The sequence below is a fragment of the Chelativorans sp. Marseille-P2723 genome, assembly GCF_902809845.1.
In the GTDB taxonomy this organism is placed as follows: Bacteria; Pseudomonadota; Alphaproteobacteria; order Rhizobiales; family Rhizobiaceae; genus Chelativorans.
Map to the genome: position 1 here is coordinate 229,040 of NZ_CADDWI010000009.1, position 57,671 is coordinate 286,710.

52 protein-coding genes and 1 pseudogene (2 of these 53 running past the window's edge) are annotated in these 57,671 nt (G+C 59.3%); 23 read left to right on the forward strand and 30 right to left on the reverse strand.

Annotated features, from left to right (window positions below; genetic code table 11):
- Positions 1-778: the 3' portion of an amidohydrolase family protein gene (locus HUS57_RS08445; RefSeq protein WP_173932698.1), read on the forward strand. Its footprint begins 26 nt before the window's first position; the window shows 778 of its 804 coding nt (coding positions 27-804); its start codon lies off the left edge, out of view; it ends in the stop codon at positions 776-778.
- Between the two features lie 3 nt (positions 779-781).
- Here HUS57_RS08445 and HUS57_RS08450 read toward each other — a convergent pair whose 3' ends face one another.
- Positions 782-1,735, reverse strand: coding sequence for a 3-hydroxyacyl-CoA dehydrogenase (locus HUS57_RS08450; protein ID WP_173932700.1), 954 nt, complete (start codon positions 1,733-1,735; stop codon positions 782-784).
- Between the two features lie 220 nt (positions 1,736-1,955).
- On the opposite strand from HUS57_RS08450, the gene HUS57_RS08455 reads away from it, so the two are divergent.
- Both HUS57_RS08455 and HUS57_RS08460 read left to right on the forward strand, forming a co-directional pair.
- Positions 1,956-2,969, forward strand: a complete 1,014-nt coding sequence (locus HUS57_RS08455; RefSeq protein ID WP_246727802.1) for an alpha/beta hydrolase — start codon at positions 1,956-1,958, stop codon at positions 2,967-2,969.
- A 55-nt stretch (positions 2,970-3,024) separates the two neighbouring features.
- Entirely contained in the window at positions 3,025-3,882 is an 858-nt protein-coding gene (locus HUS57_RS08460; RefSeq protein ID WP_173932702.1) for an oxidoreductase, read from the forward strand.
- 52 nt (positions 3,883-3,934) lie between these two features.
- Here HUS57_RS08460 and denD read toward each other — a convergent pair whose 3' ends face one another.
- On the reverse strand, positions 3,935-4,918 hold the full coding sequence (gene denD / locus HUS57_RS08465) for a D-erythronate dehydrogenase (protein WP_173932704.1): 984 nt from the start codon (positions 4,916-4,918) through the stop codon (positions 3,935-3,937).
- Positions 4,919-5,301: 383 nt separating this feature from the next.
- On the opposite strand from denD, the gene HUS57_RS08470 reads away from it, so the two are divergent.
- Entirely contained in the window at positions 5,302-6,093 is a 792-nt protein-coding gene (locus tag HUS57_RS08470) for an outer membrane protein (RefSeq protein ID WP_173932706.1), read from the forward strand.
- Positions 6,094-6,215: 122 nt separating this feature from the next.
- Here the strand turns inward: HUS57_RS08470 and HUS57_RS08475 are convergent, their stop codons facing one another.
- The 6 genes from HUS57_RS08475 to HUS57_RS08500 form a co-directional block, all read right to left on the reverse strand.
- Positions 6,216-6,518, reverse strand: coding sequence for a hypothetical protein (locus HUS57_RS08475; RefSeq protein ID WP_173932708.1), 303 nt, complete (start codon positions 6,516-6,518; stop codon positions 6,216-6,218).
- Between the two features lie 378 nt (positions 6,519-6,896).
- Positions 6,897-7,535 (reverse strand): invasion associated locus B family protein, encoded by a 639-nt coding sequence (locus tag HUS57_RS08480; protein WP_173932710.1) that lies wholly within the window; start codon positions 7,533-7,535, stop codon positions 6,897-6,899.
- A gap of 135 nt (positions 7,536-7,670) precedes the next feature.
- The gene (locus HUS57_RS08485; protein WP_173932712.1) at positions 7,671-14,243 is read right to left on the reverse strand and encodes an autotransporter domain-containing protein; all 6,573 of its coding nucleotides are present in this window, start codon (positions 14,241-14,243) and stop codon (positions 7,671-7,673) included.
- 620 nt (positions 14,244-14,863) lie between these two features.
- Positions 14,864-15,565, reverse strand: coding sequence for a metallophosphoesterase (locus HUS57_RS08490; RefSeq protein ID WP_173932714.1), 702 nt, complete (start codon positions 15,563-15,565; stop codon positions 14,864-14,866).
- 12 nt (positions 15,566-15,577) lie between these two features.
- Positions 15,578-16,378 (reverse strand): nucleotidyltransferase family protein, encoded by an 801-nt coding sequence (locus HUS57_RS08495; protein ID WP_173932716.1) that lies wholly within the window; start codon positions 16,376-16,378, stop codon positions 15,578-15,580.
- A 163-nt stretch (positions 16,379-16,541) separates the two neighbouring features.
- Positions 16,542-17,120 carry an HPF/RaiA family ribosome-associated protein gene (locus HUS57_RS08500; protein WP_173932717.1) on the reverse strand — a complete coding sequence of 193 codons (579 nt, stop codon included), beginning with the start codon at positions 17,118-17,120 and terminating at the stop codon, positions 16,542-16,544.
- Between the two features lie 144 nt (positions 17,121-17,264).
- Between HUS57_RS08500 and HUS57_RS08505 the strand changes: the two genes are divergently transcribed.
- A complete protein-coding gene (locus HUS57_RS08505; RefSeq protein ID WP_246727803.1) occupies positions 17,265-17,648 on the forward strand; it encodes a DUF427 domain-containing protein in 384 nt (127 codons plus the stop codon).
- A 23-nt stretch (positions 17,649-17,671) separates the two neighbouring features.
- On the forward strand, positions 17,672-17,971 hold the full coding sequence (locus tag HUS57_RS08510; RefSeq protein ID WP_173932719.1) for a hypothetical protein: 300 nt from the start codon (positions 17,672-17,674) through the stop codon (positions 17,969-17,971).
- Between the two features lie 184 nt (positions 17,972-18,155).
- On the opposite strand, the gene HUS57_RS08515 is transcribed toward HUS57_RS08510, so the two are convergent.
- Together HUS57_RS08515 and HUS57_RS08520 are read right to left on the reverse strand one after the other, a co-directional pair.
- A complete protein-coding gene (locus HUS57_RS08515; protein WP_173932721.1) occupies positions 18,156-18,311 on the reverse strand; it encodes a hypothetical protein in 156 nt (51 codons plus the stop codon).
- Positions 18,312-18,535: 224 nt separating this feature from the next.
- Positions 18,536-19,666, reverse strand: coding sequence for a DNA topoisomerase IB (locus tag HUS57_RS08520; protein WP_246727804.1), 1,131 nt, complete (start codon positions 19,664-19,666; stop codon positions 18,536-18,538).
- A gap of 132 nt (positions 19,667-19,798) precedes the next feature.
- On the opposite strand from HUS57_RS08520, the gene HUS57_RS08525 reads away from it, so the two are divergent.
- On the forward strand, positions 19,799-20,011 hold the full coding sequence (locus tag HUS57_RS08525; RefSeq protein ID WP_173932722.1) for a hypothetical protein: 213 nt from the start codon (positions 19,799-19,801) through the stop codon (positions 20,009-20,011).
- Between the two features lies 1 nt (position 20,012).
- Here the strand turns inward: HUS57_RS08525 and HUS57_RS08530 are convergent, their stop codons facing one another.
- The 7 genes and pseudogenes from HUS57_RS08530 to HUS57_RS08560 form a co-directional block, all read right to left on the reverse strand.
- Positions 20,013-21,005, reverse strand: coding sequence for a UDP-glucuronic acid decarboxylase family protein (locus HUS57_RS08530; RefSeq protein ID WP_173932723.1), 993 nt, complete (start codon positions 21,003-21,005; stop codon positions 20,013-20,015).
- Positions 21,006-21,054: 49 nt separating this feature from the next.
- On the reverse strand, positions 21,055-22,143 hold the full coding sequence (locus tag HUS57_RS08535; RefSeq protein ID WP_173932725.1) for a glycosyltransferase: 1,089 nt from the start codon (positions 22,141-22,143) through the stop codon (positions 21,055-21,057).
- Complete coding sequence (locus HUS57_RS08540) at positions 22,140-23,237, reverse strand: glycosyltransferase (RefSeq protein WP_173932727.1); 1,098 nt, start codon at positions 23,235-23,237, stop codon at positions 22,140-22,142. Before HUS57_RS08540 ends, HUS57_RS08535 begins: the two co-directional genes overlap by 4 nt.
- On the reverse strand, positions 23,234-24,370 hold the full coding sequence (locus HUS57_RS08545; RefSeq protein WP_173932729.1) for a glycosyltransferase: 1,137 nt from the start codon (positions 24,368-24,370) through the stop codon (positions 23,234-23,236). Before HUS57_RS08545 ends, HUS57_RS08540 begins: the two co-directional genes overlap by 4 nt.
- Entirely contained in the window at positions 24,367-25,431 is a 1,065-nt protein-coding gene (locus tag HUS57_RS08550) for a glycosyltransferase family 4 protein (protein WP_173933245.1), read from the reverse strand. Before HUS57_RS08550 ends, HUS57_RS08545 begins: the two co-directional genes overlap by 4 nt.
- Positions 25,432-25,514: 83 nt before the next feature.
- A pseudogene (locus HUS57_RS08555) lies at positions 25,515-26,570 on the reverse strand (NAD-dependent epimerase/dehydratase family protein); the annotation flags it as partial.
- Positions 26,571-26,611: 41 nt separating this feature from the next.
- The gene (locus tag HUS57_RS08560) at positions 26,612-27,718 is read right to left on the reverse strand and encodes an NAD-dependent epimerase/dehydratase family protein (protein WP_173932733.1); all 1,107 of its coding nucleotides are present in this window, start codon (positions 27,716-27,718) and stop codon (positions 26,612-26,614) included.
- Positions 27,719-27,904: 186 nt separating this feature from the next.
- Here HUS57_RS08560 and HUS57_RS08565 point away from each other — a divergent pair, with 186 nt between their 5' ends.
- The 6 genes from HUS57_RS08565 to HUS57_RS08590 all read left to right on the forward strand — a co-directional run bounded on the left by HUS57_RS08565 (position 27,905) and on the right by HUS57_RS08590 (position 32,546).
- A complete protein-coding gene (locus tag HUS57_RS08565; protein WP_173932735.1) occupies positions 27,905-28,165 on the forward strand; it encodes a hypothetical protein in 261 nt (86 codons plus the stop codon).
- A gap of 179 nt (positions 28,166-28,344) precedes the next feature.
- Positions 28,345-29,724 (forward strand): UDP-glucose/GDP-mannose dehydrogenase family protein, encoded by a 1,380-nt coding sequence (locus HUS57_RS08570; protein ID WP_173932737.1) that lies wholly within the window; start codon positions 28,345-28,347, stop codon positions 29,722-29,724.
- A 52-nt stretch (positions 29,725-29,776) separates the two neighbouring features.
- On the forward strand, positions 29,777-30,067 hold the full coding sequence (locus HUS57_RS08575; protein WP_173932739.1) for a hypothetical protein: 291 nt from the start codon (positions 29,777-29,779) through the stop codon (positions 30,065-30,067).
- 132 nt (positions 30,068-30,199) lie between these two features.
- Complete coding sequence (locus tag HUS57_RS08580) at positions 30,200-31,216, forward strand: zinc-binding dehydrogenase (protein ID WP_173932741.1); 1,017 nt, start codon at positions 30,200-30,202, stop codon at positions 31,214-31,216.
- A complete protein-coding gene (locus HUS57_RS08585) occupies positions 31,213-32,250 on the forward strand; it encodes a Gfo/Idh/MocA family oxidoreductase (protein WP_173932743.1) in 1,038 nt (345 codons plus the stop codon). The genes HUS57_RS08580 and HUS57_RS08585 overlap by 4 nt, the downstream gene beginning before the upstream one ends.
- A gap of 23 nt (positions 32,251-32,273) precedes the next feature.
- Positions 32,274-32,546, forward strand: a complete 273-nt coding sequence (locus tag HUS57_RS08590) for a hypothetical protein (RefSeq protein WP_173932745.1) — start codon at positions 32,274-32,276, stop codon at positions 32,544-32,546.
- Between the two features lie 62 nt (positions 32,547-32,608).
- Here the strand turns inward: HUS57_RS08590 and HUS57_RS08595 are convergent, their stop codons facing one another.
- From HUS57_RS08595 to HUS57_RS08630, 8 genes are all read right to left on the reverse strand, one after another.
- Positions 32,609-32,896, reverse strand: coding sequence for a hypothetical protein (locus tag HUS57_RS08595; protein ID WP_173932747.1), 288 nt, complete (start codon positions 32,894-32,896; stop codon positions 32,609-32,611).
- A gap of 70 nt (positions 32,897-32,966) precedes the next feature.
- Positions 32,967-33,125 (reverse strand): hypothetical protein, encoded by a 159-nt coding sequence (locus HUS57_RS08600; RefSeq protein ID WP_173932749.1) that lies wholly within the window; start codon positions 33,123-33,125, stop codon positions 32,967-32,969.
- An 88-nt stretch (positions 33,126-33,213) separates the two neighbouring features.
- Entirely contained in the window at positions 33,214-33,576 is a 363-nt protein-coding gene (locus HUS57_RS08605) for a hypothetical protein (RefSeq protein WP_173932751.1), read from the reverse strand.
- A 25-nt stretch (positions 33,577-33,601) separates the two neighbouring features.
- Entirely contained in the window at positions 33,602-36,139 is a 2,538-nt protein-coding gene (gene ctaD / locus HUS57_RS08610; RefSeq protein WP_173932753.1) for a cytochrome c oxidase subunit I, read from the reverse strand.
- Positions 36,140-36,142: 3 nt separating this feature from the next.
- A complete protein-coding gene (locus HUS57_RS08615) occupies positions 36,143-37,180 on the reverse strand; it encodes a c-type cytochrome (protein WP_246727805.1) in 1,038 nt (345 codons plus the stop codon).
- The gene (locus HUS57_RS08620) at positions 37,177-38,268 is read right to left on the reverse strand and encodes a c-type cytochrome (protein WP_173932755.1); all 1,092 of its coding nucleotides are present in this window, start codon (positions 38,266-38,268) and stop codon (positions 37,177-37,179) included. The genes HUS57_RS08615 and HUS57_RS08620 overlap by 4 nt, the downstream gene beginning before the upstream one ends.
- 41 nt (positions 38,269-38,309) lie before the next feature.
- On the reverse strand, positions 38,310-38,849 hold the full coding sequence (locus HUS57_RS08625) for a cytochrome c oxidase assembly protein (RefSeq protein WP_246727806.1): 540 nt from the start codon (positions 38,847-38,849) through the stop codon (positions 38,310-38,312).
- 87 nt (positions 38,850-38,936) lie between these two features.
- Positions 38,937-39,569: a hypothetical protein gene (locus HUS57_RS08630; protein ID WP_173932759.1), complete on the reverse strand. Its 633-nt coding sequence runs from the start codon at positions 39,567-39,569 to the stop codon at positions 38,937-38,939.
- A 243-nt stretch (positions 39,570-39,812) separates the two neighbouring features.
- Between HUS57_RS08630 and HUS57_RS08635 the strand changes: the two genes are divergently transcribed.
- The 3 genes from HUS57_RS08635 to HUS57_RS08645 all read left to right on the forward strand — a co-directional run bounded on the left by HUS57_RS08635 (position 39,813) and on the right by HUS57_RS08645 (position 44,832).
- On the forward strand, positions 39,813-40,967 hold the full coding sequence (locus tag HUS57_RS08635; RefSeq protein WP_173932760.1) for an efflux RND transporter periplasmic adaptor subunit: 1,155 nt from the start codon (positions 39,813-39,815) through the stop codon (positions 40,965-40,967).
- A gap of 30 nt (positions 40,968-40,997) precedes the next feature.
- On the forward strand, positions 40,998-44,129 hold the full coding sequence (locus tag HUS57_RS08640; RefSeq protein WP_173932762.1) for an efflux RND transporter permease subunit: 3,132 nt from the start codon (positions 40,998-41,000) through the stop codon (positions 44,127-44,129).
- Between the two features lie 211 nt (positions 44,130-44,340).
- Entirely contained in the window at positions 44,341-44,832 is a 492-nt protein-coding gene (locus HUS57_RS08645; RefSeq protein WP_173933251.1) for a MaoC family dehydratase, read from the forward strand.
- A gap of 92 nt (positions 44,833-44,924) precedes the next feature.
- Here HUS57_RS08645 and HUS57_RS08650 read toward each other — a convergent pair whose 3' ends face one another.
- Entirely contained in the window at positions 44,925-45,782 is an 858-nt protein-coding gene (locus tag HUS57_RS08650; protein WP_173932764.1) for a tetratricopeptide repeat protein, read from the reverse strand.
- Positions 45,783-45,911: 129 nt separating this feature from the next.
- Entirely contained in the window at positions 45,912-46,142 is a 231-nt protein-coding gene (gene rpsU / locus HUS57_RS08655; RefSeq protein WP_173932766.1) for a 30S ribosomal protein S21, read from the reverse strand.
- A gap of 294 nt (positions 46,143-46,436) precedes the next feature.
- Between rpsU and HUS57_RS08660 the strand changes: the two genes are divergently transcribed.
- From HUS57_RS08660 to HUS57_RS08690, 7 genes are all read left to right on the forward strand, one after another.
- Positions 46,437-47,690 (forward strand): sarcosine oxidase subunit beta, encoded by a 1,254-nt coding sequence (locus HUS57_RS08660; RefSeq protein ID WP_173932768.1) that lies wholly within the window; start codon positions 46,437-46,439, stop codon positions 47,688-47,690.
- Between the two features lie 10 nt (positions 47,691-47,700).
- Positions 47,701-48,015, forward strand: a complete 315-nt coding sequence (locus HUS57_RS08665; RefSeq protein WP_173932770.1) for a sarcosine oxidase subunit delta — start codon at positions 47,701-47,703, stop codon at positions 48,013-48,015.
- Entirely contained in the window at positions 48,012-51,005 is a 2,994-nt protein-coding gene (locus HUS57_RS08670) for a sarcosine oxidase subunit alpha (RefSeq protein ID WP_173932772.1), read from the forward strand. The genes HUS57_RS08665 and HUS57_RS08670 overlap by 4 nt, the downstream gene beginning before the upstream one ends.
- Positions 50,998-51,549 (forward strand): sarcosine oxidase subunit gamma, encoded by a 552-nt coding sequence (locus HUS57_RS08675; protein WP_173932774.1) that lies wholly within the window; start codon positions 50,998-51,000, stop codon positions 51,547-51,549. Before HUS57_RS08670 ends, HUS57_RS08675 begins: the two co-directional genes overlap by 8 nt.
- A gap of 57 nt (positions 51,550-51,606) precedes the next feature.
- On the forward strand, positions 51,607-51,930 hold the full coding sequence (locus HUS57_RS08680) for a hypothetical protein (RefSeq protein ID WP_173932776.1): 324 nt from the start codon (positions 51,607-51,609) through the stop codon (positions 51,928-51,930).
- Positions 51,931-51,960: 30 nt separating this feature from the next.
- On the forward strand, positions 51,961-52,446 hold the full coding sequence (locus HUS57_RS08685) for a DUF992 domain-containing protein (RefSeq protein ID WP_173932779.1): 486 nt from the start codon (positions 51,961-51,963) through the stop codon (positions 52,444-52,446).
- Between the two features lie 234 nt (positions 52,447-52,680).
- On the forward strand, positions 52,681-54,789 hold the full coding sequence (locus HUS57_RS08690) for a hypothetical protein (protein ID WP_173932780.1): 2,109 nt from the start codon (positions 52,681-52,683) through the stop codon (positions 54,787-54,789).
- A 35-nt stretch (positions 54,790-54,824) separates the two neighbouring features.
- Here the strand turns inward: HUS57_RS08690 and HUS57_RS08695 are convergent, their stop codons facing one another.
- The 3 genes from HUS57_RS08695 to HUS57_RS08705 form a co-directional block, all read right to left on the reverse strand.
- A complete protein-coding gene (locus HUS57_RS08695; RefSeq protein WP_173932783.1) occupies positions 54,825-56,222 on the reverse strand; it encodes an NAD(P)(+) transhydrogenase (Re/Si-specific) subunit beta in 1,398 nt (465 codons plus the stop codon).
- A gap of 102 nt (positions 56,223-56,324) precedes the next feature.
- Complete coding sequence (locus HUS57_RS08700; protein ID WP_173932785.1) at positions 56,325-56,759, reverse strand: proton-translocating transhydrogenase family protein; 435 nt, start codon at positions 56,757-56,759, stop codon at positions 56,325-56,327.
- Positions 56,759-57,671, reverse strand: the 3' portion of a protein-coding gene (locus HUS57_RS08705) for a Re/Si-specific NAD(P)(+) transhydrogenase subunit alpha (RefSeq protein ID WP_173932787.1). 431 nt of this gene lie beyond the right edge of the window; the window shows 913 of its 1,344 coding nt (coding positions 432-1,344); its start codon lies beyond the right edge, outside the window; the stop codon is at positions 56,759-56,761. Before HUS57_RS08705 ends, HUS57_RS08700 begins: the two co-directional genes overlap by 1 nt.

Consider the following 57,671-nt stretch of genomic DNA (forward strand, 5'->3'; position numbering starts at 1 on the left):
CGACTCGCACCTTCATATCTGGACGCGCGACATGCCGCTCACGGCCACTGCCTGGCATACGCCGCCGACAAATGCCCCGGCAGAAGGCTGCATAAGGACGCTTGACGAACATGGCGTAGTTCTGGCCGTCATCGCCGCCGCGAGCATTCATGGAGACTATTACGACTATGTTTGCCGCACCCTGCGCGCTCACCGCCGTTTCAGGGCGACTGCTGTCCTGCGGCCGACGACGGACCTTTTCCAGATGGAACGCATGCGCGAGGAAGGCTTTGTCGGTGTCCGCCTCATGTTCTCGCTCAGCGACGAGGTGCCGGATATCACGTCACCGGAGTACAAAGTCTTTTTCCGCCGTGTTGCCGATCTTGGTTGGCATGTGCATCTGGTCGACAAGCCGGATCGCATTGCCGCCTCCATCGCCGCGGTCGAACGGTCAGGACCGCGTCTGGTAATAGACCATATGGGGCATCTGCAAACCCCCGAAGGTCGGAACCATGAAGGCTTCAAGGCGATACTGGCTGCGATCGAACGCGGCAGGACCTGGGCGAAGATCTCTGGGCGGTTCCGTTTCATCCCCAAGGAGTCGGCAGACCAGTATGCACTGGACTTGCTCCGGGTCGGCGGCGGCGACCGAATTCTTTGGGGCAGCGACTGGCCCTTTGCGGCGTATGAAGGGCAGGTAACTTACAAGAGCGTGCTGGACGACTATTATTACCTGGTTCCCGACATTGCGATGCAGCGCAAGATAGACGAAACCGGTCTGCGCTTTTATTTTGGATGAGCATCAGTTCTCGTCCGACCTTTCCTGCGCGCGAAGATGCCCTACCAATGCGGCAAGCCGCCTATCGCGCCAGCGGGTACGTGCCGGTATCCCATCAAGAGGGAGCGCCTGCCTGCGTTCCTCGGATACCCTGCGGATGAGATCAGCAGACCAGCTTCGCGGCTGGGTGCGTGACAGCGCGATACCATGATAGAGCGGCGCAAGGCGCTCGGCATAATCCGCCAAGCCGCCCGGCGCGTTGAGGTCGATTGTCTCGAACGGACCCATGAAAGCCCAGCGAAGACCAAGTCCATGGGCTACTGTCGCATCGATATCTTGGATGCTCGCGTAACCTTCCTCATACAGCGCCCACGCTTCGTTGAGCAAGGCGCCTTGCAGCCGGTTGAGAATGAAGCCGTCAATCTCCCGCTTTACTTCCACCGGTACTTTGCCAATGGCGGCCAGCGCACGCCGGACCGTCGGCACGGCATCGGGCGCAGTCCATGGCGCCGGAACAAGTTCGACGACTGGCGCCAGATGCGGCGGATTTACGGGGTGGGAGATCAGGAAACGTTCACGGTTCGGCGCGTCCTGCGTGAAGGCTGAAGCAGGAATACCCGAACTTGAGCTGCCAACAATTGCCTGCGATGAAATCAGCGCCCCGATCCGGCGTGCAACTTCTGCCTTGACCTCCACCCGCTCGAACACGCTTTCCTGTACATAGTCAGCACCGTCCAGTGCATTTTCCAGCGTATGGCAAATGCGCAAGCGGCTGAACGCGTCCTGCGTGTTTTTCGCCAGTCCTGCCTTCTCCAGATCATCCAGCATTACATGCAGCCGGGAAGGAAGACTTTGCCGGGTCTCGGCGCGTTCGTCGTAAAGCGTGACTTCCGAGCCCGCGAGCGCGAACTGCACGGCCCATCCACAACCGACAAGACCAGCGCCGGCAATCGCGACATGCTCGAAAGTTTCCTTCATTCTGCTGTTCCTCCCAAGGTGATCACGTCAGCAATTACGTCGGCGTGAACGCCATCACGATGAGGATCAGCGGGATTTTCAGGCTGCGAAACTGGCTGACCTGGCCAAATTGCCTTACCGCCAATTTCAAGCGCCGAAATTCCGCAGCCAGGCGCTCCCGGGGCAGGCGATTCAGGCTATTCTGCAAAGCGAAGTCTTATGAACGTCAGGGAGGAAAATAGTGGGGATCGTCCGCAGGGATTTCAGCATCAAGACAGTGGACGGCGTGAACATCGCCATTCGCAGCGTGCGCCTGGAAGGTGCCGGCGTCCAGCCGAAGGTGCCGATGATCCTCATGCATGGAACGCGCATTCCGGGTATCAGCGAGTTCGACCTGCCGGTGCCAAACGGCTCATTAGCGGAAGATCTCGCCCGCAAGGGACATGTCTGCTACATCCCCGACGCCCGAGGCTTTGGCAAGTCCGATCGTCCGCCGGAAATGGACCAGCCCCGCACCCAGGGCAAACCAATCATTCGCTCCCTGGAGATCAGCCGTGACATCGACGCGGCGGTCAACGCGTTGCGAGCAGAGACCGGCGCCAGCAAGGTTGGCATCTTCGGCTGGGGCACGGGCGGCACGTTGGCCATCATCTATGCCGCCTTGTGGCCGGAGAAGGTCGAGAACATCATCCTATACAATACGCTTTACGGCGGCGGCGGCGATCATCCTGAAATCGGGCGGAATTCGTTCTGGGACGATCCAGAGCAGCCTGGATACTTCAACCAGAAGAAATACGGGAATTACTACTACAACAAGGTGGATATGCTGCGGAAAGGGTGGGACAATCAGATACCGATCGAGAACAAGGACGAGTGGCGGGATCCCGCCATCCTGGCTGCATTCGAGCAGGCACTGATTGAGGGAGACCCCACCACGCTGGAGCGCGATCCTCCGTCCTACAGGAGCCCTAACGGGATGCTGGAGGACAGCTACTATATGGGGCTCGGGCACAAGCTGGTGCATGGCAGCCAAGTCTACTGCCGCGTGATGGTGATTAATCCTGAATATGATTTGTGGTGCCGCGACGAGGACGTGGAGGCTATGCGCAGAGACATGGTTCACGTTCCCGAGTTTCACGTCTACGCTCCGCGCAATACCACGCATTACGTGTTGCTTGACCGGCCGGAGCGCGGCCGCACAGCGCTTCTGCGGGAGATGGACGATTATCTTGCCCGGTCGAGTGGCTGGAACTGATCTCTGGCCCGCGCGGATCAGATCAGCGAAACGCCGATAGAGAAAAGGTCGCAACATGCCCACATGGTTCATTACAGGATGCTCTACCGGTTTCGGCCGTGAGCTTGCAAAAGCCGTGCTGAAGCGCGGCTGGAACGCCGCAGTCACGGCGCGCGACCCGGCGGCAATCACAGATATTGTGGCGGATCATCCGGAAAGGGCGCTTTCAGCGGCGCTGGACGTGACCGACAAGAGCCAGATCATAGCAGCGGTGAACGCGGCGCAACGCAGGTTCGGAAGAATCGACGTGCTCGTCAACAATGCCGGCTACGGCTATCGCTCCGCTTTGGAAGAAAGCGATGAGGAGGAAATCCACCGCCTTTTCGATACCAATGTGTTCGGACTCATCGAAGTGACTCGTGCCGTACTGCCCTTGATGCGACGGCAGCGCAGTGGGCACATCGTCAATATCTCTTCCGTTGCCGGGCGGGTGGCCAACCCCGGCTCCTCCCTCTACGCAGCCTCTAAATTCGCGGTTAACGGGCTTTCGAAAGGCCTTGCCCAGGAGGTGCGGCCGCTCGGGATCAAGGTCACGATTGTCGAGCCGTCCGCGTTCCGCACCGACTTTGCCGGACGTTCAATCCGCGACACGTCGCGGCCGATGGGGGACTATGCCGCAACAGCCGGTAAGCAGCGCGCCATGAGCGCTGCGCGCCAAGGCAAGCAAGCGGGCGATCCTGCGCGCGCAGCCGATGCAATCATCGAAGCGGTTGAACAGAAAGAGCCGCCCCTGCATCTGCTGCTGGGCGCAAACGCGGTCGAGCGTGTCCGGGCCGAGCTTGAGGAGCGGGCGGCAGAGCTGGCGGCATGGGAAGACGTTTCGCGGGGCGCGGATTTCCCTGAGCAGACGCTCAACGACAGCGAGAGCGGCTAGCGTCCGGGATGAACAAGGCCGCCACCGGATGAACATGGACAGGGTCGAACTCTCAGCCCGGTGCATGCTCTTCCAGATAAGCCTCGACAATCTTTCTGAAGGAAGCGTCGGGCCTGAAGCCAAGCTGCAACGCCCGTTGGGCATCGAAGGCCTTCGGCCATGTGGTGATGATCGCCTCAATGGCAGGATCGGGCTCGTGGCGGATCAGCTTGACGGCGTCCTCGCCCGCGACCCTGCGCAATGCCTCTATTTCCTCTGCTACCGTTGCCGAAACTCCGGGCATCGTCAGGTTGCGACGCTCTTCCAGTGCTGCGCTGTTCACTTCGGCTGCATGTATCATGAAGCCGACGGCTGCGCGGGGGCTTGCAAACCAATGCCGCACGGATAGTCCGACAGGAAGCGTGGCGGGCAGACCGGCAAGCGGTTCGCGCAATATGGCCGAAAAGAAGCTGGATGCAGCGGCATTCGGCGCGCCTGGGCGGATGCAGATGGTCGGCAGCCTTATGCCGATACCATCGAAGAAGCCCTTCCTGCTGTAATCGGCCAGAAGCAGTTCGCAGATCGCCTTCTGCGTTCCGTAACTGGAGCGCGGAGTCAGCGCATAGTCGTCGTCGATAATGTCGGGCAGCGGGGATCCAAACACCGCCAGCGATGAAGTGAACACGACACGCGGGCAGTAGCCATCCTCCTCGTGTGCCTTACGTATCGCTTCGAAGAGATGGCGGGTAGCGTCCAGGTTGACCCGGTACCCCTTGTCGAAATCTCTCTCCGCCTCGCCGGATACGACGGCGGCTAGGCAAAAGATCACATCCGGCCGGGAGGCTACCAGCCCGCTGGCTGTTTGCGGCGCTTCGAAGTTTCCGGTTTCCCTGTCGACCCGCACAGCAGCTCCCGCTTTCGGCAATCGAACCGACACCTGGTCAAACAGGGTCAGGCGCGAAAGCTCCTTGCCGGAAATCCGACGCTGGGCGAGAAGCTGACGGGCAAGGGTGCTGCCAAGCATGCCCGCCGCGCCGATTATGAGACAGTGAACCATTGTTTTGCCTATTCCAGAAGGTGACCGGTAAAGGGTGTCAGCATCCCTTTCCTTGCAGCTCATATCTCTTTTGGGCGGGGGCCGGCAGCCGTTTGAGCAACTGGTTCATTGTCCGAAAATTCCGCTAACGGGCAAACCTTAAGACGAGGGTGAAACACGCCCATTGTCAGGGGCCGTATGCGCCAGCCGGGACGCGCCGTGAGGGAAGGGAACAGGTAAACAATCATTAACCTCACATCGCACCCAACGGTTTTTTAAGGACTGCAGGTTCTGGTCTCTTTTGGAGAGAAAAGTTAAACTGCAGCTGATTCTCGTCCATTCTTTGATTTTCATAAGTAAACAGTGGGAGACATCCCAAAACACATATACTCTCAGGAGATATTATGACCTCATTACCGGATACCTTGAAGGATGCATTTCACCGAGCCGCGCACAGTGGGCCGAAAAGGTTGGGAAGGCGCCTTCTCATCGTTGCGGCTGCCGGTTCCTTCGGCGGGGCTGCCTTGGCGGCCGACCCGGTCGTATTTGAAGCGCCCCCTGTTCCCCCGCTTGTCGTCCTGCCGCCGGTTTCGACCAGCTACAGTTGGTCAGGCGTCTATATGGGGCTGGAAGCTGGCTATAGCTGGGGAAAATCCGACAATTCCTTCGTGCCGGATACGAACGGTGACACCTATATGGTCAAGCTCGACCCTGATGGGTGGATAGGTAGCCTTTATGCGGGATACAACCACCATATGGAAAATAATGCAGTCATCGGCATTGAAGCCGATTTCACGCTATCCGAGATGTCCTCGAAGGGCATAGTGGGGACCATCAACTCAATACCCCTTGAAGACTATGAGTGGCGTTCAGATCTCGATTGGGCGGTGTCGGCGCGAGCGCGGGTGGGTTATGCTTTCGACCGCTTCCTCCCATTCATCACAGCAGGCTATGCGGGCGCCAAATATGAGGTGAAGGAAACCATGGGGCTTTCTTCCTTCAAGCACTTTGGCACGTATGATGGGTGGACGGTAGGCGCTGGCATCGAATACGCGGCCACCGACAATATCATCGTGCGTGGCCAGTATCGCTATACCGATTTTGGCGACATTGACTTGCTGGAGGATTTCTTCGTCGCGAGCACCATCGACCTCAAATCCCATGACCTGCGCGTGGGCGCCGCGTTGAAGTTCTGATTATTTATCTTGCCTTCCGCGCCTGGATCACCCCGGCGCGGAAGGAAGTATATAGAAGGCGAAGCAAAATGCCTGGAGCGCGTGCAGCTTCGGCAACGGGCTCAAAGCTTAACGCGCCAATCTCATTTTTGCGCACGGCCGGAACGGGTAAGAATTGCAGTCCCTACGGCGGAGCTTGACAAGCCGCCGGCTTCGGCCACCAGCCTGAGAGCCGCACGGGCTCCGTGGACGGCGTCGCGCGGCATCCTGAAAGTTACTATTAGGCCGAGCTTGGCCCTGCCGAGAAGACTGACGCTGCTGCCGGGCAGAAGCTCCACCTCTCCAGGATCAGCCAAACCATTGCGATTCTGATCGGCGATAATTGCCACATCGAAAAGATCGGCATCGTCATCGGAAAGCTGGTCCAGCAATATGACGAGCTGCACCGGAGTTTCCCTCTTGTTGCGTATAAGGAAGGGGAACTGTCCCTTAGAACCCGGTGGAAGATAGACAGTCCGGTGCGGAATCACTTCAAAGTCGACTGGCTTCTTCCGGGCATTTGTTCCTGTTTTTGTATCAATGGAATGGGGAAACAGGGCCATCAGGCCGAATGCTGCAAGACATGCGCTGACACTGGCCGCGATCCTGCCTGTTCTTCCACGTTGGTTTCTACACGCGGCGCCATCTCCCAAAATGCGATGCCTTCGAGGCGGTTGTAGTAGGACGCGATACTGCAGATGAAAGACAATGACGAGCGCTTTGCCGCGCAGCAGCGACCGACATGTTCCCGGCGTTAGCGACCCCGATGAGGTCAGACGCATACGCTAGTTTGTGAGAACAGCAATGCGGTCTCGCGCAGCCGAAAACCCCGCGAGAGAGATGGTAAATGAAAGTGCTTCTCCAGCGTCCGAGAGAGCGTTTACCTGCAAACTATCCACCTTTCCAAGGACATTGCTGGTAGCCTCGTCGAAGGCCACATCCACAAAGCAGCCGGAAGGGAGGCAGGTGCGAAATGCCTCGTGCATCGAGAATGACTCCTCATCTGCCTCAAGCGCAACACCGCTCTTCAGCGCCAATCCAAACGGCAGGACAAGTGCTCCGGCAAGTTTGTCCCCCTCGCGCCTCAATTCAAAAGCAAGGATCCGCTGACGGCTGTTCGGGTCAACTTGTTGCTGGACCATGACACAACGCCTGGTCTCTCCATGAGCATCGCAAACCACCTGCCAATCCTGAAAACTCTCCTGGATCGAGGTCGCACCGCCCGGGAAGGTGGCGGCAGGTGCGGCGGTGGATTGTTCCGCATCCGCGCTCTTAATCGAACTGGCTTGTGCCGCGTAGATCGCATTTGCACCCGTGACAGCGTCATCGCTTCTGGAAACCAGTGTAGGGACGATCAGGGCTGCCAGCGCCGCACCTGAAAGAAGAGCGCCCCCTCCAAGCAAGGAGCGGATAAGCGGCCTCATGAGACCACTCCCGCGCAAAACAGCTTGACCGAAGTTGAACATAGGCTTTGTCTCCAGGAAATCTCTCTCAATTTCGCGGTATCAATTGCAGGCCTGCGATGGTGATTGATATCGCTATCCTGCCAAACGGCTGGGCTAGAACTTCCAGTTCATGTTGCCATGCACCCCGTGGAGAGCCAGGCCGCGTTCGAACATGCCCGCATAGGAAAGGCCAAGTTCCAGATCTGCACTCACCAGCGCATCGACACCCAATTCCAATAGCCACACATCGCGTGCCTGCTGCGGCCCGTAGACAGTGAAGGTGCTGCTTCCCGCAAAGCTATGGGTTGCCGCGAGAACCTGGTCTTCGAACGAATGACGCCACGCACCCATTGCGCGTGCCCTTAGATCCATTTTCTCAAGCTCGAAAACGCTCGATGCCCGCAGCCCAAGAGTTCCGTACAACGCATCGAGCTGTCCACCGGCGCCATGAAGAGCAGCAGCGCGCCCCACTTCGGTATATCCCTCTCCATCGAGATTGACATATGCGAGCGCGCCAAAGGGTTCAGCCTTTAGACGAGAGACTTCGAATGTGTAGCCCAGATCTCCGTATATCTGTGCGGTGCCTGCAGCGTATTCGGACGAAAGGAAATCGGTGTAGCCCGGAAAACTGACATTGCGCTCAATCTGAAGGGCGTGGTGGGTATAGTCGGCGCCAAGCCGCAGCCCAAGACCGCCCCAGTCAAGACCACCATAAGCGCCAATGTGGAAGTTGTGACTCTTCGCCGACGAGTTCCGATCCTCCACATCGAACGTGGAGTGGGTATAGCCACCGACCAAACCGATGCGAAGCAGCTTGCTGAGAGGTAGGTCCGCACCGACGAGCATCCCGCCTTTAAGATGGTCGAGCTGCATGGCATTGCCATCGCCCTTCAGCTCGCCCCAGGCGCCGTAGGCCTGGGTCCAAAGGGCAAGCCAATCGGCTTCATCCGCATCCAGCCACACTGGCATCGGGGTGGGATCCTTAATGTCGATCCCAGCTTGGTAGACAAGCACCTTCTGCGCCTTGCTTTTATCGCCAAAAGCGGCGCGCAACCGGTTCGTGGTGGCAGCACGGAGGAAGCGGCTCTCATCCAGTAACGCTCCACGGGTGGACGCATGGATCTCACCAGATATTTGATCAAAAGCGTTCCGTGCCTCTTCATCGGTCTGTAAGTAGGCGATCGCCCGGAAAAGCTCGTTGATAGGATAGCTGGTGCCTGGTTCGCGCGGGTCCTTCAACTCCTGCGCGGCATCTGCCGCTGCACCTTGATTTGGGGTCCATGCAGCTTCGCTGAAGTCCCTTTGCTGGCCGACAACAAGATAGACGTTATTCTCATCATACTGGTCCTCGATACCATAAAAGGTGGAAACCCAGGTATCACCGGCAAGTTCATATTCGCCCGTAAGACCACCCGCTGCAGCGAGAACCGCATAGCGGTGTTCGAGTGCATAGAAGGCCGGATCGAGCTTGCTGATATTGAGAATGGAACCGGCCTCGATGGTCGCGCTGCCGGATACGTCAATAAGATCTGCGGCTCCGGTCGACAACAGTTCCACCTGGTAGGTGGAGCCAGCATATTGGGTAAGATCGCCAGCAATGTTGAAGGTGCCTATGGAAGGACCGGGGGAGATGGTGCCGCCATTATAGACGAAGGTGTCGCCCACCGTTCCCGTACCGGCCACGGTCCCCCCGTCATTGACATGTATCTGGCCGCCCAAAATGGCGCCAGTGGCAAGCTGAAGAGTACCGTCGTTGACATCAGTCCGGCCGGCAAAGCTGGAATTGTCGGCCGTCAGTATCGTCTTGCCCGAACCGTTATGCTCGATATGACCGGTACCGCTGATTTCCGAGTGGAACTCCTTTTCGTCGGAGCGATCGAAGATCAGCGTGCCGTCCGTCTCGATGTCCACGCGAGAGGTGTTGTCGATGGAGCCTCCAGTGCCGCCGTCGCCAAGCTGCAGCTTACCCCTGAAGATCCTTGTCTCGCCCGTATAGGTGTTCTCACCTGTCAGTATTGTCTTTTCCGTCCCGATCTGATGGACGTCGCCAGTTCCACTGATGCCTTTGGAGTAGACGTAGTCATTGGACCGGTTGAACTCGACCAGCCCATCATTGACGATATCTACGATCACCTCACCCGTCGTGCCATCGCCAGGTTTCTTGCCGCCCATATGGCCGATACGCAGTGTTCCGTTCTCCTCTACCGTCAGTTTGCCGGCGGCCAGAGTACCGTTTATCACAAGGGTGCCGCCCTGAACGGTGGCTGCGCCGGTATAGCCGGAAGAATCGCCATCGAACACGGTGAAACCTTCATAGTGATTGACTGCGCTGTTCTCTAGGCTGCCTCCCACAAGGCCGGCAATGAAGCGATAATCGTCGGCTGCATCGTCCGAATGCTTGAAGTTGATCGTCCCGCTTCCTTCGCCGAACTGAACCCACTCGGCTTCCAGCGTTCCCGCCTTGCGGGCGGCAGAACTGGTGTCCGACAAGCCATGCTCGGCAAGGTAATCCTCAACGTCCTCGTGGATTTGATAATCCTCACCGACCGGTGACATCGCGCCAATATTGAGGATACCCGTCGATCCCTGCTGAGCAGCAATCAGAACCGCGCCCTTGCTGTTGTCGACAGCGACAACGCCGTCTTCGTTGATGACGAGGACAGCATGAGCGCCCTCCTTCCTTGCGATCGTCAGCGACTCCCGGTTATCCCAAGTGCTGTCAGTCCCGGTAATGACGGCATAAGCTTTTGAATCTTCTTCGTTCGCCATCACCGCCACTGTGTTGTCGACCTTGCCTCCGCGGTCAACGACCAGATAACCCTCACCACGGTAGCCAAGGTCGAGGCGACCTCCATTGTGCATCGAAGCCTTGTTACTGGTAACGATAATGCCGACACCGGTTGTATCCTTGGCGACCGTCACGTCGCCATCGGTCTGCGTGTAACCGAAATCCCGGGTTCTATACCAGGCATACCCCTGATCAGCGAGAACCATGCTGTCACGGTTTACGATCTCACCGCCGATATTTTCCACATGCGCGCGGGAGTTCGCTCCCTCGGCGACCATGACACGACCGTCTGTTTCCATAAAACCCCGCGTGTTGGGGTCGGCACCGTTTACAGTAAGATAGACCTCACCATACTGCTCGATGGTAAGGGTATCGTGGTTCAGCATTCGGCCTAAAACTTCAACGGTGACCTCGGCCTCGCCAGTCGAACCGACACCCATCGCCACCCGGCCATCCGTTTCAACAAGGCCGTTGGCATGGATATGAAGCACGGCCTTACCATTTTCGCCTAATGTAAGGGAGTCGCCATTAGACATCGTGCCGTGGACATTGACTTCAGCGCTGCTCGTTGCGCCGGTCCCCATGGACACCGCACCATCGGTTGTGACTGAGGAGTTTGCGTTGATGTCCAGCCTTCCCTTGCCATTTTCGGCCACAGTCAGGGTGTCATGATTGGTCATGTGACCATGCAGATTGACGATGCCCTCCCCCGTCGCTCCGGCTCCCAGCACCACGGCTCCCTGCGTCTCAATCCTGCGCAAATCCGCGGCAGTGCCTATGTTCAGCGTGCCGAAGCCGTCACCCCCTACTGTAAGCGTATCGCCATTGGTCATGTCGCCGCCCGTCAGGGTGACTACGCTCGTGCTCGTTTCGCCGGCGGCAATCGTAACCGCACCCGTGGTCGAGATATCACCACCAGCAACCGTTAGCGTAGCATCGCCATCTCCGCCTACAGTCAGCGTTCCTCCGGTCCACATGTCGCCATCAGTGAGCGTTACATAGCTCGTGCTCGTCTCTCCGGCGGCAATCGTCACGTTGCCGCCGGTCGTAATGTGGCCCTCGGTTACGGTCAGCGTTGCATCGCCGTCGCCGCCGACCATGAGATCGCGCGTGGTGTCGAGATTCCCGCCTCCCGTGATCGATACGGCGCTTGTGCCGGTTTCCCCCAGCGCAATTGCCATGTTTCCCAGGGTAAGAACTCCGCCACCATCAGTCACTGTCAGCACTGCGTCACCGTGATGCCCGACGACCAAATCCTTTCCGGTGATCATGTGGCCGCCGTCACTCAGCGTGACACTGCTCTCGCTCGTCTCCCCATGAGCGATCACCGCATTGTCAGCGGTGAGGATGCTGCCGCCGCCGCTTACCGATAATGTCGCATCACCATCATGACCCACCACCAGATCCATGCCAGTGCTCAGGTCGCCGCCACCGCCCAGCGTAACACTGCTTTCGCTCGTTGACCCATGAGCGATCACGGCATTGCCAGCGGTGAGGATGCTGCCGCCGCCGCTAACCTCTAATGTCGCATCACCATCATGACCCACCACCAGATCCATGCCAGTGCTCAGGTCGCCGCCGTCGCCCAACGTGACACTGCTCTCGCTCGTCTCCCCATGAGCGATCACCGCATTGCCGTCCGTGAGGATGCTGCCGCCGCCGCTAACCTCTAATGTCGCATTACCATCATGACCCACCACCAGATCCATGCCAGTGCTCAGGTCGCCGCCGTCGCCCAACGTGACACTGCTCTCGCTCGTCTCCCCATGAGCGATGACCGCATTGCCGTCCGTGAGGATGCTGCCGCCGCCGCTCACCACGAGCGTGGCATCGCCTCCGCCACCGACTATCATGTCGGCGCCCGTGGTTACATCGCCGTTCGTTACACTGACATGACCTTCGCTCGGCTCATTGGCAGCAACGATTACATTGCCAGACGTATCAAGCTTGCCGTTGTGGATGATGAGGGAACCACTGCCACCGCCTCCCACCGCAAGGTCAGCTCCGGTGATCATGTCACCGTTCCACACGTCCACCACTCCTTGGCTGCCATGGCCGCTTGCAATCGCCACACTGCCTGCGGTGGTGATCAGATCCGCGCGCGCCCCACCGGCTTGCCCGACCGACAGCTCGCCTGTTCCGTCGCCGCCGACGATAAGATTGCCCTGGCTCGTGGTCATCGTGCCTCGCACATGCACGGAACCGTAACCCGTCTCACCGCTGCCGATGGCAGCCGTTTCGGTCGTTGTAAGGGTTCCCTCGACGGTAAGTGCACCTGACCCGTCACCGCCAACGGTGAGCGTGTCGCCGGTTACCATATTGCCGCCCACGGAAACCGAGCCATCGCCGGTATCGCGAAGTCCGATGGCGACCGCGCCGGTCGTGCTCACATTGCCATCGACAGAAAGCGCTCCGAGCCTCGCTCCACCTACTACCAGGCTGCCACCGCTGGTCATGCTCCCGCCGATCGTGACCGTTCCGGAAGCAGTTTCACCGCTGCCGATACTCACATCACCTGTGGTATTCACGCCCCCGCTCACCCGGAGCACTCCCGTGCCGTCGCCGCCAACCGTAAGCGAGTTGCCGTTCGTCATGCTGCCCGTAATCGAAACGGTGCCATGACCTGTCTCGGCAAGACCGATCGAGACAGCCTCGTCAGTACTCACATCGCCATTCACCGTGAGCGAGCCGGTGCCCGCTCCACCTACAGTGAGGGTACTTCCATTGGTCATATTTCCGGCTACGATGTTGACGGTTCCGGCACTGCTGCTTCCAAGTCCGATCGAAACTGCGCCGGTCGTACTGATATTCGATCCAGCAGTCGTGTTGATCGTGCCGCTGCCGTGCTCCCCCACCGTCAAGCTGCCCGTCGTACTCAGATCCGCTCCGCCATTGAGGGTGATGACGCCAGCCACGCCGGAGCCTCGACCAACGGCAGTATCGCCACGAACGGTGATGTTGCTTCCGGTGGTCAGTGTTCCATTGGCAAATTCGCCCGCTACCAGATCCTGACCAACGGTCAAAGCGCTCGATCCGTTACTGAAATCGCTGGCGCCATCCCGGCCGATGACAAGGCTGCCGTCAATGTTTGATATCGTACCAGTGTTCTGGAAAGACCCGTTGCCCACGACGAGGGAGCCACCCACGCCCAGCGTACCGCTATTGGTGTAGGTGCCGCGTGCCGCGGCTGTGGAACCGATGACCAAATTGCCGGTGCCCACATTCATTGTACCGCTGTTGGTGAAGGTGGATGTTCCGGCAACCCCCACCGTGACATGGCCGCCGTTAACGACGACGCTACCACTATTCGTAAAGGTGCCTGTTGCTGCCACCCCCAGCGTGACGCTGCCCGACGCAACGGTGAGCGCACTGCCCGCATTGTTCGTGAAGGTCCCCTTACCGCTGGAGCCAACGATCACACTTCCGCTTTGGACGGTAACCGTACCCTGCCCATTGTTGAGCACACCTTCTCCGGTGGAACCAACAACCAGATCCTGCGCAACGTCCAATCGGCCGCCGCTAATGTTCAGCCAACCCTGGCCAAACGATCCTGAAAGGGCGCGATCTCCAGAAAACCCGATATAGAGGCTCCTTGCCTGAGCGGTAAAACCACCGGAGATCAGCACCTGATCATAGCGCTGCGGCCGGGCAATGATGATTCCCGTACTTGGCGTCATGAAGAATTGATCCGTGGCCAGGCCGATATTGACGTCATGAGACATCGTGGGAAAGCCGCCGTTCGGATCCCAGTTAGAGAGGTTACTCCAAAGATTGTCGCCAAAGATCTGGACGCCGGTGGAGGCCGTGAAGGAACTCCCTCCCGCCCACCCAGTGGTCTCGGCCACAGCCGGCGATATGCCTGCAGCAGCCAGTGCGATCAGCGAAGCTGTCAATCTCAAGAACCGCTCTGTCCTCATGAGATCCTCAATTCAAGTTCGAAGTATGCGATCGCTCAAAGGCATGCCCGAAGCCTTGCAACAGAAGCCGCATCAGACCGCTGCCGTCCGGGCAGGTTCCCAGCGGGAAATGCTGTAGGCGCGAGGCGCAATATTGCAGGCCAGATTTCAATCGCGATGGACTCGGGAAAGGATGACGGGGGGAGACGCAGAATGCCTGATCAAATCTGAAATCGTTCATTCTGAAAGACCTGCATCAACATGTTGACAGCGGATAGGGAACCCGCACCACGGTTTCAAAGAAAGCTTTCGTAGGCTGTCTGCTCGAACAGCGTGAATGCCCTGCTTCTCCAAAAATACACAACTCATATACGAACCTGAAAATTAGTACCGATAAGGCAAAGTGACATTTGTGAAGCTCGCCCTTTTATGCAGTCACATAAACGTATTCGGAATACAATATGCGACTAGGGTTTATTCAGAATATTCTTGGCTATGTTGACATATGCGGAAGATTATCAAAGCTGAAGCGAGCCATTGATCTTACCCGCAACCTCCTCCTTCGCATGCACAATGGGTCAGTCACACAAGGCAGGCAGTATCAGGTTGTACTCGGCGCAGGTTCAGAGATTCAGAAGTGCATAAGGCCGTCCGGATGGCTTTTCGATTCGGTACGCGACATTGAAGACGGGAACCCCACCGGGAGTGCGGCCTTCATGCGTACCATGGTGGGCATGTCCGTGGACCACGGCCTGAACAGGAAAGCGATCGATCGTTTCAGCCAACCGCGAGGAGCCCAGAAACGGATAGATCTCCGGCGGCTCGCCGGCGACGGTGTCAACTATCGGTGCATAGTGCAGAATGGCTATTGAACGGTCGGTGCGAAGCTGACGCAGGGCGTTTTCCAGCTTCATAGCCTCGTGTACGGCTTCGGAGACCATGGCCTTGATCGCTTGCTCGCCGAAAGAGGCTAGCATGCGGCGGCCAAATCCTCCGATGAAGCCTTTCACCCCCGCAAACCCTACTCCCTTCAACTCCACTGCCTGGCCGTCGAGCAGGTGCACGCCGGCGCCCCGAAGCAGACGCACAACCTCTTCCGTATGGCCGCATTCGTGATCGTGATTGCCTAGAACACCAACGACGGGTACCCCACATCCCCGCAGGTCTTCGGCTAAAAGCTCGGCCTCACGCGGCTTGCCAAGGTCAGTCAGATCGCCCGCGAGCACAAGAATCTCGGCCTCGCGGGTGATCTCGTTGAAGAGCTCCCGATAGGAAACTGTGGCATCCTCGCGCACATGCAGATCGGCTATTGCAGCGATCTTCATACGTCGGCTCCGTCAGGGTTTAGACCCGCTTTCAGTATCAATGTCGGCATAGCCCCATTCATGCACGTCGATCTCATAATCAACCGTCGAAAACATGCGCCCCCGGCATATGCGAGCCTGTGGTGGCGGAAGCTGCCGCTGACTGGAAAGACGGTCCAGCAGTTCCTCCAGGAGCCACCCAGGCACCTTGTTTCTTTCGCTTGGGTATATCCAGCGAAAATTCAGAAGGTGAATAAGCAATACTTCCCAATGCGCCTCCATGTGCTGGAGGAGGCGCTTCCAGTCGATCTGCTCATGTGCGCGAAGAATGAGGTGGGCAACGTCGGCCCCGTCGTAACGGTGGCGGTTCTGAATGAAGCATTTTGACCAGACCAGTTCAGTAGGGCCGACAAGTTGCACCTGGTGACCAAGCACATTGCTCGTTCGCGCGTGCTCGAACCAGATGTCGGAAACCAGCATCGTGCCATTCGACGAGGCATAGATGATGTCGAAAAACAGCGGGCCGCGTTTCACTTTCGCGAGCCAGCGATCATCCTCTATGATGGCGGTTTCTCCCAGATTCTGAAAATGGGCGAGGATGCGTTGCGCATCTCCTGCCTTGCAAAAGATATCGAAGTCCTTGGTGACGCGTGAGATGCCGGTATAGGCGCTGACTGCAAAGGTTCCCGCGACGAGGAATGGTGAGCCCAAATCGAGCAATTTCTGTATCACATCCGCGTAAAATGCTTCCGCCTCGACACTGTCCAGCACTGGTGCTGCGCGAGCAACGATCGAGGTGGTTCCGATTGTAGAGACGTCCGGATCTCTCGCCATGGGGTCCTTCCGTTTTGCAGTTTCCTCAACCCCCTGGGGACACGGACGGTTCCGAGACGGACCTTTCCGTCCTGGTGCTTTCATTCTGAAAGAGATCTCGATCTGGGGATTTCTGCTCAACGTGTCCCGACGCTGACGAGGTGTAATGACACCACCAGCCAGATCACCGGAGTGTGACTACCCGTACCTTGGTGGCAAGCGGGCCTGTATCGCCAATCTCCTCCACGTATCGAACCTCATCACCGACCTGGAGCTTGTCGAAATCGCCTTGGAGGACGGAGTTGCGGTGGAAATAGAGATTGCTGCCCTCCTTCGTCAGAAGAAAGCCGTGATCTTCGTCAGGATAAATCTGGGAGACTTGGCCGAGAAACTGGTTCTGGGAATCATGATGGGCTGCCTTGCTGCGGCCACGCCTCTCCTCCTTGAGTTGCGCAAGGCGGCGTTCTGCAATAGCGAATGCATCGTTGATCGCGTTAGCAAGATCCGGAGTTTGGTATTTCTGTTGCAGCCGTTCGGGCTCGTAAGCAACGACAAGCGGCGCAACTCCGGGAATACTGAGTTCGATTCGCACCACCGGGGGGACCGTCCCCTCAACATTTTGTGCCCGTTGATCGACCGTCACGCGTGCGCCGATGATCCGCTCGTAAATGCCCTCAAGCTTGTCAACCCGGGCACGGATCTCCTGTTCCGCCCAATCGGTTTTCTCACATCGATGGAACGCAATTTGCAACGGAATCTGCATCACTTCCTCATCATTGCCAGCGCCTGGTTGCGCCTTCTTGCATCCTAAAACCTCAAGGCTCGACAAGTTGTTCCCCATGGTCGGGCTGCCGGAACCTCGTGCCAAGGCCTGCGTTAGGTCGTGAGGAGACGAGGAGCCAAACCCGTGAACGAGAAACCCAAAGCCACAATCGAACCGTACGCCGGCACGGTGAAGGTGATGTTCTCCGATGCCATAGTTGCTTCAACCGACAACGCGGTTCTGCTCAAGGAAGAAGGCCACGATCCGGTCTTCTACATTCCTTTTGAGGATATCTATTTCGAGTTCCTGAGGAGTTCGTCGACGGTGAGCCGCTGTCCGCTCAAAGGCAAGGCACGGTATTGGAACGCAGAAGCAGTCGGCAGTGCGGCCGATGACGTAATGTGGGCGTATGACCATCCGCTCCCTGAGATGGAAGGTATCAGACAGCATGGTGCGTTTGACCCTTCCAAGGTAAAAATCGAGGCCACGCCGCAGCAGGACATCCTGCATACGCCGCACTTGCCATAGCCGTGTCCTGCGGAGCAAAGCGCATGAGCAAGCCCAACCAGTCGCCTAATCCGCCAACAGCGCAGCGTTTGCGGGCCGATATTGACGACGGCAAAACTGGCGAGAAAATTCGGTATCCCGATCCTGCCGCGGTTCCACTCGGCACGGACGCTGAAGCTGCCGGGCAGCCTCCTTCAATTGAGGAGCGCAAACAGGAAGCCGAAAGCCGTGCATACACGTCCGAGCCGGCCGAGCGTGGAAGGGGAACACTCCTGATCTACGCGCTTCTGATTGTGGGCACCGCTTTGATTGTTTTCGCAGCCTATGGTCTCTTGCGCACTTGAAGTGAGGCAACCATGAGTCAACCCAACCCCGAGCCGACGCCTCCCAAGCCGCCGCCGGCTCCTTACCCTGAACCGAAGCCCGTGCGCGAGCCCGATCCGGACCGTTTGCCGGACGAGGACCCGCTGCCCAATCCTGACGAAGTGGAAGGCCCTCCAAAACGGATGAAGGTAAGCGCAGACCGCCTTAGCGGTTGTCCTCGTAAAGCTGGCGTGTCTTCTCGTCACGCGCGACCTTCTCCGCGCTGGTAAGCTTTCTGCGGCGCATCAGGGCGTAGATGATCAGGCCCGCAAGCAGAAAGGGCGCTATACCGACAATGAAAAACCACAGATAGTCAGCCATACAATCCTCCACAAACGTTCAACACGCCCGACTTCAGGACCTGCCGGTATCGCGCAGGATGTTCGGGCTACCGGCTGACATTCGCAGCCTTACCGTGGACGAGCCTTCGCCGCATCCGCATAGTCATGCCGATGGACGCCCTCAGAGACCGGTTGAGGAAGGTCATCGACGTGGTTTCCGCATCAGGGCAACGGCACCGCGCGATGATTGTTCCGCCGGCAAGATCATCGCTCGCTATTCTCGCGCAGCCAGCGCAGAACGAGGGACTCGTCCTCGTCCAGTCCCTTGAAGGGCCGTCGGTAGCGGCGGCGTAACTCAACCATGTCGGCGGCAAGCTGCCCCTCCTGCCATGCGTCAATAACGAGGGGATGGATGTAGCAGCGACGACAAACGGCTCTTGTATTGCGTAGCTTGCGAGCAACCCGGTCAACGACCGCATTGATCTGGCGGGCCGCCTGTTTTTTGCTGGTCGGCGGCTCCTCTTCTGACAACATTATGGCGGCCGCACAGGTCGCTCCCCAGGTGCGGAAATGCTTGGAGGAGAAATCTTCACCCAAATGCTCGTGAATGTAGTCGTTTACATCCTGGGACTGTACAGGCCGGCGGATACCCTCCTCGTCCAGATATTGGAACAGGTGCTGGCCTGGCAACTCCTGGATCGTCCGCACGATGCGCGCAATGCGGCGATCCTGAAGCTTCAGCTTCCACTCCTGCCCGGACTTGCCGATGAATGAGAAACGGAGGCTTGCGCCCTCCACTGCAACATGGCGATTTTCCAGCGTGGTGAGGCCAAAGCTGCTGTTTTCCCGTTTGTAGGTTTCGTTTCCGATGCGGATTAATGTCCGGTCGAGCAGCCATACAACTGAAGCCACTGCCCGCTCCCACGGGACGCCGCGCCGCGCCAGATCCTCGTCTACCCGCCCCCGCAGCTTTGGCAGGCCCTCGGCAAAGGCGACAAGGCTAGAAAACTTCGCCTCATCTCGGCAGGCAAGCCAGGCAGGATGATATCGGTACTGCTTGCGCCCGCGCTGGTCACGCCCAGTGGCCTGAATATGGCCGTCGGGCCAGGGTGAGATCCATACATCTTCCCATGCAGGCGGAATGGCCAACCGCCTGATACGTTCGCGCGTTTCTTCATCAGTGATCGCCACGCCTCCCGGCGCGATATAGCCGAAGCCGCTCCCTGCCCGCCGCCGCCGGATTCCCGGTTCGCTATCGCTGACATACAGAAGACTGGCCCGTTGCGCATCCGCCAGCGAGCCGGGTGTGGCAGAGACCAAAGCTTCCGTTTCTTGCAGCTTATGCTCCTTCCGAGTGGTCGTCATGGCAAACGGTAAATAAGGAGCCTCACCCATGGTTCCAGCATAAGGGCTATAGGTCCTTACCTGAATGTCCCCACTATTGGAAAAAACACTTCCGGAGCTGTTGCCAAGTCGATCCCAAAGCGACAATCCTTTGCTACAAAGGGCGAAAAAGTGGGGTTACTCATGCAGCAGCAAAACAAGCGAGATAGGGGCCGTCAGGCAGATGCCCTGCCGCCACGGATCAGCATCCTTCTGGAGGAAATCGAGAAGGAGCCCGTTCCGGAAAGGCTGCTCGCGCTGGCGAGGGAGCTTCAGGAGGCGCTTGTGGAACGGCGTGGGCTGGAAAGACGCTGCGAGGCTGTCGAGATGCAGGACCTGAAGGTTTCGCAGCCCTAAACTAGACATTAAGCCCGGCCTTGGCATCCCTTGCGGCAAGGCGGAACCAGACGATGGTCCGTTCCAGCCCTTCGTGCAGCGCAATACGCGGGCTCCAGCCAAGCAGATCCCGGGCGCGCGAAATGTCCGGGCGCCGGCGTTGAGGGTCGTCCTGCGGTAGCGGGCAATGGGTGACTAACCCGCCGCCGGGGATCATTCTGCCAATAAGGCTGGCAAGCTCGGCGACGGTAGCTTCTTCCGGGTTGCCAAGGTTGACCGGCAGTCCGGGATTGGGGTTCATCGCCATCAAGGCCATCAAGCCCCTCACCATGTCCGAGACGTAGCAGAATGATCGTGTTTGCTGACCTGTGCCGTAGATGGTAAGCGGCTCGTCCTTCAATGCCTGATTGATGAAATTGGAAACGATACGCCCATCGTCGGCCTGCATTCGCGGGCCGTAGGTATTGAAAATACGAGCCACCCTCGCATCGACCCGCCCCAGCCGCAGCAGATCGAAGCAGAGGGCTTCTGCCGCGCGCTTTCCCTCGTCATAGCAGGCACGCGGACCGGTACAATTGACGTTGCCGTGATAATCCTCAGGTTGCGGATGGACGTGCGGATCACCATAGATCTCGCTCGTGGAAGCCTGAAGAAAACGCGCGCCATGATCCTCAGCCAGCGCCAGAAGGTTGTGCGTCCCAACCACGCTGGTCATCATCGTGTGTACGGGATCAGCCTGATAACGGGGCGGGGAGGCAGCACAAGCCAGATTGTAGATTTCGTCGACTTTATCATCGAGCAAAAGCGGCTTACAGATGTCATGAACGATCACGCTGAAGCCCGGGCTGTTCCGGAGCGGCTCGATATTCGCTTCAGTGCTGGTGAGAAAACTGTCAACGCAAACCACCTGGCTGCCTTCGGCCAGGAGCGCATCGCAAAGATGAGAGCCGATGAAGCCTGCTCCGCCGGCGACCAGAACGCGTTTACGGGACTTTCTTGCCGTGCTGAAATCCATTCAGAAATAACCCTGCTTTGAGCGGAACAGGTGTGTTACCGGTTCGTCGTCAGCCTACCTTCTCCAAACGTTCGGCTCTTGCGGCTTCGATCATGCGCACCAGTTCCCCTGCCCGCGCGCGGCCGGTGTGCCGGTCGAGGACACGCATGCGGGCTGCGCGAGCAATCGATTGTCGCCGTTCTTCCGTTGTCGAGACCAGGGTATCGATTACCGTGCTGCCGTCTGAGGCAAGAATGATGGATTCGCCCGGCGGGAAAATGTCTTCAATGCCCTGCCAATGATCGCTGATCAGCGGAGTGCCGCATGCGCCTGCCTCGAACAGCCGGACGCTAGGCGACCATCCGGCAGCCACCATGTCGTCGCGGGTGACATTGAGGGTAAAGCGCTGGCGGCTGTAGAAGGAGGCATGCTCTTCCGGCGGTAGGTGCTCGATGCGTTCGACATTGTCCGGCCAGGCGATGTCGAGCGGGTACTGCGCGCCGGCGACCACGAAACGTCTGTTCGGCAAGCGCCTGGCGGGCTCAAGCAGAAGCCTTTCGATCTTCGGCTGCCGGTCGGGGCTGTAGGTGCCGAGATATCCCAGGTCCCATACAGGCGGCTCGCCGGTTGGCTTGTAGGCTTTATGGTCCACCGAACAGTAAAGTGCCTTCGCACTGCGGGCGCCGAATTCCCCTTCAAGCCGGTCCAGAACATGGCCTCCAGAGAAGGAGAAGTAGACGTCGAAGAGCTCAACCTGCTCCGGTGCAAGAAATTCCCGCTCCCCTCTTGCTAGGGAGGCCAGTGTGACGGGGGTGTCGATGTCGTAGAAGCACAGCAAACGCGGTTGCATCGCTGCCAGCCAGTCGATCACCGCCTTCCCATCCGGCACATAGGACCCGATGATGACGGCATCCGCGCTGCGGATGTCAGGAAGGAAGCGATTGAGCCCGGCAACGGAGCGATAGTAGGCAAGCCGGCAGAAATTGGGCGTTGGAAGGTCACGATGCGCCGCATACCACGGCACGTCGCGCTCCAGAAAAAGCACCTCATGACCTTCGGCAGCAAGTCCGCGCAAGAGAGCCCGGTAGGTGGTCGCATGACCATTGCCCCAGGAAGAGGAGAGTGACAGTCCGATGAAGACGATGGACAGCGGCCTCATTCGGCGGCCTCCACTCGGGGTGGTTGGATATAGCGGGTGATGATGCGGTCGACCTCGGCTGCTCGTTGGGCGTAGGTGTGGTCTTTAAGCACACGCTGACGTGCCCGTCCGCCAATGGCCTTCGCCTTTTCCGGCGTTAGCGAAGCGAGGATTTCAGCCACGTCCTCCCCGTCGCGCGCTGCCAGCACCTCCTCGCCCTCCTTCAGGAAGAAATCGAGTCCGACCCAGGCGTCGGTGATCAGGCAGGCGCCTGCGCCAGCGGCCTCGAAAACTCGGGTAGCGGGAGAGAAGCCGTTTTCGGCCATGCTGGAACGGCTGATATTGAGGACTGCCTTGGGCGTAACGTTGAAGGTGTTGTGATCACGCGTTGAGACGTGGCCGACATAGCGCACATTCTCCGGCATCGGCTTATCCATCCAGCCGGAGCCACCAAGGATGAATGCTTGCCCCGGCAGCCTCGCTGCTACGCCGAAGAAGAACTCATCCACCCTCGCCTCGCGGTCCGGAAGCCGGTTACCCAGAAAGGCAAGGTCGCATATGAAGCGCGTCTCCGGCCTGACGGGATGGTGTGAATCGGGATCAAGTGCGTTGTAGATCGGGACACATTCACGTGCACCGACTCCGCGATATCCGTAGACAACCGGATCCCCACCGCCATAGGTAAGCACCAGATCGATCCCGGCAAGCTGGCGCCGCAAGGGATGATCTTCTGCGTTCTGAAGTTCGGCAAGGGTGGCGGGCGCGTCAACGTCCCAGTAGATCTTCAGCGCGCCCGGACGTGCCGCTGCCATTACAAGGTCCATCAGAGCTTCGTCCTCGAAGCCGACGCCACTGGCCTTCACTACCACATCCGCATCGCGCGCCCTGGCTGCAACCTCGCGCAACGCTTCGCGCGTGCCATCATAGACCACTACCTTGCACCAGGTAGGCGGACAGATGTCTCGATGCTTCTGACGCTCATATACATTGGGCTCGTAGAAGGTGACATCGTACCCGAGCTTTGCGAGCTGACGGATGAGGCCACGGTAATAGGTCGCTGCACCATTCCAGTAGCTCGAAAGCAGGCTCGAACCATAAAAGGCGATCTTTGTCATTCTGCAGCCTCCGACATTCTTGATTGCAATTGCGACCGAACCTTCCACGTGCCGTTGCGGGCCAGAACGTCGAACAGTTCATCCACCCTATGAGCGCAGCTATGGCGTGCATGGATCGTTGCAAGGCCGGACCTTGCCAGCTCTTCTGCAAGCTCCTGGTCACTGAGTACGCAGGAAAGATGCCGCGCCATCTCATCGCCGCTGCGTGCGAACAGAAAATCCTCGCCCGGCCGGAACAGTCCTTCGACATCGTCCCAAGGGGCCGAGATGAGCGGGATGCCCGCCGCAAGCGCCTCGAAAACACGGATCGTCGGAATGCCTGGCAACGACTCGACATAGGGCCGGCGTGGGATGTGCACAGTTGCGCGATGGCGAGAAAATGCCTGCGGAACGTCGAAATTGGCGATCCAGCCGCCATAGGAAAGCCCGGCAGCCGAAAGTGCGTCGAGCGCCTGGGGCGGATAGCGCACGCCGCGTACCGTTCCATTGATACCGAGCCGGGCGGCGGGGCCAACCAGGAACTCTGCAATCTCGGCAGACCGCTCGTCATCACCCCAATTGCCGATCCAGATAAGGTCAGCCTGTTTGGTGTCGCTCCGGCCCGGCCGAAAGAGGCGTATGTCCGCAGCTTCGTGCCATGTCACCACCTGCCTTCCCCATCCGGCTGCCAGGTAGCGCTGGCGAAGTGCCTCGCCGAAGGCAAGCACAAGGTCGTAGTCCTGAAGCTGAAGCTCGGCAATCCGGGGTTCATCAGATACGGCGCGGTGATGGGTGTCGTGGAAAAGCAGCGTGAAGCGGCCGCCTTCTCGCCGCGCCTTGCCGATACGGGAAACGAGTGCAGGATCCGTCCATTCGTGAACCAGCACAACGTCCGCATCGTGAAGGACGTCTTCATGGGGAAAGGCAGGTCCATAGATCTCTGAAATCAGATATGGGAAAGCCTGCTCAAAGTGGCTTATGGCAGCCGCGCCTTCTTCACGAAGGAGATTGGTGCGGCTCCAGCCGTTTTCCGGCTCCAGTGCAAGTGCCGTATGTCCCTGCCCGACGAGTTCGCGCATGACCCCGCGCAGGAAATGTGCATTGCCGTGGTTCCAGTCCGATACGAGCGAGTGCGTGTAGAAGACGAACTTCATGCCACCCGCGCCTCCGCCTTGATGAGCTGACCGTAAATTTCGGCCATAGAGAAAGCTTGCACATCCGGCGTGAAGCGACGAGAGCGGGCAAGTGCTCGCGCACCCATCTCCGCGCGCAGGAGCGAATCTGCCGCAAGGGTGTTGATGGCCGAGGAGAGAGCATCCGGATCATGAGGATCGAAAAAGACCGCCGCATCGCTCCATAGCTCTCGATAAGTCGGTATATCGGAAAGAACGAGCGCCGCGCCGGCACGCGCTCCCTCCAGCGCTGCAAGGCCGAAAGGCTCGTATAGGGACGGCGAGACGACAATTCCTGCCCGTCGCATATGATCCAGAACCTGTGCATGCGGAAGCTCCCCCACATGCCTGGCGCGCGAGATCTGGACCTGCTGACTGTTCGGGCCGCGAGCGGCGCCGGCCAACAGCAGCGGCCACACCGTATTGGCCGCCGCCGCGTCCAGCACGCGAGCATTCTTCCCCTCATCCCACCAGCGTCCGGCAGCGAAGATGAAAGGTTCCTTCTCCGTGCCCTGCAATACGGTACTGATGGCATTATGCACCACTGAAAGCCTCGGCTGCTCGCCGTAACAGTGGGCAAGCGCCTGCGCATGGCTGCCGCTCGGCACCACCACCGCATCAGCCTTGGCCATTCCGGCTGCGTTTTGCTTCTTCATCCAATTCCACTCGGCGGGAATTGGTCCCTTACGCATCGCCCGCCACCACGTCACGACGCAGGAATGGGATACGACCAGCACCGGCAGCTCCGTATCCAGACTCGCTGCTTGCGAGGGCAGATTGAGGTGGAGCAGATTGGCGCCTTCTTCCCGTGCCAGCCGGAGAAGCTTCTGCGGAAGAGCCTTGAGAGCTTCCTGATCGGGCGCGATCCAGTCGAGCGGCTCGTCAAGCCAGCGCAACGCCCCCAACCGGCCCGCCTCCTCAGCCTGTTCATTCGTTGGGCCCGGCCCCAGCCCGGCGAAGACGACACCCACGCCCTGGGCTTTCAACCCGCGTGCGAGCTCCATCGCATAACGCCAAACTCCCCCTACGGCATCCACCGTCATCAAGATCCGATAGCGCTGCGCCGATTCTGGCTGCAACAGCGAATCCAGCGGCGTGCCATCACGCGCCGCAACACGCAGCATCTTCATGCCGTCAACCTCTCCGTGCGTTGCAGTTTCCGCAGTCCGCGCGCCTCATCCAGCCAGGCCGCAAGCTCTCGCAATCCGTCCTGCCACCCTATGGTCGCCGTCCAGCCTACTTTTCTTTCAAGCCGTCTTGTATCGGAAACGAAATAGCGTTGATCGCCCTTGCGCCAGTCACTCCATTCGACCACCGGCTCCTGCCCGGTTATGCGGGAGATCTCGCGCAGAACCATGCGCAGGCTGGCGGCATTGCGAACGCCGCCGCCTAGATTGAAGGTTTCGCCGTTCAGGGTTGCGATGGAACTAAGCACCGCCCGGTAGGCAGCCACGGCGTCCGCCACATGGAGGATGTCGCGCACCTGCTTTCCATCTCCATAAATGGAGATGGGCTTTCCCTGAAGCGCCCGAATAAGAAAATGCGCCACCCAGCCCTGGTCCTCAGTGCCGAATTGCCGCGGCCCGTAAATGCAGCTCATGCGCAAGACGGCAGTGGGAATATCAAAGGAATGCGCATAATCGAGCACGTACTGATCGGCCACGCCCTTGGAGCATCCATAAGGCGTGCAAAAATCAAGCCGGCGATCCTCGTCAATTCCGTACTCGCGGATATCCGGCCGGGCTGGGAAATAGCGATCCTCCAGTTCGATCATGTCGAGGTCGTCCAGCGCGCCGTATACCTTGTTGGTGCTGGCGAAGATGACCGGGATTCTACCACCTGCTGCCCTTACCGCTTCCAGGACGTTTACCGTCCCTCGTGCATTGGTCTCGAAATCCGCCAGCGGGTCCTCGATGCTCGTGGTGACGGCAGTCTGTGCCGCCAGGTGGAAGACCGCACCCGCACCTTGAAAAACCGAGCAAATCGCTTCGAACTCCCGTATGTCGGCCGGCAGATGATGCACCAGCTCGCCATGGTGCTCTCGTAGCCAGGCAAGATTCTCCTCGACGCCGGGACGAGAGAGGGTGTCGATGACGACCACCTTCCTGCCCTCTCGCAGGAAGCTTTCAGCTAGGTTGCAGCCAACGAAGCCAGCTCCACCCGTAATTATCACTGGCGCAGATTCATCGAGCACCTGGGCCGCCTGCGGCTTGGACCTAATGCTCATGAAACCAGCCCCCGTGCCTCAAGCTGCTGACGCATCTTGGCGGCATTGTCGACGGCATCCGTCGTGCGGACCCATTCCGCAAACTCACCCACCGCATCCTCCAAAAGATGCGAGGGCTCGAAGCCCAGAAGCTCGCGAGCCTTGGAGATATCGGCAAAACAATGGCGAATATCGCCCGAGCGCAGCCTGCCAAGAATCTCGGGCTGAATGTCGAGTCCCATCGCCTCCGCCAGAAGCTCGGACACCTGCCGGATGGTGTAAGCTTTTCCGCTGCCGATGTTGATGACCTGACCAGCCGCTTCACCGCTTTCCAGCGCAAGGCGAAACGCCCGGGCAACGTCTTGCACGTTGACGAAGTCGCGCTTCTGCTGCCCGTCTTCGAAAATGAGCGGCCTCTGCCTGTTCGCAAGTCGGGAAGCAAAATTAGCCAGGACGCCGGTGTAGGGATTGGAGAGCGCCTGTCCTGGTCCGAAAACGTTGAAAAGTCTCAGCGCCACTGCCTCCACCGGGTAGGCTTCGCCGAAGATGAGCACTGCCTTCTCCTGCGCATATTTGGTGAGCGCGTAAATGGAAGCGAGATCTACGGGCTTTTCCTCATCGGTAGCGAGAGGTTTCAACGGCTTGCCTTCGGCATCCACCGGATCCCATTGCTGGGCCTTCAATCGCTCCTTGCAGCGCCGGGCACGCGCAAAGCGCGTCCCGTCCACGGACTCGTAAAGTCCTTCGCCATAGACGCTCATCGAAGACGCAACAACGATGCGCCTGACCGGTCTCTCGATAAGGCATTCTAGCAGAACCGCAGTGGCGAGATCATTGGCACCCACATAGCGGGCAATCTCGTACATCGACTGGCCAACGCCCACCTCTGCCGCCAGGTGAATTACGTAGTCCGCATCACCGAGGGCATTGCGGACAAGCGCGGAGTCGCGAACATCGCCAATGTAGTATTCGGCCCGCGGATGCTGCCGTGGCGGCGAGTCGCCATGAACCTGCTCGACAAGATTGTCGAGTACTGCGACTGAATATCCGTTACCGAGCAGTTCCTCCACGACCTGCCTGCCGATGAAGCCGCAGCCGCCAGTTACCAGCACTTTCTTGCCCACAATCACTCCTGCTGATGATGAAGAAGATGACAGGGCAAAACCTCTGGCTGCTGTTTTTGTTCCGGTTTTCGCAGCAGGCTTGCAAGCCCCTCCAGGCAGCCGAAGTTCAGGAACAATCGGTTCGAAATGATGTTCGGTGCTGGCCGATGACGCGGCAATTCACAGCTGGAGGAAGGGAACCACGCCATGACGCAGACAAAAACCACGACTGATCACGACACTATTCGGAAATGGGTAGAGGAACGAGGCGGAAAGCCAACCCGTGTCGCCTCCAGCGGGAACGGAGGCATCTTGCGCATCGACTTCGGCGAGCCGGAGGATAGGCTGGAAGAAATCGGATGGGACGAGTTTTTCCGCATTTTCGACGAGCGTAAACTCGCCTTCCTGTACCAGGACAAAACCAGCAGCGGGGATACAAGCCGATTCAACAAATTTGTAGAAAGATAATTATCTAATACCAAAAGAGATGAACATCCATTTCTAGATGATTCCGCTTATATTCATTAGCATGCAAAGTAAAATAGTCGTTCTTTCGCACGTATTTATTACCACTGTCCGCCTTCTTCTATGGGAACAACAACATTCATTCGCGGTTAGATAGCCGGATACCGTTACAGGAGAACGGCATGCGAATTTGGATGATAGGCGCCGGCTATGTCGGCCTGACAAGCGGCACCTGCCTTGCGAATATGGGCCATCAGGTCTGCTGCTATGACATCAGCGCGGCGCGGATAGCCCAGCTCGAACGTTTCGATATTCCCATATACGAACCCGGGCTGGAGACAGCTATGCGCGAGGCAGTAGACGCAGGCAAGCTTCGTTTCTCCTCGCTTTTGAAGGGCGGCGGCATAATGGATGCCGATGCGGTGTTTATTGCTGTCGGCACGCCATCCGGCCGTGATGGGAGCATCGACCTTTCCCAGGTGATGACCGCGGCGCAGCAAATTGCCCCGCACCTCAAACGGGGCGCCCTCGTAATCATCAAATCGACCGTCGTGGTAGGAACCGCCCGCCGGGTGCGTGAGCTGATCGCACGTGAGCGAGGCGCCTTTGACATCCGCGTTGCTTCCAACCCTGAATTCCTGCGTGAGGGTTCGGCGTTGAAAGATTTTCTCTCTCCAGACAGGATTGTCATCGGAGCAGACGATGCCCGTGCGCGTAATGCCCTGCGGGCGATCTACCGGCCTTTTGAGAAGACGGGCGTACCAGTGGTGACGACCACCACAGGGAATGCCGAACTCATCAAATATGCCGCCAATGCATTCCTGGCGCTGAAAATCGGCTTCGTGAACGACGTTGCCAATCTTTGTGAAATGGCGGGTGGCGATATAGGCGATGTGATGCACGGCATCGGCCTTGACGGCCGTATCGGAAGAAGTTTCCTCATGCCGGGCCCCGGTTTCGGCGGTTCGTGCTTTCCTAAGGACACACGCGCCTTTGCCGCGACTGGCCGGCAGTTCGGCGCGCCACAGAAACTGATCGAAACGCTGATTGACCGCAATGAACAGCGAAAGGTACTTTTAGCCCGCAGGATCCTCAAGGAAGCAAAGCTGGTTTCCGGCAGCAGGATCGCGGTGCTGGGGCTCGCCTTCAAGGCGAATACGGATGACGTGCGCGAGTCGGCTGCGCTTACGCTGGTCCCAATCCTACAACAGGCCGGTATGCAGGTCGCGGTGCATGACCCCAGAGCGGCAAGCAACGCCCGCCGGTATGTCAGTGATGTGAAATGGGCAAGCAACCCTTATGACGCATGCAATGGCGCGGCGGCTGCGGTAATACTGACGGAGTGGGATGATTACCGTCGTCTGGATATGGCACGTCTTGCCCGCTCGCTTTCAGGCAAAACCTTGTTCGACTACCGCAACCTTTTCGATCCGCGCAGCGTCACTAGATATGGCTTGCGCTACGTAAGCCTTGGAAGGCCCGCGGCGATAGTCCACCAGCGCGCTGGCGTTTCTTCGCTGGACTCCTGGGACAGGCGCGTAGCGGCACCCGGCCATGCCTGAGGCAACATCCTGCTGAAGGGCGCTCGGTAGCGGACATCTCAAGGAGCATAGGATGAACACTGCTAATTTGCAGATGGAAGGCGTATTGATGGCCATGGCCGCTCTCTGCCAGATCCTGCGCGAGAAAAATCTTCTTCGGGCAGAAGAGATCGAGGAGGTGTTCGCGGAAGCGGAAATGGCCCTGTCCAATGATGAACTGCGGCCGGAGGAACTGTCCCGCGCCAATGTGGAAGCAATGCTTTTTCCCCTGCGCTTCCTGCGCGAGGCCAACCGGCCCGGAGCGGCGGAAGCTTTTACCGAAATCGCGACGCGTGTCGGCCGTATGCGGCGCGGTCCCTCCTGAACGTAGTCTTCCTCCTCAGAGAAAGGGGTGGCAGTTCTTGGTTTGCCCGGCGCGCTTTCCGGCGCTCCTTTCGGGAACCTATTCTCCTTCTTCTTGTTCTCGTTCCTAGTTCCCAACGTCACAGGCGAAAAAATGTCAGGAAGGCTGCAGCGCGCCGCGTCCAGGATCACCCACTCCATCGCGCCAACTACCATGCAGGCGGTGATACTTACCGGTGGCGGGCGGATCGCCCTAAAGGAGGTGCCGATACCCGAGCCGGGCGAGGGTGAAATGCGGGTCCGCCTTGTAGGCTGCGGCGTTTGCTCATCGAATCTGGGCCCTTGGGCAGGACCGGAATGGATGACTTTCCCAACCGCACCAGGAGCGCTTGGGCATGAGGGATGGGGCGTCGTTGACGCTGTCGGCCCAGGTGTCGAGAATTTCGAGCCAGGCCAGCCCGTAGCAACGCTGTTTCAGAACAGCTACGCCCAGTTCGACATCGGTAACGCGGAAAATGCGGTTCCGTTGCCAGCCGAGTTGGCCCATATGCCACTGCCGGCCGAGCCGATCGGCTGCGCCATGAACATCTTCCGCCGCGCCGATATACAGCCGGGCCAGACAGTCGCGATCGTCGGAATTGGGTTCCTGGGAGCCATCCTCACCCGGCTCGCTCGTCAAGCCGGAGCGGATGTGATCGCCATCTCCCGCCGCCCCTTTGCTCTTGAAACAGCACAGCGGATGGGCGCCGTCCAGACGATCGCGATGGATGGCCATGATGCCATCATCCACAAGGTCAGTGACATGACGGGCGGCCGCTTCTGCGAACGCGTGATCGAAGCCACCGGCAAGGCATGGCCGCTCGACCTTGCCGGGGAGCTAACGGCGGAAGGCGGACGCTTGATCATAGCAGGCTATCACCAAGACGGGGCAAGACAGGTGAACATGCAGCTTTGGAACTGGCGCGGCTTTGACGTCGTCAATGCTCACGAGCGGAAACAGGAAACCTGCATCAAAGGGATGCGGGAGGGGATCGAGGCGGTTCTTTCAGGCAGGATCGACCCTATGCCACTTATGACTCACACCTTCCCACTTTCCCGCCTTGACGACGCGCTGAACGCAACGCGCGACCGGCCCGACGGCTTTCTGAAAGCGGTCGTGAGAATGCCATGAGTACGATCGCAGTGACGAAGCCGGTCGCCTTCCATTTGACTAAAAGGTCGCGCCTTGGCTTTCTCGGGCTCGGCTGGATCGGCCGGCATCGCATGAAGGCATTGCTTGACGCCGGAGTAGCGGAGGCCGCAGCCATTGCAGAGCCCCGGGCGGAATGCATGGCAGAGGCGGCAGCCCTGGCACCGGATGCCCGGCAGGTGCCCTCCCTTGAGGCGCTGCTGGAGGAAAGCCTTGATGGCATCGTCATCGCCACGCCGAGCGCGGATCATGCCGGGCAGGCCATGCGGGCGCTTGCACGCGGGATCCCGGTCTTCTGCCAGAAGCCTCTTGGCCGCAATCATGCGGAGGTAAAGGCGGTGGTCGATGCAGCACGCAACGCCGACCGCCTACTCGGGCTCGACCTTTCCTATCGGTACACGGCAGCCATGGAGCGAATAAGGCCCATCGTGGCAGGGGGCAACATCGGGCAGGTTCACGCTGCCGACCTCGTTTTCCACAATGCCTATGGACCGGATAAGCCGTGGTTCTATGATCCAGCGCTTTCCGGGGGCGGCTGCGTCATCGATCTGGGCGTGCATCTTGTAGACCTGGCCCTCTGGACGCTGGGCTTTCCGAAAGTCGTTGACGTTCAGAGCCATCTTTTCGCGCAAGGCGATACACTTCCGCCGGACCCGGCGACCGCCGAGGATTTCGCTATCGCTACACTAACGCTTGAAAGCGGCGCTGTCGTGCGACTTGCTTGTTCGTGGCGGCTCAACGCGGGGAAGGACGCAGAAATATCTGCCGCTTTCTACGGCACCGAGGGAGGCGTCGCCCTGCGGAATGTCAATGGTTCCTTCTATGATTTCATCGCCGAGCGCTTTCGCGGCACCGCTTGTGAACGGCTAACATCGCCTCCGGATGATTGGGGCGGCCGCGCCGCCATCGACTGGGCTGCGCGTCTCGCCTCGGGCATCGGCTATGATCCGCAGGCAGAACAATTCATAGACGTGGCCCGGGTACTCGACCGCATCTACGGACGGAAGCAGAGTTGATGCGTTCAGATTGGGTGTGTGCGATGTCTGAATTGCCAAATCAGGAGATCGAGGGGCGGCTTATTGCGCAGCGCGAGACGCTTGTCTTGCTCCTGGCCCATCTTTCACACCTTGATTTTGGAAGCGGGCGGAAAATCATACCTCAATTGGAGACGCTTGCGGATTTCCAAGATTTCCAGGAAGATCCAGGGGCGGTGCTGTCCGGCCCCTCCGTTGCCGTTGAAGCAGCCAAGATGCGTGAAATCCGGCTGATCCTCCAAGATGTGCAGGCGCGGCTGGACCGGTTGAAAGAGTAGAAGATCTAGAACCGGTTCTCCACCCGGAATTCAGAATAACGACAACTTAGGCCAGGCGCGGGTCAAACCTCATTGAAACGCCCGCCTTCGCGCGCATTGTTGCGGCGGAAGACCTTTTCCTCTTCATCATCGGGCAGCGCCTCGTCGCTTTCCATATAAGGATTGTCCTCTCCCTCTCCGTAGTGCTCGTCAGTGCTGACCTTTCCAGATTGGTCGAGCGGAACGCTATCTCCCTCTTCGTCTTCCGGTGTGTACTGCACGCCCTTTATCGCATCCCAATCCGGCTCGGCGCGCTTGGGTGCTTCCTCCGAGAGGTCTTCCGGCGCTTCTTTCTTCCGCTTGTCGTTCATCTAGATACTCCTCAAGAACCCGGCGGCGAAAATCTTGTGCTGTCTGCGGCAGTCACCAGACAGATCGCTGCTATCCCAATTCACGCACAATCTTCGATTCTTGTTCGAGGATGGACGCCACTTCCTCTCGGCTCATATGCGACAGCATCAGGCTGATCGCGCATTCGAGATAGGTGATCGAGGACCGCCGGAGGAAATCATTCGTCTGCTCCCCCGAGTTATTGTTCATGCGTTTCTCCTGATCCGGCATGGCTCAACCTCATACGACTTGCCGCAACGGCTTCACTTTCCAATCCGCAGGCCGCGGCTTGGTTCCCTCAGCGCCCTGTCGCGCAGGAGGAAACGATGGCTGCAGCAACGCCCGCCCACAAAATGCCGGCAAGCGAAAGCAGCCCGATAAAGCGTGAGATGGCGTCATAGGTCTTGCGGTCTGGAAGCTCGTCGCTGATGCCGAACCACCGCCCCGTGCGCCGTTGATTGAGGAGCACGAACGCCACCGGCAGAGCAAGGATTGCAGTCAGAGCGACAACCGTCAGCGATGATGCTGTCGGTGAGCTGGCAAGCGCGCAGATCAGCGTATGGGCAGCGTAGACCACGAGCAGGTGCACGGCCCAGAAAAGGGAACCCAGCATCAGATAGCCGAATGTGGGTGCCAGGGACGGGCGCTGTTCTTCAAGCATGACCTTAGGCCTCGATCTCTCCTCCTCAGATGGCAACACGCGGGAAGACATGAATGATGACAAGCCCCAGGAGGAACTGTGCGGCTGCGTAATATGTAAGCAGCGCCGTACTCTCGAAATTTACCCGCCGCTCTTTATCGAGCTTGCCGGTAAAGTAGCGTGCAATGGTGAAACCCGCCAGGAACACGCAGCCGGTGATGACCTGAAGATTGAGGAAACAGGCCATGTAGACCATGGTCGCATAGGCGTTGTCAGCAGGCCGAAGACCGCTTGCCCAATGACCCCATATTTCTCCCGTAAGGGCGACGAGAAAGCACGCCATGGCGAGTGCGACAACGAAGGGGAAGGCGCGAGACGTGCTGCCCGGCGCAGGCAGGATCCTGCGCGCAAACAGCAGCAGGACCGTGCCTCCCAAGATCAGAAGCCCGATAATTCCCGGCCAGAAGATGTGTGGAAGGGCAGGCGAGCCTTCCGGCGGCCATACGTCCGGGGAAACCACCCATAGGTAGAAGTAGGAGAAGACGTAGGCGAGGTAGAGCGAGGAAGCCACAAGGATAAGAACGGTCATCGCCCACCAGGAATGCGATACCGGCCCCGCCATATAGACTGGCAGCCGGATGCCGGCCCCAATGTCAACTGCCGGGACGTTCGCGTCATGATCGAGGCTCCAGGCCCATACGAGCACGGCAACGATGAAGACAACTCCGGAAATCAGGGCCGGGACCACAAGCTTTACGGTAAGAAGCAGAAAGAAGCCCGCCATGCCGAGTGAGGCGATCAAGGGCGACCAGCCAGGTCCCGGCATGCGGATCACATATTGCGGCAAGGCATCCACCGCGCTGGTAACAATCGTTTCGCGCCCGCCTGTCGGCGCGCCGGGCAGGAAATGCCGGCCTTCGTTTACCTCACGCGCAAGGGAAGGCTGGTCCCAGAGCGGTTCGCGGCTCGTGACGAAGGGTATGCTGCGCGTCGCATAGGCATCGCTCGGCAGCCATTCCAGCGTTCCGGCGCTCCAGGGGTTCTCCACCCCGCCGGACATGGTCGGCCGAAAGCGCCGGAAAAGGTCAATGACAAAGAGCGCAACCCCGGCCGCCAAAATATAGGCGCCCACCGTTGAAGCCATGTTGTAGGAATTCCAGCCGAGATCGCCGGGATAGGTCCACACGCGCCTCGGCATACCCAGAAGGCCGGCAATGTGCATCGGGAAGAATGCAAGGTTGAAGCCGATGAACATGAGCCAAAAAACCCATCGGCCAAGCCGCTCTGACAGCATGTTCCGGCTGATCATAGGAATCCAGTAATAGAGGGTGGCGAATAGCGGAAAGACCATCCCGCCGATCAGCACATAATGGAAGTGCGCGACTACGAAATAAGTGTCGTGAACCTGGAAGTCGACGGGTACCAGTGCCACCATCACACCGGTCAGTCCGCCGACGGTGAAGATGAAGAGAAAGCCGAGGACGAACAGCGAAGCGGAAGTTATGCGGAACGGCTTCCTACCGGCCGCGATGGTCGCGATCCAGGAGAAGACCTGAATTCCGGAAGGAATGGCCACTGCCATGCTTGCGGCAGAAAAAAACCCAAGGCTGAGTGATGGGATTCCTGTGGTGAACATATGGTGAACCCACAGGCCGAAGGAGAAGAAGCCAGTGGCGATCAGCGCGACCACGATCAGCCTGTAGCCCACCAGCCGATGTTGCGCCATCGCCGGCACGATCATCGAGACCAGTCCGGCTGCCGGCAGGAAGATGATATAGACTTCCGGGTGTCCGAAGAACCAGAACAGATGCTGCCACAAGAGCGGATCGCCTCCCTTACCGGCAGAGAAGAACGGCCAGCCGAACGCGCGCTCAATTTCAAGCATCATCGTTGCAAGGATCACCGCGGGAAAGGCAATCATTATCATCGCCGCGAAGATGAGCATGGCCCAAGCGAATATCGGCATCCGGGCAAGCGTCATCCCGGGCGGGCGAGTCCTCAACGTACCGACGATGATTTCGATGGCCCCGGCAATGGCCGAGATCTCTATGAAGCCAATCCCCAGCAGCCAGAAATCGGCATTATTGCCGGGGGAGAACTCGCTCAGAGTCAAAGGCGGGTACATGAACCAGCCGCCCTTGGGGGCAAGGTCGTAGAGAATCGTCGAGAAAAAGACCAGCCCGCCAACGACATAGGCCCACATGGCAAAAGCCGAAAGACGCGGAAAAGGAAGGTCACGCGCGGCAAGCATCTGCGGCAGCAGCAGGACGCCGAGCGCCTCCACCACGGGCACGGCGAAGAGGAACATCATCGTCGTGCCATGCATAGTAAAGAGCTGGTTGTAGAAGTCTTGTCCGACCAGGTTGTTGCCGGGAACGGCAAGCTGGGTGCGGATGATGAGCCCGAGTATGCCCGCCAGAATGAAGAACAGGAGCGCAACCCCGATATAGATGATGCCGATCGCCTGGTTGTTGACGGCCGTGATCAGCCGGAAGCCTTTGGGTAGCGCCCATGCGCGCTCTAGTGCTTCCAGTTCGCCTTCCGGGCGGGGCAGACTGTTTGGCAGTTCCCTATCCACCGCCATGCCCTACTCCAGGCCAGAAAGATAAGCAGCGAGCGCGGAAAGCTCGCCGCCGGAAAATTGGCGGAAGGGGGGCATCCGGTTTTCCGGCTTGATGTGCTGACCGTCGGTGATCCACCGCATCAGAGCCTTTGTGTCGTTCGGCAGCGCGGCTGCAGCGAGCGAAAGCCGGCTGCCCACGTGGGTAAGGTCAGGCCCGATAAGCCCCCGAGCCTCGGTTCCGCGCACCTGATGGCAGGCACCACAGCCATTCTCCAGAAAGAGGCGCTGTCCCCTCTCCTGCTCTGCTGTCGCGGGAGCGCGTGCCCCTTCTGCCTTGCTGGCAAGCCACGCGTCGTATTCGTCCTGCGGCATGGCGACAACGAAGAAGGACATGAGCGCATGCGCACCGCCGCAATATTCGGCGCATTGCCCGCGCGAGACGCCCGCCTCCGTGGCCTCCACTACGAGTTCGTTGGTGCGGCCGGGAATCATATCCAGCTTGCCGCCCAGTTGCGGAGCCCAGAAGCTGTGGATCACATTGTCGGATTCGAGCAGCAGCCGCACGGGCCGATCCACCGGCAGGCGCAATTCATTGGCGCTTGGTATTTCTTCGCCCTCCGGCGTGGTGTAGACAACCTCCCACCACCAGAGCTTTCCGCGGATGGTGATGGACTCCAGTCCCACCTGCGCGCTGCGCATCGCGCCCGCCTGCATGATCAGAAGACCATAGACGAGCAACCCGGAAAGCACCGTGACGGGAAAGACGATGCCGCCGCCGATAATGATCCAGTCCTGCCCCAGCCAAGTCCGCCAGCGTTCCGGTCCGTAGAGAGCCACAGCCACCAGGACGACCACGATCAAGGTAACAACGAGGCCGACCCATGTCGCGGTCCAGAAGAGGGGGCCGATGCTGAAAGCTTCGACACCGCGCGGAGAAAGTGCCGATTGCGGGCCGGAGCATCCAGCTATGGGCAGGATGAGGAGGAGAGCGGCGGCGATGCTCCGCGTGACGGGCTGCCGCCCGGCAGCGACTGATCTCTTGAGAAAACGCATCGCCATCATCGCTGCGCCGCCTCCCCTGCGATAGGACGTTGCGACGCGAAAAAGGCCGCTACGCCCTCGATCTGTTCCTCGCTCAACCGCTGCGCGATGGGCGCCATGATGGCCGCATAGGTCGAACTGGCACGCACCCCGTCCCGGAACAGGCGGAGTTGGATGGCGATATATTCGGCCGGAAGCCCGTCGAGCCGGGGGAACTCGCCGGAAGCGCTATCGGCGTGGCAGGACCGGCAGGCAGGTATATCGCTGCCGCGGATGCCGTGCTCGGCTATCTCCTCTCCCCGGCGGAGCGCGGCTGAACCAGGTGGTGTTTGCGAAGGCATGGGCGCGCCTGATGCATTGGAATAGAAGCGTGCGAGCTGCTCAATCACGTCCGTCCCCAGTTCATTGGCGATCGGCTCCATGATGCCGCTCTGGCGCCTGTTCTGCGCATATTCAATAAGGGCGCGGCGCAGATAGGCGGGCTTCTGCCCATGGAGCGGCGGCGCGAAAGGATGAACCGGCGCGGTCTGTGCATCACCGTGACAAGCTCCGCACATGGCCGCGAGACCCTCGACACTCATATCCTGCAGGAAGGCGAAATCGGCCGTGCGGGTGCTGCCCGTCAGCTCTGCATAGGTCTTTAGATCCATATTCGGCAGCCGTTCCAGAAAGGCCACCAGCGCCCAAACCTCCTCGTCGTGGCCAGGCGCCGGCCATGAGGGCATGCCAGTGAATTTGAGGCCGTTCTTGACGATCCAGAAGAGTTCCTCAGTCTGCCAATGATTAACCGCCTCGGAAAGGGGTGGTGGTGCAGGATACATCTCCGCGACGACCGGATTTCGCGAACTCGCCGGCGAGGCGTGGCAAGGCTCACAGCCGAGCGCATAATGCCGCGCGCCCAAGCGTGCGAGCGCCTCCTCGGCAAGCCCCGCCGGCGGCTCGATGCCGAGGCTGTGGGTTTTCACCGAACGCCTCAACGTCAGGCGGATGACTGCATTGGTGATGTCAAAATGATGTCTTGCCGCCGCGACGTTGTAGACTCCCGAGAAAATGAAGACTGCGCCCAGAGCAAGACCCGCGAAAAGCACAATGACCAGGGCGAGGAACAATCCCTTCCGCCCTGGCAGCAACGGCCGGCGCATGTCTATCGTCAGACAGTCAGGTCACGGCGTTCGATATCGCGCAGCCAACGCGCGGCAATCACGACACCGGCCAGAACATAGGTCAGGGGGCAGACAGCCAGCATGATGAGGCCGGCAAGCTGCTGGTCGGGCAACAGGACTCCTTCTGCCACATGGTGACTGCCGGTCCATAGTTCTGCCGCTCTGGGATAGAGCACGCGGGGAGCGAAAGCGAGCAGCACGCCAAGCAGGCAGAAAAGCTTGCCGGTGACAAGCAGCGCTCCCAGCGCCTTCCAGCGAACCTCTTCGGCGTCCTCCATCACGCATCTCCAGAACCATAAGGCCGCTGCGAAGAGGGAGGCGTGCATCAATAGCTGCAGGGCGGGTACGGCAAATGCGGCTGCCATCGGCGCCGGCATATGCCAACTCCACAGCAATGCGATCTGGGTGAGAGATGCCGGCCACACCCAACCCGCGTAGGTCGTCTTGACAGGAGGGCGGGCGAGGACGCGCCACAGGACAACAAGAAACGGGGCCGCGACGTTCATCGCCAGAATGTGGATGCTCATATGATGAGTGAGAACGCCGACCGACTCCATGCGTGAGCTAACATCGCGGCCGTCAACTTGTTCCCTGATGTGGCGTACGAGAGGCGGTCATTCCCCGCCGACCGTCCGCGCAGCCGCCTGTTCGCGCATCAACTGCTCGATCTGCCGCCGCTCAAATGCCGAGCGTACCTGCCGCGTAACCACCATTTCCGAAAGGAGAACCCGCTTGCCATTCCGTTCAACGATGTCATAGTCGCGCTCGGCCGCGACTGGCCGATCCTCGGGGCCGTAAGTTGCCACCACCGTCAGGCGCAGGCGGCGCAAAACCGAAATATGCCCGTCCCCCTGCTCCTGCGCATGCTTTATGATCTGTCTGTAGGAGCCGAGTTCCACTGCTTCACCGCTGCCGAGCGGCCCCTGATAGCCATCCTCGTCCGAGACCCGTGTGGGGTCCACCCTTCCGCCATGATCGGTCAGCGAACAGATGATCCGCTCCTCCGGCGTCTTGCCCTGCAACTCTGCGATGACACCTTCGATATAGATCGCCTCGGTGCTCATATTGGTGACAGCGCAGCGGGTGGCGAGGCTGTGGCCGTTGGCCCGGTTTATCAGAATCTTGCAGCGGCGGCTGCGCCGGTAACCACTCAGGAGAAGCTGGAAATAAAGTGCCCAGACGACCAGCATCAAGGCGCTGAGGAGCACGTTCAGAGGATCGCTGTGTTCGGTCAGCCAGTTCCACATACGCCAAGATTCCCCCTTGTCGCTTCCATTCGGCCGCCGCCCCTGCAGCGGCGCCTCCTGCATCAGGAACGCGAGAGCTTGCTCCCGGTTCGGGGGAAAAAGCAGGAAAGCGGAAGCGTTACAGCAATTTAATATTATAGTTGGTGAAATCGGACCGGTTCTTGCCGTAAAAGGTGCGTAGAAAATCGGGTACACGCTGTCGCTGAGATCAGGCGGCGGCTGGAAAACGATCCGGAGAATTGAATGTCCTGGTGGAAGCAGGCCCTGCTCGCTCTTGTCTTACTACTGGCCGCGGCCGCCATTTGGTATTCCTTTTTCCCCGGCGCGCGCCAGTTGGCGGCGGATTGGGGGCTGACGCAAACGCCGGCGGTCGCCGCTGTTCCGCCTGGCGAGAGGGGAGGCGGTGCGACGCAGGGCAGCCGACGCATGGCTGGTGGTCTTGCGAGCCCGGTCGTCACCGCGCCGGTAACAAGTGCCACCATCAATGATCGTCTGAGCGCCATAGGCACGGGCAAGTCGCGCCATTCCGTCAGCGTACGACCATATACCTCCGGGCGTCTTACGGAAATTCTTGTAGGTCCCGGCATGGAGATAAAGGCGGGCGAGGTGATCGCGCGCATGGACGCCGAAGCCGAGCGCATTGCAGTCGACCGCGCCGAACTTGCTCTTGACGATGCGCGTGCACGGCTGGAGCGGATCAACGCCCTGCGTTCTTCCAATACCGTGACCGTCGTTCAGCAGACAGAGGCCGAGCTGGCCGTGCGCAATGCCGATTTGCAGTTGCGGGAGGCGCGCCTGGCGCTGGAGCGGCGCGAGATCGTAGCTCCCATCTCCGGAACGGTTGGTATCCTGCCTGTCTCGCCAGGCGATTATGTGACTTCGGCAGATCAGGTCGCCACGATCGATGATCGTTCCGAGATCCTGATCGACTTCTGGGTGCCGGAGCGCTTCGCGCGGCTACTGCAGGTCGGTGCGGCAATCACGGCGCAATCGGTCGCACGCCCAGACGAAACCTACCGGGGCACCGTAGCAGCCATCGACAACAAGGTAGATCCGGAAAGCCGCACATTGCACGTTCAGGCAGGCATTGCCAATCCGGCGGCTACGCTGCGTTCCGGCATGGCCTTTCGCGTCATCATGCAATTTCCCGGTGAAAGCTTCCCCGCAGTTGACCCGCTGTCCGTGCAATGGAGCACGGAAGGTGCATATGTCTGGGTAGTGCGCAACGGAGCCGCCATAAGGACGCCCGTGCGCATCGTCCAGCGCAATACTGAAAGCGTTCTCGTAGACGGTGCCTTTGCCGACGGCGACCAGGTGGTGGTTGAGGGCGTCCATGCTGTGCGCGAAGGTCAGGAAATCCCCGTGGCCGGCGGAGATAGCTCCCGCAGGGGCACTTAAGCGCCATGCGCGAAGTGAGAGCATGATGCCATGAGCAGCCGGAATATCAGAAAATCGAGCGAAGGTATCACCGCACTCTTCGTGCGCCGTCCGGTCCTGGCCCTCGTCGTGAACACGCTGATCGCCGTTGCCGGACTTGCAGCATTTTTTGGCGTTGAGGTGCGGGAACTGCCGGACGTGGACCGGCCCGTAATTTCTGTCACCACGCGCTTCGAGGGCGCCGCTGCGGAAACGGTGGACCGCGAGATCACCGCGATCATTGAAGGATCGGTGGCCCGCGTCGCCGGTGTTTCCGCCATCTCATCCTCTTCCTCGTTCGGGCGCAGCCGCGTCACGATTGAATTCCGGGAGAACGTCAATCTCGACTCCGCGGCTTCCGACGTGCGCGATGCCGTCGGGCGTGTTCAGAACCAGCTTCCTGAAGATTCAGACCTGCCCGTAATAGTGAAGGCGGACGATGACGCCCAGGCAATCATCCGTCTCGCGGTAACCTCCACGAACATGACCGTCGAGGACATGTCGCTACTTGTGGAGGACGAAATCATTGACCGCTTCGCGGCGGTTCCGGGAGTTGCCACGGTGCAGGTCTATGGCGACCGGGCCAAGATTTTCCGCATCGACATAGATCAGGCGCGGCTGGCGAGCTACGGGCTTACCGTCGGCGACATCCGCAACGCAGTGTCTTCCATCGCATTCGACAGCCCTGCCGGCTCGCTTACAAGCACGAAGCAGGATCTTATCGTGCGCACCACGTCGTCTGTAACCAAACCGGAGGATTTCGAGGACCTGCATCTTGCAGAGAATGTACGCCTTGGGGAGGTGGCAACCGTCATTCTCGGTCCGGACGAGGGTGAAAGCCGGCTGCGCACCAACGGGCAAACGGGCATCGGGCTCGGCATCGTGCGCCAAGCCCAGTCGAACACCCTCGACATTTCCGCAGGCGTACAGCGCGCCGTCGAGGAATTGCAACCGAACCTGCCTGCAGGCATGGCGATTTCGATCACCAGCGATGAGGCGATCTTCATTCAAGGCGCGCTGAACGAGGTGGTCTTTACGCTGGTCATCGCCATAGCGGTGGTCTTGCTGGTCATCTATGTCTTCCTGCGTGACTGGCGAGCGACGCTCATCCCGGGCGCCACGATCCCGGTTGCGCTGATCGGCACCCTGGCGGCGATCTATCTGGCCGGCTTCTCCATCAACATATTGACCATGCTGGCGCTTGTTCTGGCAACCGGGCTTGTCGTGGACGATGCCATCGTGGTGCTGGAAAACATCGTGCGCCGCCGTAACCAGGGCATGGGTCCGCGTGCGGCAGCCGTGCTCGGCACGCAGGAAGTCATTTTCGCGGTTATCGCTACCACCGCAACCCTGATTGCAGTCTTCCTTCCGCTCTCCTTTCTGCCTGGTCAAGCAGGCGGCCTCTTCCGCGAGTTTGGCTTTGTCCTGGCGCTATCGGTTGCGTTGTCCTCAGTGGTGGCGCTGTCGTTGTGCCCCATGCTCGCCTCTCGCCTTCTTACGTCCGGCGAAGAGACGAAGGACGAGGACGGCGAAGCCGAACGCAGCACCGGAGGGCGTATTGGCGCTGTCTTTTCTCGGCTTTATGAACGCAGCCTGCGAGCCAGTCTCGACATGCCCGCAGTGATCGTGCTTGCTGCCGTTCTCTTCTCCGCCTTGGCATACGGGTTGTTCAGCACTGTGCAGACAGAACTGACGCCGTCCGAGGACCGTTCCTCGGCATTCATGCGTGTTTCCGCGCCACAAGGCGTAAGCATTGATTATCTTGCAGGCAAGATGCTCCAGATCGAAGAGCTGCTCGCACCCTTGCGCGAGTCAGGCGAGGTTCGCAGCACTTTCTCGGTCACCGGCATGGGTGGCGGCAATTCGGCCTTTCTCGTGCTCACCCTTGCGCCATGGGACGAACGTACGCGCAGCCAACAGGAAATCCTCGACGAGGTAAACGCTCTTGCGGCTCAGGTGCCTGGCGTGCGGGCCTTCGCTTTCCAGCCAAACAGCCTCGGGATACGCGGGTCCGGCTCAGGCCTGCAATTTGCCGTCGCCGGTAGCAACTATGAGCGGCTGACAGATGCGGCCATGGCCATTATCGCGGAAATGGAACAGGACCCCCGCTTCGAGGCGCCACGGCTGACGCAGGATGCCACACAGCCACAACTCATGGTCGACATTGACCGGGAGCGCGCCGCCGATCTTGGTATCGGCATCAATGGCCTGGGCGAAGCCATCCAGTCGCTGCTCGATGGCCGCAAGGTGGGCTCCATCTTCATCGACGACAAGAGCTTCGACGTAAAGCTGCTGTCCACCACCAGCCCAATTAACGATCCGACAGACCTGGAAAATATCTTCATTCGGACTGGCGACGGTCGCTACGTTCCATTGTCCACCATCACACAATTGCGCGAGGAAGCCGTGCCCCCCTCGCTCAATCGTGAGCAGCAGTTGCGCGTGGTCCGCATCACTTCCGCGCTGGCTTCCGATTTCCCGTTGGGTGCCGCGCTGGAACGGGCGGAGGAGATTGCCGAACCCCATCTCCCCCCCGGCAGCCGCATCATTCCGCTGGCGGAGGCGGCCACGCTTGGAGAGACGCAAGGCAGCATGCTGCTGACCTTCGGCTTCGCACTTGTCATCATCCTGCTTGTGCTGGCTGCCCAGTTCGAAAGCTTCGTTTCGGCCATCATCGTCATGGCTACCGTGCCGCTGGGGTTGGCCTGTGCTGTCATCGCACTTCTTCTGACGGGCACCAGCCTCAACGTCTACAGTCAGATAGGGCTCGTTCTGCTAGTAGGCATCATGGCCAAGAATGGCATCCTCATGGTGGAGTTCGCAAACCAGTTGCGCGACAGGGGGCTCGGCGTGCGCGACGCAATCGAGAAGGCTTCCCTTATCCGCTTGCGACCTGTGACCATGACCATGGTATCCACCGTTGTAGGCGGCCTGCCACTTGTCATGGCCTCCGGCGCGGGAGCCGAGGCGCGAATCGCGCTTGGCTGGGTAATCGTGGGCGGGCTTGGGCTTTCTGCTATTGCCACCCTCTATCTCACGCCCGTAGCCTATCTGCTTCTCGGCCGCTTTGTCACACCGAAGGTCGAGGAGGAGGCGAGGCTTGAGCGCGAGCTGACGCATGCCGCCACGAGCAGCAAGCTCTGATTGCGCATTTCCGGCGCCTTCTTGCAAAAAGGTTAAGCTTCGAAAATCATCGGCTTCCTTCCACGCAAACGACAGGATGGTCGATGACATCGTCGCCAGGAAGCTGTATCAGTCCGCCTCGTCATCCGAAGAAAGCCACCGAGCAGGAAGGCGGGTGGCATGATGGCATGGATGTTAGATTATATCGCTCACTGGCGGAGGAGCGGAGTTGCTGGATACGCGAAGGATAAGCATAGAGGAAGCTCAGGCGCTCATCGGCCAGGAGGTTGGCGTTTCGAGATGGCGGACGGTCTCCCAAGAGATGATCGACCAGTTTGCCGTCGCGACGGACGACCATCAGTTCATACATACCGATCCCGAGCGCGCTGCTAGCGAAACCCCCTATGGCGGCACCATTGCGCATGGATTTCTGACACTGTCCCTGCTTTCAACGATGATATTCGAAGCCGTTCCGCCGCTTGAAGGAACTGCGATGGGCGTCAATTATGGCTTCGATCGCATCCGGTTCATGAACGCAGTGCGATCCGGAGCGCGAATCCGCGCTCGCTTTGTGCTGGCGAATCTCAAGGTGCGGATCTCCGGCGTAGCCGAAATGCACTACGATGTGACGGTAGAGATCGAGAATTCCGCAAAGCCGGCGCTTACGGCGCGATGGCTGACGCTTGCGCTGCCCCCGGAACTGGCCAGCCAGCCGGCGTCATAGCGGGCCGAGGTCCGCCCGCTCCTGCGCAACCGGTTCACGATGGTTTTAGGCCAGCGACCTTATTCTCACAAGTCAGGGCTTCAGCTCCTGGATTAGGCGCTTGCCCTGCCCGTCCGGCCGATGCCTTCGCGGGCGGGTCCATAATTGGGATCAAGTTGGAGCGCACGCGAGTAAGAGCGGCTGGCCTTGTCCATTTCGCCTCGCCGTTCGTAAACCAGCGCCTGGTTTGCCCAGCTCTCGGCGATGCTGTCGTCGAGACGTATCGCAGTGTTGAAGTCGGTGAAGGCGTTTTCATCGTCGCCTAGAGCGAGATAGGACAGCCCCCTGCCGTTATATCCATAAGGCTGGTTCGGAGCGAGTGAGATTGCTTTGGCAAAATCCTCGATCGCAAACTGATGCTGGCCGCTTGCCTGATAAAGAAGGCCGCGGCGATGGAACGCCCTGGGATCGGTGGTGTCGAGCTGGATCGCTCGCTCGAAATCCTGGAAGGCTTCCGTGGATCGGCCAGCTAGCCGGTAAAGCTCCCCACGCCCTACATATGCCGAATCGTAATTGGGGTTGAGTGCAATGGCCTGATTGTAGTCGGCAAGCGCCTGTGTATTGTCGCCCACATACCGATGGATCAGGGCCCGGTTAGCATAGGCGCGGTATGACCGCGGGTCGAGCGTGATGGCTTGATTGAAATCCTTTAAAGCCTCGCGGTACTGGCCGGCACGGCCATAAGCTGCGCCACGGATATTATAGGCTTCCGGATCGTCAGGCGTGCGCTGGATGACAGCCGTTAACGATGCAATGTTTTCCTGAGATCCCTGCGCGGTGTCGATCCGGGAGAAATCGCCCACCATATCGGTGGACGTACTGCAGCCAGCAAGTGCAATGCCAGCCACCAGCAATAGGCTCGCCCAGCCCCGCCGCGAACCATTACGTCCAGCGTTCGTCACATCAGCCATCAATCCGTCGCCCTCATGTCCCCACAGCCGCTTCAAGGATATGGGAGCGGCTGCAACAAAAAAGCAGCGGCGATTCGTTATCGCGCCACCTCGACACTAGAGCGGCGGAAAAGGACGAAATCAGGGCACTTAGCGCGCTGCGACCCGACCGCCGCCGAGGATACCCTCGCGCTGCGCGCGCTTGCGTGCCAGCTTGCGTGCGCGCCGTACCGCCTCAGCTTTCTCGCGCGCCCGCCTTTCGGAGGGCTTTTCGTAATGCCCGCGCATCTTCATCTCACGGAAAATGCCTTCACGCTGCATCTTCTTTTTAAGCGCGCGAAGCGCCTGATCAACGTTATTGTCGCGGACGAGTACCTGCACCTGGGCGTTCCTGTAAAGGTTGATCTTATGCCGGTAGCCTCACGCTCGGTTAAGCGAAACAGCCACCCGGCTCCTGCAGCATAATCCTGCCGCAGAATGCGCGCGCTGATATCAGAATATGCGGACAATGTCGAGAGACTTTGTCGCAAGGTCCGCCGGGAGAGCATAGCGTCGATCGCTCTTGCCGGTAATTGGCCCAAAACGGCACATCCCGTCGCAATCAGTCTATGCCCGCATGCCGGCATTCGCTACTGATAGCCTTCTTCCCCGAAGAGAGTGAAGGCCGGAGCTTTGATGAGAAAATATTCCATCTTCGCTATCGCGCGCGAAGCGCTGCGTGGCCACAAGGGCTGGCCGGAACAATGGGGCTCGCCTGAGCTAAAGAAGGCTTACGATGTCATTATAATCGGAGCGGGCGGACACGGGCTCGCAACGGCCTATTATCTCGCTCGGGAGCACGGAATTACAAATGTCGCAGTGCTGGACAAGGGCTGGCTGGGTGGCGGCAATACAGGGCGCAACACCACCATCATCCGCTCAAATTATCTTTATGACGAAAGCGCAGCCATCTATGACCATGCAATAAAGCTCTGGGAAAACCTCAGCCAAGAGTTGAACTACAACGTGATGTTTTCCCAACGCGGCGTGATGATGCTCGCCCACAATGTTCAGGACGTGCAAAGCTTTCAGCGGCATATCCACGCCAACAGGCTGAACGGGGTGGATAATGAGTGGCTGACACCGGAGCAGGCAAAGGAATTTTGCCCGCCGCTGAATATTACGAGGGACGCACGCTATCCCGTCCTGGGCGCGGCTCTGCAGAGAAGGGGCGGTACCGCCCGTCACGATGCGGTCGCATGGGGCTATGCCCGCGCGGCATCGGCCCTCGGCGTCGACATCATCCAGAACTGCGAAGTCACCGCGATCAGACGAGGCGCCGATGGCGCGGTTACGGGAGTGGAGACCACGCGCGGCCTTATCCAGGCAAGAAAGATCGGCGTAGTCGCTGCCGGTCATTCATCGGTGCTGATGCAGATGGCCGGCGTCTCCGTGCCGCTGGAATCGTTCCCGCTTCAGGCGCTGGTTTCCGAGCCGGTGAAGCCTGTCTTTCCCTGCGTCGTGATGTCGAATACGGTTCACGCCTACATTTCGCAGTCTGACAAGGGGGAACTGGTGATCGGGGCGGGCACGGACCAATACCCTTCCTATTCCCAGTCTGGCAGCCTGCACATCATTCAGCATACCCTCGATGCCATTTGCGAAATGTTCCCGATCTTCACGCGCATGAGGATGCTGCGCTCTTGGGGCGGCACCGTGGACGTCACGCCGGATCGCTCGCCGATCATCGCCCGTACACCTGTCAAGGGGCTTTATGTCAATTGCGGCTGGGGCACCGGCGGCTTCAAGGCCACGCCCGGTTCAGGCCATGTCTTCGCCCACACCATTGCCCACGACAAGCCACACCCGATTGCTGCACCTTTTACGCTTGAGCGCTTTCGCCGGGGACGGCTTATTGACGAAGCGGCGGCGGCAGCAGTCGCGCATTGAGGGTGCTTCCATGCTTTTGATCCATTGTCCTTATTGCGAGGAAGAGCGTCCGGAGCTTGAATTCCGCCATGCAGGAGAGGCCCATATCGCCCGTCCCCAAAACATTGCGGAAATTTTGGACGAGGAGTTTGAACGCTACTTCTTCATCCGCTCCAATCCAAAAGGCATCGCCTTCGAGCGCTGGCGGCACATTCACGGCTGCGCGCGCTTTTTTAACGCCGTGCGCGATACAGTGACAGACAGGCTTCTCGTCACCTACAAAACCGGCGAGCCGAAGCCGGACGTGGCCAGCAGCACGCCTTCAATGGCAGGACCTGCAGAATGAAGCAGCCCTTCCGTCTTCCTTCCGCGGGCAGACTCGACCCGGCGAGGAGGCTGCACTTCACCTTTGACGGCCAGTCCTACACCGGCCTTGAAGGCGATACGCTGGCCTCAGCGCTCCTTGCCAATGGCGTGCATCTTGTTGGCCGTTCGTTCAAGTATCACCGCCCGCGCGGCATCCTTTCGGCAGGCGCGGAGGAACCGAATGCCCTCGTCGGCATCCACCGGGATGCAGCGCGCCGCACGCCTAATGTACGCGCGACCGTCCAGGAGCTCTATGACGGGCTTACGGCAGTGTCGCAGAACCGCTGGCCTTCGCTCGCCTTCGATCTGGGAGCCGCAGGTAACCTCGGCGCGCCTCTTTTCTCCGCCGGCTTCTACTACAAGACATTCATGTGGCCGAAGGTGGCATGGAAGAAGCTTTACGAGCCGGCGATCCGGCGCGCGGCCGGCCTTGGCGTCGCCCCTGACAAGCCTGACCCCGATCATTATGCCACCCGCTTTGCCCATTGCGACGTGCTGGTGGTGGGTGGTGGCGCGGCCGGCCTTGCTGCAGCACTCGCCGCGAGCGAGTCTGGCGCGCGTGTGATCGTTGCCGACGAGCAGGCAGAAACAGGCGGTGCCCTTCGCTTTGAGACGGGCGCTGTGATCGAGGGGAAGCCCGGCTGGCTTTGGGCGCGGGAAGCGGCTGCCGAGCTAAAACGCAGAGCAAATGTGCGCGTCCTGACCCGCACCACTGCGTTCGGTTACTACGCGCATAACATGGTGTGCCTTGTGGAGCGGCTGACAGACCACCTCCCTTCCCCCGGTCCCGAGGTCCCGCGTGAGCGGGTTTGGCAGGTGCGCGCCCGGCAAGTCATTCTTGCGACCGGCGCCATCGAGCGGCACATGGTTTTCCCGGAGAACGACCGGCCGGGCATCATGTTGGCTTCCGCCGCCCGCACCTATCTGAACCATTATGGAATCGCCGTTGGGCGCCGGGTCGCAGTCTATACCGCCGAGAACTCCGCTTACGCTGCTGCGGTCGACCTGAAGAAAAGCGGCATCGAGGTTACGGCGATTATCGACACGCGGGAATTACCGCAAGGCCCAGCGGTGGAGGAGGCAAAGGCTCTCGGCATCGAGTTTCTGCCGTCCCATGCCGTGATCGGAACGGATGGACGATTGCGCGTCAGAAGCATCAGCGTTTCTCCGCTGCATGGAGGTTGGCGCCGCGAGATAGAAGTGGATACGCTGCTGACTTCTTCCGGCTGGACGCCCTCTGTCCACCTCTTCTCCCAATCGCGCGGCAAGCTGGCCTATGATGCAGGGACGCAGAGCTTTCTGCCGGGCGAATACGCACAGGACGCCACCTCGGTCGGCGCCTGCAACGGAACAACGAACCTTGTCACGACGGTCGAGGAAGCTTTAATGGCCGGCCTCAACGCCGCGCGTAAGGCTGGCTTGGAGAGTGGCACGACGCCGGGAATAAAGGCTGGCGCGGGCGAGCAGTGGTCAAGCGGCACGGCAGGCATGGTTTCGGCGGCAGCGATTGACGAGAGTGGCTTGGCCTTTGTCGACTTTCAGAACGATGTGACGGCGAAGGATATTCGCCAGGCGGTGCGCGAGGGGATGCGCTCCATTGAGCATGTGAAGCGCTTTACCACCAATGGCATGGCCACCGACCAGGGCAAGACATCGAACCTTCATGGTCTAGCAATTGCAGCCGAGATGCTGGGCAAGCCCGCCCCTGAAGTCGGCCTCACGACATTCCGACCGCCCTATACGCCGGTCACTTTCGGCGCGCTGGCCGGCCATTCGCGCGGGCCTCTTTTCGAGCCGACACGTTGCACTCCCATCCATTCCTGGGCAAAGAACCACGGTGCCGTCTTCGAGGATGTCGGCCAGTGGAAGAGAGCCCGCTATTTCCCTCAGGCCGGCGAGGATATGCACGCGGCTGTCGCACGCGAATGCGTGACGGTGCGGCAGGCGGCCGGCATCTTCGATGCCTCGACCCTTGGCAAGATCGAGGTCGTTGGCCCGGATGCGGCACGGTTCCTTGAATTGATGTATACCAATCCGTGGCAGAAGCTGGGCGTCGGGCGCTGCCGCTACGGCATCATGCTGCGCGAGGACGGTTTTATCTATGATGACGGCGTGGTCGGACGGATAGGGCCTGACCGCTTCCACGTGACGACCACGACGGGTGGCGCACCCCGCGTGCTCCACCACATGGAAGATTATCTTCAGACCGAATTCCCGGAGTTGGAGGTTTGGCTCACCTCCACTACCGAGCAATGGGCGGTCATCGCTGTACAGGGGCCGAAATCGCGCGAGATCATCGCGCCCCTGGTCGAAGGTGTTGACCTTTCCGACGCCGCTTTCCCGCATATGTCGGTTCGCGAATGCAACATATGCGGTGTTCCGGGACGCCTCTTCCGCATGTCCTTCACCGGCGAGCGCGGGTTCGAGATCAACGTTCCGGCCGATCATGGCCTTGCCGTATGGGAGGCGGTCTGGGCGGAGGGCCAGAAGCACGGAGCCTGTGCCTATGGCACCGAGACCATGCATGTACTGAGGGCGGAGAAGGGGTTCATCATCGTCGGGCAGGATACGGACGGCACCGTCACACCAATCGACGCCGGCCTTGACTGGGCCATCGGCAAGAAGAAGGGGGATTTTGTCGGCATCCGCGGCCTCAAGAGAAAGGACCTCGTTGCCGAGGGGCGCAGGCAACTGGTTGGCCTGAAGACACAGGACGCAAAAAAAGTGCTGCAGGAAGGCGCGCAGATCGTCGCCGATCCCCAGCAGCAGATACCGATGAAAATGATCGGTTTCGTCACCTCCTCTTATTGGTCAGAGAATTGTGGGCGTTCCATCGCGCTGGCACTGGTTGAGAATGGAAAGTCGCGGATGGGCGAGCGGCTCTATGTCCCCATGGTCAATGAAACGGTCGAGGTGGAGGTTACTTCCGCGGTCTTCTTCGACGAGGAAGGGGAGCGCCTCCATGGATAAGGCCGTGATCGCGCGCCGTGAACCTTTCCTCCCAGGACGCCTTGTCGAATATGCCGGGATTACCATCAAGCCCGCTGGCACCGCCAACCGCATTTCGCTGCGCGCACCGCAGACCTCTCTGGCGATGTTGAGCGAGAAACTTGGTCTTGACCTGCCGCAAAGGCCCAAAAGTTCCACTACCAAAGGAACCCGCTCGGCGCTCTGGCTCGGTCCGGACGAGTGGCTTGTCATCGATGAGGAAGTGGCGGACCTTGCAGGAATCTGCTCCGAGGTTTCCGTGCTCCATTCGGCCGTGGATATCTCCCATCGCCATGCCGCCATCATCGTCTCCGGCTCCTGTGCCGAAGACGTTCTGAACGCTGGATGCCCCCAGAATCTCTCGTTGGGCTCTTTTCCTCGCGGGGCCGTCTCAAGGACAATCTTCGGCAAGGCTGAGATTGTCCTTTGGCGCAGGCAGGAACACGAATTCCGCGTCGAATGCTGGCGTTCCTTTGCAGACTACGTTTTCGGGCTTCTCGAAGCTGCGGCGCGCGCGCCTCAATAAGGTGCGGAACTTCCGTTTCGGCTGAGACGTTGTCTTCCTCAGAAGAGGAACAATGCCATGCCTGCACACACTCGCGGAAGCAAAAGAGACGCCAAACCCTCAGCCCAGGATCTCGAGGAGGAGCTGGAGGAAGGGCTGGAACAATCGTTCCCGGCCAGCGACCCCGTTTCAGTCACCCAGGCGACAAGGACGGGAGCACCAGGTGAACTGGCTACGAAGAATTCAGCCTCGAAGGAGGCGAGTACACCGTCAAGAACGAAGGACTTCAGCACGCTGGAGGAGGAGCTGGACACTGCCCTTCTAGGAACTTTCCCGGCCAGCGACCCTCTTTCGACAACGTCCATTACACGAGTAGGAGCTCCAAGTAAGGCTCCTCGCTGACCGATCACTGACACTGGAGGAGCGGCTGTAATGAAGCCAGTTGCGACCATGATTTCGGCGTTTGCTGTCTTAGCCGGAATGCTGCCCGCATCCGCGCAGACCCGTATGGAAGCCGGCATCCTCGATTGCATTATCGAAGGCGGCCTCAACATAGCCATTGCTACGTCAAAGGAGTTTTCCTGCGCCTTTCAGCCCGCTGATCATACCCGCACGCCCGAAACTTATTCGGGGATCGTGAACCGTTTCGGACTGGAAGTGGGAGCCACCGGCGAGCGCGTAATGCGCTGGGCGGTATTGGCGCCTACTGCGACTGATCCATATGCGCCGGGGGCACTTGCAGGCAATTACGTGGGTGCCAGCGCAGAGGTGACCGCGGGCATAGGTGGCGGCGCAAATATACTGGTGAGCGAGGATAACAGAAATCTGATGCTGCAGCCGATTTCCCTGCAAGCCCAGACGGGTCTTAATCTTGCTCTCGGTGTCACAGGTTTTCAGCTTCGCTCGACCGCGCCCTAACCCCTTGGTTTTGCTATTCCGGACCGGAAGGATACCCGCCGCTCCTGAGAATCCCCAGTAGCGTATCAGGTCGTTTCGCCTGATGCGGCGCCCGGGTTTGCAAGCTCTCTGCTATAGGAAAACAAGACGAGGCTATCGTCATCGGTTGTTCTATCCCGCGCAGGGGGGCGAGCACACTCGCTGCCCCTTCAGTCAGATTAGACTAGCCTCCAGAACACCGTTTGATGATTGCCAATGAAGAACATACATCTCGGGCCGTGCCGACCGCCCAGAGTGATCGGCGAGAAGAAACCTGACATACTGAAGCAGAAGCGGGCCGCTATCGGGAAAAGCCATGCTTGGGCGGCAGTAAACAAGTACCCCGTGCGGCATCATAGCTCCCTTCCGGCCAGCTCAAGCCAGTCTGCTTCCACTGCGCGCTGGGCGCTGTTCTTCGCCACTTTGCTGGTTGTGCAGCATATCGCTTCCGCTCGGCAAGAGATAGCAGCTCGGTCAGGCCACGCGAAGGAAAAGCGACTGCGTCACATCCATAAGAGGCATGCTGCAAAGAATGTATCCCATTCCAAAAACAGTTTTGCATCCCAAATCATGCGGAATGCGCGAAGATGCGAAGGACACGTTCCAAATACTTATCTGACAGATACCATCCTTACGCTTCCAACAAGAAGAAAAGTTGGCATGGATATTCTTCGGAAACAGGGTCTGGATCCAGAGAAGAACTATACCATCACCGATTACATGCCAGGCTTCATTGGCGGAGCTACGACTACCAGTACAAAGCCAATGATTGACATCTATATGGAGGCCCAGGTCTCCCCTCTTCCTTTCTTCGTTCGGGACAATCCAGCAACTTTGAAGATGCTGCCTAATCTTGACGACGCGTTCGAGCGGAAATTCCTAGATTACGTTTCCGAGACCAGCGCACAGTTGTCAATCGATTGCCTGAGGATACTTTCCAGGCACGGTGTTCAGGAGACCGACAAGGCTGATATGATTCCGGTGAGGATCACGCAAACCGTGCGGCATTCAGGCAGTATTTTCATCAGCCACCCAAAGAGCAACCGTGGGTATGTGCTCAAGGTGCATACGAAGCACGCCGTCAAGTATTTCGCGGTTTCCGCAAAGCACTGCGACATCGTCGTACCATTGCGCGCCGATCCCGGCGCACGCTCGAAATGGCTGGAAGCGAATCTTGATCTGTTTTTTGATGGTGCGGTGCTGGCTCGAGCCCACAAGCCGCGTTTTGATCAGCCTACCCTGCGGAATATCTCGGTTCATACTGCGATCGTTCACGGAAACGCTCAAACATTCGAAGAGGCTCTACTTTCCGTTAAATCCTTCGCTTTTGAAGAAACGGACTTTGAAAAAGTATTTCATTTCGCACGTGGCGTTCTCATACCCGGTTACGACGCTGCCCGAGAAGCATCGAAGGGCAACTATGAGGAGGCTGTTCTATCTGCCGGTCTGGACCTGCTTGACGTGGCGTTTTCCGCCACCCAAAAAGCAGGTAAGCTGAAGAAGCTTGGCAAGCTCCTGCCGAGTGAAATCGATGACATCAGTGCTCTACGAAAGCTGGATGATGTCTTCCCTGGCGCTCCTCCAGCCAACGCTGCAACTACATCGCTTGAAAAGAAGGCGCGGATCGACAGAGTTGAGAAGTTCAAGAAGGTAGAGGACACCGCAGTTGTTGCGAGGAGCGAAAAGGCATTCTTATCCGAAGCCGAGAACGAGATCCAAAAGTTAAACAGGCTCGTGAGGGCGGAAAAGAAAATCCGGAACTACTGCCTGCATCCTAGTGAAAGGTGCGAAGCGGTCCTCGAACCGCTACTGAGCCTGCTTAAAGACGCCGGTTATAAGACGAAGGTCCGCGGCATGTATTTTTGGAGCAATGCCAAGACCGACATGCCCAAGAACCATTTCGCAGTTTTGGCGAGCAAGGATGGGGTCGACTATGTCGTTGACATAAGCGCCGGCCAGTTCAGCGAATTCGACATTACCGAGCCCATCGTTGCGACCGACGAAATGTGGCAAAGGACCTATCGGGACGCGGCCCAAAGAACGCTGATAAAGTACAAGGACTACAAATCGATAGCCGCTGCGGGGAATGAATTCAGCACGACACGCTCAGTCCTTCCAACCGACGAGATCCCGGCTGCAAAGATCCTTGCCGAACCCGCCTGGTATAAGAAGGTCGCGAACACGAACAGAGCTGCAGCGAGCTTCCGGTCGCCGTTCGCAGAGGATGACACAGCAACGTCTTTTCGCGCCAGCCAGACGCTGGGTGTACTTGCCACGCTGAGGAGGCCTACAGCGCAGCTATCGCACACCAAACGCACCCGATAGAAAAAGCCCGGCGCATGGCCGGACTTTTTGGCAAGTCAATGCTCCATCGCCTTGACGATGTCTTCGGTCATCTTCTTCGCATCGCCTAGAAGCATCATGGTGCCATCCTTGTAGAACAGCGTGTTGTCGATGCCGGCATAACCGGAGCCGAGCGAGCGCTTGACGAAGAGGCAGGTACGAGCCTTATCCACGTCAAGGATAGGCATGCCGTAGATCGGGGAAGAGGGATCGTCGCGCGCGGCCGGATTGGTCACGTCGTTGGCGCCGATGACGTACGCCACGTCAGCCTGCGCAAACTCGGAGTTGATGTCCTCAAGCTCGAACACCTCGTCATAGGGCACCTGGGCCTCGGCAAGCAGGACGTTCATATGCCCTGGCATGCGGCCGGCGACGGGATGAATGGCATATTTCACCTCCACGCCCTTTTCCTTGAGCTTGTCGGCCATTTCGCGCAGCGCATGCTGCGCCTGGGCGACCGCCATGCCATAGCCAGGCACGATGATCACCTTCTGTGCATTGGACATCAGATAGGCGGCATCATCCGCAGACCCCTGCTTTACGGTTCGGTCTATTCCATCATCCGCCACCGCGGTGGTCTCGCCCCCGAAACCGCCAAGAATGACGGATATGAAGGAGCGGTTCATACCCTTGCACATAATGTAGGAAAGAATTGCACCTGACGAGCCGACTAACGCACCGGTGATGATGAGCGCCAGGTTGCCCAGGGTGAAGCCAATTCCCGCCGCGGCCCATCCCGAATAGGAGTTGAGCATCGACACCACAACCGGCATGTCGGCGCCCCCAATAGGGATGATGATGAGGGCGCCAAGAACGAGCGAAAGAATGACGATAAGCCAAAAAACCGTGTGGCTCTGGCTGACCACAAGGAGGATGATGAGCACCAGGAGCGCGATCCCGATGGCCGCATTCAAGGCGTGCCGCATCGGCAGGAGGATGGGCCTGCCAGACATGCGCCCATCAAGCTTCAGGAAGGCGATGACGGAACCGGTGAAGGTGATGGCACCGATTGCAACGCCTAATGACATCTCCACCAGAGCCTGCGCCTGGATGGCGCCCACAATGCCAATGCCGAAGCTTTCGGGAGAATAAAGCGCAGCGGCCGCCACCATCACTGCGGCAAGACCGACCAGCGAGTGGAATGCAGCGACAAGCTGCGGCATGGACGTCATCGGGATGCGCCGCGCGATCACCGCGCCAATCCCGCCACCGATGGCAAGACCGGCGACGATCAGCAGGAACCGGCCAAAGCTCGGCGTGGCAAGCGCCAGCGTGGTGAGAATGGCAATGGCCATGCCCACCATTCCGTAGATATTGCCCCGTCGGCTCGTGGTGGGGTGCGAAAGCCCCCTCAACGCCATGATGAAAAGGACGCCGGAGATAAGATAAAGGAAGGAGGCGAGATTTACGGACATGCTACTTCACGGCCTCCATCAGGCGGCTGGAAAATTCGACGACTGCAATTTCTGGATAAAACCTGAACGGAAGGTCAGGAAGGAAAGGCGCGTGCAAAGAACTCATCGTCCCGGCGAGTCCTTCTTTTTGTACATGGCAAGCATGCGCTGTGTTACGAGGAAGCCCCCGAAGATGTTGACGGATGCGAGCACCAGGGCCACAAAGCCAAAGCCTGCTGCAAGCCCGGAGGCAGAGATGCCGACCGCAAGCAGCGCCCCGACCACGATCACCGAGGAGATAGCGTTGGTCACCGACATCAGTGGTGTGTGCAGCGCGGGAGTGACCGACCACACCACGTAGTAGCCGACGAATATCGCCAGAACGAAAATGGCAAAGCGAAAGATGAAGGGGTCTACCATGCCGCCGGTCGCGCCATGCGCAAGGGCTCCTGCGGCTTCCGCAGCGCTCTCGGCTTCCATCGTCTCGAAAGCGGCGCGCACGCTCGCTGTAGCGCGCTCAAGCTGTTCGAGCGCCTGCTCCATGGCTGAGGTTTCCATCAGCTATCTCCACCCGTTTTGCGTCTAGCGGTTTTTCTGGCGGTGCTTTTGGCGGCATCCTTGGCACTGCTCTTGCCGGACGCCTGTTCGGAGTTGGTTTTCTCTGCAGTCTTCCGCCGGCGCGGCGCCCGCTTCGGCGCAACCTCAAGTCCGGGTTCGGTACCGCTGGCCGCCTTCACAACCTCAGGGTCATCTGCCGCAGGTTTGACTGCCTCGGCAGCGCCGGCAAAATCTGGGTGCACAATCTTGCCTTCATGGGTAAGCATGGTGGCCTTCACCAGCTCGTCGTCCGTGTTCAGGGAGAGCTGCCTGGCATCCTTGTCGAACAGTGTCTCCAAGAAGGCAAAGAGGTTGCGCGCATAAAGAGAAGAGGCGGAGGCCGCAATGCGTCCAGGCACATTCAGATGGCCTATGATCTTTACGCCGTTGGCGGTTGTGATCACTGCGCCGGGAGCAGCTCCTTCAACATTTCCGCCACGCTCGACGGCCAGGTCCACGATTACAGAGCCGGGACGCATGGACTGCACCATTTCAGCAGTCACGAGGCGCGGCGCGGGACGCCCGGGAATGAGAGCCGTCGTGATTACGATGTCCTGCTTGGCGATATGGGCCGCAACCAGCTCTTCCTGCGCCCTCTTCTCGTCTTCGGTAAGTTCACGGGCGTAGCCACCCTGACCGGAAGCATCCTTGAGCGCGTCCGTCATAATGAACTTGGCCCCGAGAGAGAGCACCTGTTCACCCGCCGCCGCGCGGACATCCGTGGCGGTGACCACCGCGCCGAGCCTGCGCGCGGTGGCGATTGCCTGAAGGCCAGCCACGCCAGCACCCATCACGAACACCTTGGCTGCGGGAACCGTGCCTGCGGCCGTCATCATCATCGGGAGCGCGCGATCATACTCCGCCGCGGCATCA

Coding starts and splice junctions, on each gene's coding strand:
- HUS57_RS08450 (WP_173932700.1), bottom strand. CDS start 1,735: ATGAAGGAAACTTTCGAGCATGTCGCGATTGCCGGCGCTGGTCTTGTC.
- HUS57_RS08460 (WP_173932702.1), top strand. CDS start 3,025: ATGCCCACATGGTTCATTACAGGATGCTCTACCGGTTTCGGCCGTGAG.
- denD (WP_173932704.1), bottom strand. CDS start 4,918: ATGGTTCACTGTCTCATAATCGGCGCGGCGGGCATGCTTGGCAGCACC.
- HUS57_RS08470 (WP_173932706.1), top strand. CDS start 5,302: ATGACCTCATTACCGGATACCTTGAAGGATGCATTTCACCGAGCCGCG.
- HUS57_RS08480 (WP_173932710.1), bottom strand. CDS start 7,535: ATGAGGCCGCTTATCCGCTCCTTGCTTGGAGGGGGCGCTCTTCTTTCA.
- HUS57_RS08490 (WP_173932714.1), bottom strand. CDS start 15,565: ATGAAGATCGCTGCAATAGCCGATCTGCATGTGCGCGAGGATGCCACA.
- HUS57_RS08495 (WP_173932716.1), bottom strand. CDS start 16,378: ATGGCGAGAGATCCGGACGTCTCTACAATCGGAACCACCTCGATCGTT.
- HUS57_RS08500 (WP_173932717.1), bottom strand. CDS start 17,120: ATGCAGATTCCGTTGCAAATTGCGTTCCATCGATGTGAGAAAACCGAT.
- HUS57_RS08510 (WP_173932719.1), top strand. CDS start 17,672: ATGAGCAAGCCCAACCAGTCGCCTAATCCGCCAACAGCGCAGCGTTTG.
- HUS57_RS08515 (WP_173932721.1), bottom strand. CDS start 18,311: ATGGCTGACTATCTGTGGTTTTTCATTGTCGGTATAGCGCCCTTTCTG.
- HUS57_RS08520 (WP_246727804.1), bottom strand. CDS start 19,666: ATGGGTGAGGCTCCTTATTTACCGTTTGCCATGACGACCACTCGGAAG.
- HUS57_RS08525 (WP_173932722.1), top strand. CDS start 19,799: ATGCAGCAGCAAAACAAGCGAGATAGGGGCCGTCAGGCAGATGCCCTG.
- HUS57_RS08530 (WP_173932723.1), bottom strand. CDS start 21,005: ATGGATTTCAGCACGGCAAGAAAGTCCCGTAAACGCGTTCTGGTCGCC.
- HUS57_RS08535 (WP_173932725.1), bottom strand. CDS start 22,143: ATGAGGCCGCTGTCCATCGTCTTCATCGGACTGTCACTCTCCTCTTCC.
- HUS57_RS08540 (WP_173932727.1), bottom strand. CDS start 23,237: ATGACAAAGATCGCCTTTTATGGTTCGAGCCTGCTTTCGAGCTACTGG.
- HUS57_RS08545 (WP_173932729.1), bottom strand. CDS start 24,370: ATGAAGTTCGTCTTCTACACGCACTCGCTCGTATCGGACTGGAACCAC.
- HUS57_RS08550 (WP_173933245.1), bottom strand. CDS start 25,431: ATGACGGTGGATGCCGTAGGGGGAGTTTGGCGTTATGCGATGGAGCTC.
- HUS57_RS08565 (WP_173932735.1), top strand. CDS start 27,905: ATGACGCAGACAAAAACCACGACTGATCACGACACTATTCGGAAATGG.
- HUS57_RS08570 (WP_173932737.1), top strand. CDS start 28,345: ATGCGAATTTGGATGATAGGCGCCGGCTATGTCGGCCTGACAAGCGGC.
- HUS57_RS08575 (WP_173932739.1), top strand. CDS start 29,777: ATGAACACTGCTAATTTGCAGATGGAAGGCGTATTGATGGCCATGGCC.
- HUS57_RS08580 (WP_173932741.1), top strand. CDS start 30,200: ATGTCAGGAAGGCTGCAGCGCGCCGCGTCCAGGATCACCCACTCCATC.
- HUS57_RS08585 (WP_173932743.1), top strand. CDS start 31,213: ATGAGTACGATCGCAGTGACGAAGCCGGTCGCCTTCCATTTGACTAAA.
- HUS57_RS08590 (WP_173932745.1), top strand. CDS start 32,274: ATGTCTGAATTGCCAAATCAGGAGATCGAGGGGCGGCTTATTGCGCAG.
- HUS57_RS08595 (WP_173932747.1), bottom strand. CDS start 32,896: ATGAACGACAAGCGGAAGAAAGAAGCGCCGGAAGACCTCTCGGAGGAA.
- HUS57_RS08600 (WP_173932749.1), bottom strand. CDS start 33,125: ATGAACAATAACTCGGGGGAGCAGACGAATGATTTCCTCCGGCGGTCC.
- HUS57_RS08605 (WP_173932751.1), bottom strand. CDS start 33,576: ATGCTTGAAGAACAGCGCCCGTCCCTGGCACCCACATTCGGCTATCTG.
- ctaD (WP_173932753.1), bottom strand. CDS start 36,139: ATGGCGGTGGATAGGGAACTGCCAAACAGTCTGCCCCGCCCGGAAGGC.
- HUS57_RS08615 (WP_246727805.1), bottom strand. CDS start 37,180: ATGATGGCGATGCGTTTTCTCAAGAGATCAGTCGCTGCCGGGCGGCAG.
- HUS57_RS08625 (WP_246727806.1), bottom strand. CDS start 38,849: ATGAGCATCCACATTCTGGCGATGAACGTCGCGGCCCCGTTTCTTGTT.
- HUS57_RS08630 (WP_173932759.1), bottom strand. CDS start 39,569: ATGTGGAACTGGCTGACCGAACACAGCGATCCTCTGAACGTGCTCCTC.
- HUS57_RS08635 (WP_173932760.1), top strand. CDS start 39,813: ATGTCCTGGTGGAAGCAGGCCCTGCTCGCTCTTGTCTTACTACTGGCC.
- HUS57_RS08640 (WP_173932762.1), top strand. CDS start 40,998: ATGAGCAGCCGGAATATCAGAAAATCGAGCGAAGGTATCACCGCACTC.
- HUS57_RS08650 (WP_173932764.1), bottom strand. CDS start 45,782: ATGGCTGATGTGACGAACGCTGGACGTAATGGTTCGCGGCGGGGCTGG.
- HUS57_RS08660 (WP_173932768.1), top strand. CDS start 46,437: ATGAGAAAATATTCCATCTTCGCTATCGCGCGCGAAGCGCTGCGTGGC.
- HUS57_RS08665 (WP_173932770.1), top strand. CDS start 47,701: ATGCTTTTGATCCATTGTCCTTATTGCGAGGAAGAGCGTCCGGAGCTT.
- HUS57_RS08670 (WP_173932772.1), top strand. CDS start 48,012: ATGAAGCAGCCCTTCCGTCTTCCTTCCGCGGGCAGACTCGACCCGGCG.
- HUS57_RS08675 (WP_173932774.1), top strand. CDS start 50,998: ATGGATAAGGCCGTGATCGCGCGCCGTGAACCTTTCCTCCCAGGACGC.
- HUS57_RS08680 (WP_173932776.1), top strand. CDS start 51,607: ATGCCTGCACACACTCGCGGAAGCAAAAGAGACGCCAAACCCTCAGCC.
- HUS57_RS08685 (WP_173932779.1), top strand. CDS start 51,961: ATGAAGCCAGTTGCGACCATGATTTCGGCGTTTGCTGTCTTAGCCGGA.
- HUS57_RS08690 (WP_173932780.1), top strand. CDS start 52,681: ATGAAGAACATACATCTCGGGCCGTGCCGACCGCCCAGAGTGATCGGC.
- HUS57_RS08695 (WP_173932783.1), bottom strand. CDS start 56,222: ATGTCCGTAAATCTCGCCTCCTTCCTTTATCTTATCTCCGGCGTCCTT.
- HUS57_RS08700 (WP_173932785.1), bottom strand. CDS start 56,759: ATGGAAACCTCAGCCATGGAGCAGGCGCTCGAACAGCTTGAGCGCGCT.